Raw genomic sequence first — 53,266 nt, 5'->3', positions numbered from 1 at the left:
CTGCCTGGCGCCGTTACTGCTTGTCGGTGCCGATCCTTGAAGGACTGGGAAGCAATCTTACCGGCTTCACCGCCTTGCGTCAACTGATTTCTTCAATCAAATCAAACGCTTGGAATTATTCTCACCACCCCCGAAAACCTCTCTCGGCGGCAGCGGATGCGTACTTTACGGACCCGCCGCCGAGTTGGCAAGCCCTTCATGACAACTTTTTGACCGCCTGGATTTATGCGGACCCGCTGACGGCCTCGCCGCCCTTCCTCCAGAAACCCGAACGCCCGCGCGGGGCGGGCGTTTCAGCACTATTCATCGATTCGGTTCAACCTGTCAGCGATTTGGCTCAAGCTGACTTAGCCAAGCGTGACACGCGCGTAGCGCTTCTTGCCGGCCTGAATCACGTAGCTCTTTCCGGTGTCGAGCATTGCGCTCTTGGCTGCGACTTCGCCATCGACCCTGACTCGACCATTGTTGAGCATGTCCTTGGCCTGGGCACTATTACCAACCAGCCCTGCTCGGTTGAGTACCGCAGCGATCGGCGCCTGCGCTGCGCCTTCGAAATCGACCTCGACTTCCGGCAGATCGTCCGGCAGCTCTCCCTCCGCCAGCTGATTGCCTGCGGAGCGGTGCGCATTCGCTGCCGCTTCTTCGCCGTGGTAGCGCGTGATCAACTCTCTTGCCAAGGCCATCTTGATATCACGCGGATTCGCGCCTCCGTCTATCTCCTGGCGAATCGTTTCGATCTCTTCGTTGGATTTCAGCGACAACAGCTCGAAGTAGCGCCACATCAGGCCGTCCGGCATCGACACGATCTTATTGAACATCACACCCGGCGAATCGTCGACACCGATATAGTTGTTCAACGACTTCGACATTTTCTGCACACCGTCGAGACCCTCGAGCAGTGGCATGGTGATGACGACCTGCGGTTCCTGGCCAAAGTGCTTCTGAACTTCGCGCCCCATCAACAGGTTGAACTTCTGGTCGGTGCCGCCCAGCTCGATGTCCGCCTTCAGCGCCACCGAGTCGTAGCCCTGCACCAGCGGATAGAGAAACTCATGAATGGAGATCGACTGTCCGGCGCGATAACGTTTCTCGAAGTCGTCGCGTTCCAGCATGCGCGCCACGGTGGACTGCGCGGAAAGCTCGATCATGTCCGCCGCCGACATCCCGCCGAACCATTCGGCATTGAAGCGTACTTCGGTCTTGTCGGGATCGAGAATCTTGAAGACCTGTTCTCGATAGGTCTGGGCGTTGGCTTTGACCTCTTCCTCGGTGAGCGGTTTGCGCGTCACGTTCTTGCCGGTGGGATCCCCGATTCGGCCAGTGAAATCGCCGATCAAAAAGATCACCTCGTGGCCAAGATCCTGGAACTGGCGCATCTTGGTCAGCAACACGCTATGCCCCAGATGCAGATCGGGGGCCGTGGGGTCGAAGCCTGCCTTGATGCGGAGCTTGCGACCGGATTCGAGCTTTTTTACCAGCTCGTCTTCGATCAGAATCTCCTGCGTACCGCGCTTGATCAACGCCAGCGCCTCATCGACCTCGGCCATCGTATCCGTCTCCCTTACCAACGCTATCGAGCTTGAAAGGCGGCAATCTTAGCACGAGTCTTTGACCTCCGTTGAACCACGCCCCGGGCCCGGACCAGCGTGCTAACTTACGGATTCACGTCGCCGGCTCGCGCTAGCGATTTACGCTATCGATTTACAACAACGAGGGAGAATTCATGTCACTGTTCGTGGGCTTGATGTCCGGTACCAGCCTGGACGGCATCGATGCGGCAATGGTAGAGATCGCCGATGACATCGACCAACGCCCGCGGCTGATCGATGCCCTGTGCCTACCGCTGGGCGAGAAGCTCGGTAACGCCCTGCTCGAACTGACGCAGGCCTCGCGGGTGAGCTTTGGGGCACTGGGCGCCACCGAAAGCGCCTTCTGCGACCGCCAGGCCGAAGCCGTACGCCAGCTGCTGGCACGCCACGACCTGACGCCTGAAGCAATTACCGCCGTCGGCAGTCACGGACAGACCATCGAGCATGCCCCTTATGCCGATGCGCCCTTCACCTACCAACTCGACAACCCCAGCCGCCTGGCCGAGCTGACCGGATGCCAGGTTGTCGCCGACTTTCGCCGTCGCGACATGGCGGCCGGCGGCCAGGCCGCGCCGCTGGCGCCGATCTTCCACCAGGCGCTGTTCACCGATCCCGTCCGCACTCGGCTGGTTCTCAATCTGGGCGGTATCGCCAATCTGACGCGACTCGGCCCTGCAGATTCATCGCTACCGGTCGTCGGTTTCGACACCGGCCCGGCGAATCTCCTGATCGATGCCTGGCATGCTCGGCACCGAGGTGGGCCAATCGATAAAGACGGCGGCTGGGCCGCCAGCGGCAGCATCGATGAGCCTCTGCTCGAACGCCTGCTGGACGAGCCGTACTTTGCCTCCGCACCACCCAAGAGCACAGGTCGGGAGCAGTTCCATCTCGGCTGGGTGGAAAAGCGATTGCGCGGGGATGAAGTGCCGGCCAACGTTCAGGCCACATTGACGGAGCTGACCGCAGCCAGCGTGGCGCGTGCCGCGCGTGGGTTCATCGATGACGGCCATACCGATCTGATCGTCTGCGGCGGCGGGGCTCATAACCGCCATCTCATGCAGCGTTTGGCAACGCATCTGCCCGGCGTCGCATTGTTGCACTGCGAGGATTTTGGCTGGTCGGCCGACTGGCTGGAAGCCGGCGCCTTCGCCTGGCTGGCATGGCGGCGGATTCACCAACTGCCAGGCAACCTGCCGGAAGTGACCGGCGCCAGCGGCCCTCGCGTGCTGGGCGGCGTCTACGCGCCCTGACCGACCGCCGACCAAAGCTAACCTCAGGCTTGCTTCTCCTTCTAGGCCAGCTGACTCATTGTCGATCGGGGTCGTCGATCAACGAAAACCGGGCACCGTCGTCACCCCGATCTCCGGGACGCCGCCGCTCGCCATATCGAATCAGCATGCGCAGATCGTTGGCTGAATCGGCGTGGGCCAGTGCCAGCTCTTCGCCGATATCGCCACGCCGGAACAGCTCGTAAAGCGACTGGTCGAAGGTCTGCATGCCCTGCTCGCGGGAGCGCCGCATCAGATCCTTCAGTTCAGCCACCTCCCCGCGCCGGATGAGTTCGCTGATCAATGGCGACTTGAGCAGAATCTCGGTCGCCACACAGCGCCCGGTGCCGTCCAGACGTGGCAGCAGCCGCTGGGCGACCACGGCACGCAGGTTGAGCGAAAGATCCATCCACATCTGATCCTGACGCGACGGCGGAAACAGGCTGAGGATGCGCTCGATCGCCTGATCGGCGCTGTTGGCGTGAAGCGTCGCCAGGCATAGATGCCCGGTTTCGGCGAAGCTAAGCGCCAGCTCCATGGTATCGCGGCTGCGGATCTCGCCGATCATGATGACATCCGGGGCCTGGCGCAGCGCATTTCTCAACCCCACCTCGTAGGACTCGGTATCGATGCCCACTTCGCGCTGATTGATGATGCCGCGCTGATGCGGATGCATGTACTCGATCGGGTCTTCGATACAGATGATATGGCCGCCGACCGTGCGGTTGCGATGCTGGATCATCGATGCCAGCGTCGTCGACTTGCCGCTGCCGGTACCGCCCACCACCAGTACCAGCCCGCGCCGGATCGAGGCTAGCGTCGCCGTCACTTCCGGCAGTCCCAGCGACTCGAGATCGGGGATATCGAACGCGATGCGACGAACCACCATGGCCGGCTGGCTGCGCTGAAAGAAGGCGCTGACCCGAAAGCGCCCCTTGCCGCTCAGGCTCAGGGCGAAATTGGCCTCGTGCTCGACCTCGAACGACTCCCGGCGCCCCTGAGGCAAGGCGACGGCCACCAGCTCGCGGACCTGCTCCGGTTGTAGCGGCGCGTCGCCTAACGCTACCAGCTTGCCGTCAAGCTTCAGACAGGGCGGCGCGCCGGTGGAAATCAGCAGATCCGACGCCTGCTTGGCCAGCATGATGTCGAGTAATTGTTCAAACCATTGAGAGGGAGTCATGACATGTCCTGAAAACCGGAATCAGGGGCCCGATTCACTGATCGAGCCCGGCGCGCGATTTGGCGTGGGCTTCCTGGCGTGTCACCAAGCCTTCGGCCACCAGGTGGGATAACGCCGCGTCCAGCGTCTGCATTCCCAGGCTGCCGCCGGTCTGAATCGCCGAATACATCTGCGCGACCTTGCCCTCCCGAATCAGGTTGCGGATCGCCGACGTGGCCACCAGGATTTCGTGGGCGGCGATACGCCCACCGCCGTCGCGCTTGAGTAGTGTCTGAGAAATCACCGCCTGCAGAGACTCGGACAGCATCGAACGCACCATGCCTTTCTCGTCCCCCGGGAACACATCGATGATCCGGTCGATGGTCTTGGCCGCCGACGTCGTGTGCAGGGTACCAAACACCAGGTGGCCGGTCTCCGCTGCAGTCAGCGCCAGTCGAATGGTTTCCAGGTCGCGTAGCTCGCCCACCAGAATCACGTCCGGATCCTCGCGTAGCGCCGAACGCAGGGCGGGCGCGAACCCCTTGGTATCACGATGGACTTCGCGCTGATTGACCAGGCAGCGCTTGCTTTCGTGGACGAATTCGACCGGATCCTCGATGGTCAGAATATGTTCCTGGCGATTGCTGTTGATGTAGTCGATCATCGCCGCCAGCGTCGTCGACTTGCCGCTTCCGGTCGGCCCCGTGACCAGCACCAGGCCCCGCGGCAGCATCGCCAGGCGCCGGAACACATCGCCCAACCCGAGGTCGTCGAGCGTCAACACGGTGCTGGGAATGGTCCGAAACACGGCGCCCGCCCCGCGCCCTTGGGTGAAAGCGTTGACCCGAAACCGCGAAACTCCGGTAACCTCGAACGAAAAATCGGTTTCGAATACGGCCTCGAAATCACGGCGCTGACGATCGTTCATCACGTCGTAGATCAGACGACGCACCTGGCTGTCGTCCAGCGCCGGCACGTTGAGTCGGCGCATATCGCCGTCAACCCGTATCATGGGCGGCAATCCGGCCGAAAGGTGCAGATCTGAGGCGTCGTGCTTTGCCGAGAACGCCAGCAGTTCGGTAATATCCATGGGCTTTTATTCGCTCCCCTGCGTAAGGTCGCTAATCAGTATGGCAGAAGCATCGGTGTCCGAGTCCTTATCCCGTGCCCGCGAGCGCCTCGTAGCGGCGCTGTCTGCTGCCGGTCGTCCGGATGATGCCGCGCATCTGCTTGCTGTCAGCAAAACCAAGCCAGCGGACATGCTGCGCCAGGCCTATATCGCCGGTCAACGCGCGTTCGGCGAGAACTACCTGCAGGAAGCCCTGGACAAGCAGCAAGCACTGGCCGACCTCGACGATATCGAGTGGCATTTCATCGGCGCGCTGCAATCGAACAAGACTCGCGAGGTGGCCGAGCACTTCGATTGGGTGCATGGCGTCGACCGGGAGAAGATCGCGCGGCGGCTTTCCGAACAGCGTCCGGTCGAGCGAGGCTCCATCAATATCTGCCTGCAGCTCGATGTCAGCGGCGAAGCCAGCAAGGCGGGTGTCGAGCTGCAGGCGTTGCCGGCGCTTGCCGAGTCGGTTCTGGCGCTGCCCAATCTGCGTCTGCGCGGGCTGATGGCGCTACCCGCGCCCAGTGACGACCCCGAGCAACAGCGCCAGGCCTTCCGCCAGGTCGCTGATGCACTGGCAATGCTCCGAGAGCGTTTCCCCGAGGCGCCGCTGGACACGCTATCGATGGGCATGAGCGGCGACCTGGAAGCGGCCGTCGCGGAAGGCGCCACCATCGTGCGTCTCGGCACCGCCATTTTTGGCAGCCGACCGCCAGCCGGGAGTTGACCTTACCGATGCCTTGCCCTTTTCGCCGCCGGACCCCCGAACGTTTCCATAGGACTCAGCCATGACCGACTCGCCTCAGGCCAGCCGTATCGTCTTTATCGGTGCCGGCAACATGGCCAGTGCCATCTTCGGCGGCATGCTCGACAGCGGTTATCCCGCCGAGGCCATCGTCGCCACGTCGCGCAGCCAGGAGAAGCGCGATGACATCAGCCAACGCTACGGCATCCGCACGATGCAGGATAATCTGGCCGCCGTGCAGGAGGCGGACGTCGTGATTCTGGCGGTCAAGCCACAGATGATGCGCGACCTGTGCCTGTCGCTGAGAGAGGCCGTTCAGGTACGCCGCCCGCTGGTCGTCTCGGTGGCGGCCGGGCTCGATGCCGCGACGCTGGATGGCTGGCTGGGCGGCGGTCTGGCTCTGATTCGCTGCATGCCCAATACGCCTTCGCTGGTCGGCGCCGGCGTCAGCGGTCTCTATGCCAACGATCGCGTCAGCGATGGCGAGCGCCAGCTTGTCACCGAACTTCTGACCTCGGTAGGCCTGGTCGAATGGGTCGATCAGGAAACCCAGATCGAAGCGGTCACGGCCATTTCGGGCAGCGGCCCGGCCTACTTCTTTCTATTCATGGAGTCGCTGGAGGCCGCCGGTATCGAACTGGGCCTGCCGGCGGAAAGCGCCCGCCGCCTGGCATTGCAGACCGCCTTCGGGGCCGCCAAGATGGCGCGGGAGAGCGAGTTCGACCCTGCCGAGCTACGCCGTCGCGTCACCTCTCCCAATGGCACCACCGAGCGGGCCATCAACGCTTTCGAGGAAGCGGGCCTGAGGGATATCGTGGGCCGCGCGACACAGGCCTGCGCCGAACGCGCCCGCGAACTGTCTCGTGAATTGTCACGCGAATGAAACCAAGATCGAACCCAGTCGGACTGGAACCCGCCGAATCACTAGGAGAACGTAATGGGCAGTAATCTCGGAAGCGCCGGCTTGATGCTGGTCAACACGCTAGTCAACGTCTATTTGTTTGTGTTGATGCTGCGCTTTTTGCTGCAATTCTCGCAGGCGGACTTCTACAACCCTCTGAGTCAGGGAATCGTCAAGGCGACCCAGCCGGTGGTCGCGCCGGTACAGAAAATCCTGCGCCCGGTCGGCCGGATCGATATCGCCACCCTGTTCGTGGGGTTTCTGCTGAAAGTGCTCGTGATCATCGCGATCTTCCAGATCGCCGGCTTCGGCATGCCGCCGCTTCAGGGGCTGCTGCTGGCCGGTATCGCCGGTGTTCTCAACGCGATTCTCAAGATCTACTTTTTCGCCCTGATCATCATGATCATCCTGAGCTGGGTGGCACCTCGAGCCAGCCATCCGGGGGCGCTGCTGGTCATGCAGATCGTCGAACCGATCATGGCGCCGGTGCGCCGTGTGATCCCGCCGCTGGGCATGATCGATCTCTCGCCGATCGTGGTGTTCATCATCATCAACCTGCTCGACAGCGTCGTGGTGGGTTCGCTTGCCCGCGCTGCCGGCTTGCCGGGTGCGCTGATCGGTTTCTGAATCGTCGCGATCGCGGCCCCGTGGCTGTTGCGGCGTCAACTGCCGCAGCGCCATCAGGGCCGCGGTTCCATCGCCATGGCGGCGCCGTGATTGCCACGGCGGCGCTCGGGCGCACCCGAGAACGTCCTTGGCGGCGTGCCCCTGCTGAACCTGGAGATTACCCCGCTTCATGTCCGCTTCCTTCCCGTCCGATTCGGTCGGCGTGGTCACACCGCAAATCGCGACGTTCGAGTCGCCGCTGGCGCTGGCCTGCGGCAAGACCCTAGAGCGCTTCGAACTGGTCTACGAGACCTACGGTACGCTGAATGCCGAGCGCAGCAATGCGGTGCTGATCTGCCATGCCCTGTCGGGCCATCACCATGCCGCGGGTTATCACACGGCCGATGAGCGCAAACCCGGCTGGTGGGACGCCTACATCGGTCCCGGCAAGGTGATCGACACCGATCGCTTCTTCGTCATTTCGCTCAATAACCTGGGCGGCTGCCACGGCAGCACCGGCCCCGCCAGCCTCAATCCGCAGACCGGCCACCAATGGGGCCCGACCTTCCCGGTCATGACCGTGGCGGACTGGGTTCACAGCCAGGCTCGCCTGGCCGATCAGCTGGGCATCGAACGCTTCGCCGCCGTGGTCGGCGGCAGTCTGGGCGGCATGCAGGCGATGCAGTGGACGATTGCCTATCCGGAGCGTGTCGCCAACGTCGCGGTCATCGCCGCCACTCCGCGTCTATCGGCGCAAAACATCGCCTTCAACGAGGTGGCGCGTCAGGCAATCCGTTCGGATCCGGATTTCCACGACGGCTGGTATGCCGACCACGAGGCGATCCCCAAGCTCGGCTTGAAGCTGGCCAGGATGATCGGCCATATCACCTATCTGTCGGAACACTCGATGGGGTCGCGCTTCGGCCGCGACCTGCGCAGCGATCAGCTGAACTTCGGCTACGACGTCGAATTCCAGGTCGAATCCTATCTGCGCCATCAGGGCGATACGTTCTCGACCCGCTTCGATGCCAATACCTATCTGTTGATGACCAAGGCGCTGGATTACTTCGATCCCGCCGGACAGCACGGCGGTGATCTGGCCGCGGCGCTGGCCCCGGTGGCCTGCCCTTATCTGGTGGTCAGCTTCACGACCGACTGGCGTTTCGCCCCGGCACGCTCGCGGGAGCTGGTCAGAGCGCTACTGCGCGCCGGCAAGTCGGTCAGCTATATCAACGTCGACTCGCCCCACGGCCACGACGCCTTTCTGTTGCCCAACGAGCAATATGAAGCCGTATTCGGCAGCTACATGCGGCGCATCCACGCCGATATCACCGGGGAGACAGCCTGATGCGCGCGGATCTCGAACTGATCTACGACTGGATTCCCGAGCATGCCCGTATTCTCGACCTCGGCTGCGGCGATGGCACGCTGCTGGCGGCACTGGCGCGCCACAAGAATGTCACCGGCTACGGCCTCGAGATCGATCCCGACGGCATCGCCGCCTGCCTCGGCCAGGGCGTCAACGTGCTCGAACAGAACCTCGATGACGGGCTCGGCAACTTCGTCGACGATGCCTGCGATCTGGTGATCATGACCCAGGCGCTGCAGGTGTTGCGCCGCCCCGACGCCATGCTCGACGAGATGCTGCGCGTAGCGCCGGAGTGCATCATCGCCTTCCCCAACTTCGCCTACTGGAAGCACCGCCTGCACCTGACGTTCCGCGGTCGCATGCCGGTGTCACGCTCGCTACCGCACGCCTGGTACGACACCCCCAACATTCACCTGTCGACGTTTCAGGACTTCGCCCAGCTGTGCCGCGACAAGGGCGTCACCATCGTCGACGAGGCGGTCGGTAGCGCCGATCACGAAGGCCACTGGACCTCCCGCTGGTGGCCCAACCTGTTCGGTGAAACCGCGATATTCCGGGTTCGCCGCGGACGTTAGCCCTGGGCTTCATCCGAGGATGACCAGCGGCGTTCGATATCCACGTCCAGCTGGCGATCCAGCGTGATCGCCACGGGCCGGTCCGGCGCGAGAGTCACGCGGCAGCCGTAGGCCACTATCTCCACGCCACGCTCGGCCACCGCCTGCAGTGTCCGCGCATAGGCCGGATCGAGATGCGCCGCGGGTGCCACGTCATCGATGCCGGTATGCGCCGCGCAGAACAGCAGCACGCTGCGCTGCCCCCGGTCGGCGAGATCGGCGAGCACATCGAGATGGCGTCGGCCCCGCTCGCTGACGGAGTCGGGGAAATAGCCGTGCCCATCGTTTTCCTTGAGCGTGACCTGTTTGACCTCGACGAACGTGTCGCTTCCTTGCGCGTCTCTCAAGCGGAAATCGAGCCTGGCGCCCTCGACGTTGACCTCCCGCTTGAGCTCGGCGAAACCCGCCAGCTCGGGAATGACGCCCGCGAGCAGGGCTTCCTCGACCAAGGCGTTGGCCCGCCCGGTGTGCACCGAGACCCGATCGACACCTCCCTTTCCGTCTGGCAGTTCGATCAGCTCCCAGGTCCAGCCGAGCTTGCGCGACGGGTTGGTGCTCGGTGAAAGCCAGACCCGGCAACCGGGCGCGTTGACGGCTCGCATCGAGCCGGTATTGGGGCAATGGGCCACGACTTCGCGACCATCCTCGAGCTCGATATCGGCCAGGAAACGTTTATAGCGTCGCAGCAGAATGCCGGGGACGAGAACGGGATAATTCATGCAGTGCCGATCCGTTGAGCGGGAAGTGGGATAGAGACGCGATGCCAACGGTGCGGGCCCGCGCCATGGCGGCCCGATCCACTGTCGATCCGCCGATGACGCGAACGCAAGATGAGAAAAATAAAGTGCCCGTCGGGTTGCAATGCGGCAACTTTTTCGCTAAATAAGCATGGCTTCGGGCAGTGGCAGTCGCTGCCCACGGCCGATACCCGGCCAGATGACACGCGTCACGACACTTGCGTAACGAGGCAGCCCCCATGCCAGTAGCGGAAAAGAAAGCGGAAGCGCCCAGTCAATTCACCCCGTACCAGTCGGCGCCGGGTGAAGAGTATATGAATGAAAAGCAACTTGCGCACTTCCGTGAGATCCTGATGGGCTGGAAGCAGGATCTGATGGAAGAGGTCGACCGCACGGTTCGCCATCTGCAGGAAGAGGCCAACAACTTCGCCGACCCTGCCGATCGCGCCACGCAGGAAGAGGGGTTCAGTCTGGAACTGCGCACCCGTGATCGCGAGCGCAAGCTGCTCAAGAAGATCAACGAAACGATCGAGAAGATCGACGAAGATGACTACGGCTTCTGCGAAGCCTGCGGCGTCGAAATCGGCATTCGCCGTCTCGAAGCCCGCCCCACGGCCACGCTGTGCGTGGACTGCAAGACACTGGCCGAGCTCAAGGAGAAGCAGCTCGGCGGCTGAGCGACCTCGATGGCGGTCGTCACACGGCGGGCACCTTCAGCGGTGCCCGTTTTGCGTTCTGCAGGGCCATATTCAGAGCCATTCTCCGTGCGCCGCGCCAGCGGTTTCCCGCCATCAGCATCGCCATGCGTCGAATCACGAGCCATGCCATGACCGTTCCCCTCGCGTCGACTCCCAACTATATCGGCCGCTTCGCCCCCACTCCCTCGGGCCCTCTCCACATGGGTTCGCTGGTGGCGGCGGTAGGCAGCTGGCTGGACGCTCGAGCCGTCGGCGGCCGGTGGCTGCTGCGACTCGAGGATATCGACCCGCCGCGCTGCCCGCCGGGCGCCGCCGACCAGATCCAGCGTCAGCTGGAAGCCTTCGGCCTGACCTGGGACGGAGAGATTCGCTACCAGAGCGAGCGCAACGACGCCTATCAGGCCGCGCTGGATCAGCTGATCGTTGCCGGCATGGCTTATCCCTGTGGCTGTTCACGTCGGGAGTGGCAGCATGAGGGGCACTACCCTGGCTGGTGCCGGCAAGGCCCGCGACATCCTGCACGGGCGCAAGCCTGGCGCCTGCGTACCGACAGAGGCATCCAGCCCGTAACGTGGCAGGACCGGCTGTTCGGCCACCAGTGCCTCGATCCGACTCGCCAGGGCGATGTGGTCATCAAACGCAAGGAAGGACTCTGGGCGTATCAGTTGGCCGTGGTGGTCGATGATGCGGACCAGAATGTCACCGACATCGTCCGCGGTTTTGATCTGCTCGATAACACGCCATGGCAGCGCCAGCTCCAGGTCGCGCTCGGCTATCCAGAACCGCGCTATCTGCATCTCCCGCTGATTCTGGGCGACGACGGTCAGAAGCTCTCCAAACAGAACCTCGCGACCGCCATCCCCGATGATGGCGAACTCGCTCGGCCGCTGCTTCATCAAGCGTTGCAGCTGCTCGATCAGCGCCCCCCTCGCACACTACGCCTGGCGCCGGTTGCCGATCAGCTCGCCCACGCCTGCCGAAACTGGTCGCCGGACTCGATGAGCGCAACCTCCGGCCGGGCTCAAGACTGAAACGGCGCGGCAACAACCCGTTCGGAATCTCGCCCTCGCTATGCGACATCTCCTTTTCACCTTGCCCCGAGGCAGACGAAGCCGAGTGAGCCAATGGCTCGAGAGCGCTTTTCCCGCTCGGCGGAAAGCCCCTCGCCCATTCGGCTGAAGACTATTGTCTAAGCGCAACCTGCGCCGTTTTGCGTCACCCTGTCGCCATCGCACGGGGTGCACCACAAGCATGCATCGAAGGCTCCGCATGCCCCGTCATGAATCAGCACAATCGGCCACACCAGGAACCAGAGCGAACCTGGCACAACGAAAAAACCGTATCTATTTGTATTTTATTTAAAAAATATGGAGTGGCACGGCAAGTGCAGTAACTAAGACAAGAAAAACAACAGCGGGCGCCGATCAATCCCCAATAACAATCCTCGATCGGATGACCCCTAAGTGCCGACACAATCACAATATGGCACTCAACCTGGAAGGCAGATCGTCAACGGCCCCACAATAAAAATCTTGGCCGAAGGCACGAACGAGAGCGCGAACAACAACAATCGTTCTCGAGCCGAAGCAAAATCAGGACGCGACGCTCTTCATCGACGGGGCAACAATAACAAGCCTCCCCGAGGTCTGAAGACTTCTCGGAACAACGACAACAACCGAGAAAGGGCATTGCCTGTCGTGGTTGGATTATTGTTTTGAATACGAGGTGGTCGCTACACAGCAAGGCTGACAATGACAAGCCAAAAGCTGTAATCGCCGTTAGCGACTGTGTTGCGTATTCAAGGCGATGCGCCATCACGAACAAAAAGAAGCGGCATGGACGTTGCGAAGCATCTTTAGAGGGGAGGCCTACCGGGTCTCCCCTTTTACTATGGCCACTATTCACTATGGCCACTGCGTACTATGGCAACTGAGTACGGCCACCTGTGGCACTCCCGGTCTCGCGATGACGCCGATATCCGGGCTTGTTTAAGCCCCAAACCCGCATCCGCCATACCCTTTTCCGCTTCCCCGTCATGACCGTTGCCTTTGCAAGGCTTCGGGGCTCCGCTACACTGGAGTTTTGCTACCTCGCGAGTCGACTTCGCCGCATGTTCAAAGGATTTTCCCGTTTTCTCCAGCGCCCCGGTGAGCGTTTGAAGACCCTCTTCAACCCGGAATCCGCACAGGCTGGCGAAGACGCAACGCCTACCCGAAAAGTCCTGCCTCGCGACGAACACAACGTCTCGCGCCAGAATCTCAGTGAAAGTGCACTCAAGGTACTGTATCGACTGAACGGTGCCGGCTATGACGCCTATCTGGTCGGCGGCTGCATTCGCGACTCGCTGTTGGGTAATCGGCCCAAGGATTTCGATGTCGCCACCAACGCCACCCCCGATGAAGTGCGCCAGCTGTTCCGCAACTCTCGCATCATCGGCCGCCGGTTTCGTATCGTCCACGTGCGCTTCGGACGTGAGGTCATCGAGGTAACGACCTTCCGTGGGCGTCACGGCGAGGAGCACGCCGGCAATGTGAGCCAGCAGTCCGACGACGGCCTGCTGCTTCGCGACAACGTCTGGGGCAGCGTCGAAGAAGATGCGATTCGTCGCGACTTCACCGTCAATGCGCTCTACTACAGCGTCACCGACTTCGCCATTCACGACTGGACCGGCGGCCTCCAGGATCTCGATGATCGCGTTCTGCGGATGATCGGCGATCCGGAAACCCGTTACCGAGAGGACCCGGTTCGCATGCTGCGCGCCGCACGCTTTGCCGCCAAGCTCGACTTCCGGATCGCTCCAGAGACCGAAGCACCGATTCGTGAACTGGCACCGCTCCTTTTGCAGATTCCGCCGGCGAGACTGTTCGAGGAAGTGCTCAAGCTGTTTCTCTCCGGTCACGCCCTGCAAAGCTTTCGCGTGCTTCGCGAACGCGGACTGTTCGCCATGCTGTTCCCCGAGAGCGACGAAGCCCTCAACGAGCAGCCGTGGGCGGTCAAGCTCGTCGAGCAGGCGCTGGCCAATACCGATGCGCGAATCGCCCAGGAGCGTCCGGTGACGCCCGCGTTCCTGTTTGGCGCCCTGCTATGGCCTTGCGTCCAGCAACGCACGCCGCGCATCGCCCACGAGCAGGATCTGCCGGAGATTCCGGCACAGCAGGCGGCGGCGCAGCAGGTCATCAGTCGCCAGTTGCAGCACACCTCGATTCCCAAACGCTTCAGCATGCCGATGCGTGACATCTGGGAGCTGCAGCAGCAGCTACCCCGTCGTCGCGGCCGCCGGGTTTTTCAGACGTTGGAGCACCCGCGTTTTCGTGCGGCGTACGATTTCCTGCTGCTGCGAGAGGAATCCGGTGAATTGACGCCGGGCCTCGGTGAATGGTGGACCGAATTTCAGAAAGCCGACGACGACGGCCAGCGTCAACTGATGGCGGATGCCGATGGCGGTCCTCCTGCCGACGGCCCGAACGGCAAGCCTCGTCGACGACGCCCGCGCAAGCGCCGGCGCCCGACCAACAAGCCGACTCCCCCGACGCTGGATGACTGAACGCCAGCCTGCGGCCCTGGCCTATATCGGCCTGGGCAGCAACCTCGATGCACCACGCGATCAGCTCGAGCGAGCGCTGGCGACGCTGGCATCGCTACCGTTGAGCGAATGCGTCGCCTGCTCGTCGCTCTATTCGAGTTCCCCGGTCGGCCCTCAGGATCAGCCAGACTTCATCAACGCCGTCGCTGCCATTCTCACCCGCCTCTCGCCATTGGCACTGCTCGATCAACTGCAGGCGCTTGAGCAACATCATCGGCGGGTGCGCGATCGTCATTGGGGCCCGCGAACGCTGGATCTGGATCTGCTGTGGTACGACGGTCGCTCCCACCGCTCTCCACGCCTGACGCTCCCCCATCCTGAAATATCCCGCCGCCGGTTCGTGCTCGAACCGCTGGCCGAAATCGCTCCGATGCTGACTCTGGACGGCGAGCTGCCACTGACACTGGCAGGCAGGCTCGAGGACCAGGCGCTGTCCCGGCTGGGAGAGTGACTCCGGCGTAACGGCATCTCGCGTGCCGGCCATGGGAAAGGGACCGGGCATGGGAAAGGACCGGGTATGAGAAAGGACCGGGCATGCCGCCAACGTCGAGTTGCGTCTTGTCGACAACCCATTACACTCTGCTCCGCATCGTCTCTTCGGGGGCGACAAACCGGCGTCCGTCGCCCTGCCGCGTCGGGTCCATCGTCGGCGTCTGCGAGCGAGGCTCGCTGTTCTTGGGAGAGAGAGCATGAAGCGCGTCACCCTCAATACGCTACGCGACTGCAAGGCGCGCGGAGAGGCTTTCAGCTGCCTGACGGCCTATGACGCCACCCTGGCGCGTTGCGCCGACGCGGCCGGTATCGACGTGCTACTCGTCGGCGATTCGCTGGGCATGGTACTTCAGGGTCATGCCAGCACCCTGCCGGTTACCCTGGAAGACATCCGTTATCACACCGCCTGCGTGGCGCGCGGCAAGCAGCGAAGCCTGCTGATGGTCGATCTGCCATTCATGAGCAACGCCGATATTGGTCAGATGCTGCGCGACGCCGGCGAATTGATGCGTGCCGGCGCCGAGCTGATCAAGATCGAAGGCGAGGCATGGATGGCCGACGGCATCCGCGAACTGTCGCTTCGTGGCGTGCCGGTCTGTGCCCACCTCGGCCTGACCCCGCAGAGTGTCCATCAGCTGGGCGGCTTCAAGGTCCAGGGCAAGGCGGACGACGATGCCCGACAGATAATCGATGACGCCCGGCAGCTGGTCGAGGCCGGCGCGTCCGTCATCCTGCTCGAGTGCGTACCCCGAGCGGTCGGTCGAGCCGTGCGTGAGGCCGTCGATGCGCCTGTCATCGGTATCGGCGCCGGGCCGGACGTGGACGGACAGATTCTGGTCATGCACGACACGCTAGGGCTGAACAGCGGCTACGTACCGCGCTTCGTGCAGAATTTCCTGAGCGGTCAGGAAAGCATCGAGGCCGCATTCAGAGCCTATGACGAAGCGGTCAAATCGCGCCGCTTCCCGGCCGAGGAGCACTGTTTCTGATGCAGACGCTCCACGAGATCGCGCCGCTGCGTGAAACCCTGCGTGAGCACCGGATGGCCGGCCGGCGCATCGCGCTGGTGCCGACCATGGGCAATCTGCACGAAGGTCATCTGGCTCTGGTCGATCGAGCACGGCAGTTGGCCGACGTGGTCGTGGCGACGCTGTTCGTCAACCCGCTGCAGTTCGGCGCCGGCGAGGACTTCGACCAGTATCCGCGTACCCTGGAAAGCGACCGCGACCAGCTGACGGCGCACGGCTGCGATCTGCTGTTCGCCCCCGGCGTCGAGACGCTCTATCCCCGTGGGCTGGCAACACAGACCCAGGTTCACGTGCCGGACGTTTCCGAGGGGCTCTGTGGCGGCAGCCGTATCGGCCACTTCGACGGCGTCGCCACGGTGGTTTCCCTGCTGTTCCATCTGGTCCAGCCGGACATCGCCTGTTTCGGCGAGAAGGACTTCCAGCAGCTGGCCGTGATTCGCAAGCTGGTCGCCGACCTGCACTTCTCCATCGAGATCGTCGGCGTGCCGATCGTGCGCGCCGCGGACGGCCTGGCACTCTCCTCGCGCAACGGCTATCTCACGCCGGAGCAACGAGCGCTCGCCCCGGTCCTGCAGCAAACGCTGACGCACTGTCGGGATGCCCTGACACGCGGCCAACCGGCTGGCGCGGCCCTGCGCGATGCCTCGCAAGCCTTGCAGGAAGCCGGCTTCCGACTCGACTACCTCGAACTGCGTGGCCAGGATCTCTCGCCTTTCGAACCCGGTCGGGATACCCAGGCCCAGCTGCTGGCTGCCGTCTATCTCGGCTCGACACGGCTGATCGATAACGTTGCTGTCGCGCTTCCGTCAACCGGAGCCGATCGTCGACATGGCTGACCTTCGACATGCCTGACAGTCGCTGGCGTCCGGCTCGCCCTGCCGATGTCGCCGCTATCGTTCACTGGATCGAGACGCCAAAGGCGCTCGAGCGCTGGGCCGGACCGGGGCTCACCTGGCCCACCGACGGCAAGACGCTGTGGCAGGAGATCGACGCCAGCGAGAACGCCTCGTTCTGTCTCGTCGCCAACGATGCCCCAATCGCGTTCGGCCAACTCGTGGACAAGGGCGAAAGACGCGCGCATCTGGCTCGAATCATCGTATCGCCCGACCACCGTCGCCAGGGTCTGGGCGAGCGCCTATGCCAGCATCTCATTGCTGAAGCGCATCAACGTGGCGCTGACACGGTGACGCTCAACGTCTTCGTCGACAATCTCGCCGCGATCGATCTCTATCGCCGGCTGGGTTTCGTCACCCATGGCCCGATCGACACCCGTGGCATTCAGCCCATGCAGCTGCGACAATTTATCCACGATGTCGACAATATAGATCCATAGCCCTTGGCGGCCTTTCGACCCCGCCGCCAGCTCGTCAGCGAAAGAGACCCGATGAATCAATTGAGACCGGACCCGTTCTCTCCGTATCAGTTCTACACGGCCGAGCAGTGGGCCGCATTTCGAGCCGACACGCCGCAGACGCTCTCCGCCGAAGAGCTTCGACGGCTGCGTTCGCTCAACGATCCGATCGATCTGGGCGAAGTGCGGCGGATCTACCTGTCCTTGTCCCGGCTGCTCTCTTCCTACGTCGAAGCGAGTCAACGGCTCTACGCCCAGCGCAAGCGCTTCCTGGATATCGACGATACCCAGAAGACGCCCTTCATCATCGGCATCGCCGGTTCCGTCGCGGTGGGCAAATCGACGACTTCGCGTATTCTCAAGGAGTTGCTGGCGCGCTGGCCGTCGAGTCCCAAGGTCGATCTGGTCACGACCGATGGCTTTCTCTATCCCAATGCCGTGCTGCGCGACAAGGATCTGATGGCCCGCAAGGGCTTTCCGGAGAGCTACGATATCGGCGCCCTGCTGCGCTTCCTGTCCTGGATCAAGGCCGGCGCTCGCAACGTGCAGGCGCCGCTCTACTCGCACCTGACCTACGATGTGCGCGAGCACGACTATCAGACCGTCGACTGCCCCGACATCCTGATCGTCGAGGGCATCAACGTGCTTCAGGTCCGCGACCTGCCGGAAGACGGCAAGATGGTGCCGTTCGTATCGGACTTCTTCGACTTTTCGATCTACATCGATGCCGAGGAGAACCATATCCACGACTGGTATCTGGAGCGCTTCAAGCTGCTGCGACAGACCGCTTTCCAGGACTTGGATTCGTTCTTCCATCGTTACGCCCAGATCGGGGAGACGGAAGCGGTGGAGATAGCCGAAGGACTGTGGCGAGACATCAACCGGCGCAATCTGCGCGAGAACATTCTGCCGACTCGCCCCCGCGCCGATCTGATCCTGCGCAAGGGCCGCGATCATCTGGTCGAGCAGGTCGCGTTGCGTAAGGTCTGAAACCCGGTTTGATTCATGGTGGAACGGCCATTGGTCCCATCACGAACAGCGTTTTGTAATTTTTCGTCCAGATGGAGAACTTTTTCCGCCGCTGACCTTCTGAGTGGACTCATCGTTCGTTCACGCTAGGGAAGGCAGCAATGTTGGTATCCGTACAGGCACTGAGAGCCCTGGCGGCATGGATCGTCGTTTTTCACCATTTCATGCAGGTGTTTTTCAGCTTCGATGCCAATAACTGGGTCGAGTATCTGTTCTCCACCCGCGGGCAAGTGGGTGTGGATATCTTCTTCGTCATCAGCGGCTTCGTGATCACTGTCTCGAGCCGCGGCAAAAAGCTGACGATGCCGCAGTTCCTGTTGCATCGCGTCGTCCGGATCGTTCCCGCCTACTGGCTCTATACCGCCATCACCGCGCTGGTCATCTATTTCGCCAGCGATGTCATGCCCGAGTACGGCATGGGCCTGAAGCAGCTGGTTCTGTCGCTGTTCTTCATCCCCACGGAGAACCCGGCCGGTTACGGCTACTACCCGATCCTGCCGGTAGGCTGGACGCTCAATTTCGAGATGCTGTTCTACGTCGTCTTCGCCGCCTCGCTGGTGCTCAAGCGCGAGTGGCGGCTATGGGCGGTGGTAGTGGCCATCGTGGTGATCAATACGCTCTTCGCCCACCAGCCCTTCCTCAGCAATTTCTACACGGATCCGATCATTTTCCAGTTCCTTTTGGGGATGGGGATCGCCGTCGTCCATGGCCGTTACGGGATCCCCGGCGGCCGCTGGTGGCCGATCGGCCTGGCACTGGCCAGCCTCGCGACGATTCTCTGCTTCAACGACCCTTCAGGCGCCACGCGCTTCTTTGCCTGGGGCTTGCCCAGCGCGCTGCTGGTGATCGCCTTCATCGGCCTGGAATCGCGCATCGGCGATAACCGTGTCGTCAAGGCGATGGGGGACTGGTCCTACTCCACCTACCTGCTGCACGTGATCGTGCTGTGGTCGGGCAACTACGTCCTGACCGAGCAGTTCGGCCTCAGCCCGTACCTGGCGCTGGCGATCTGTCTGCCGATTATCGCGCTCTGCTCCTGGCTGAGCTTCGAATTCGTGGAGAAAAAATTCTCGCGTCGGCTCAAGCGGCATCTACCGGCGCCACGCCCACGAACTGCCGCGGCGTGAGCTAATTCATAAAAACGCCCATAAGAAAACGCCCGGCCTGCGTGATGCAGGCCGGGCGTTATTGATGGAGCGCTGGCGGTTACCGCCAGAAAATCACTCTTCGGTGACGAGCGTCGCTTCGAAAGCGGCTTTCTCTTCCGGAGTGATCTCCTTGATCGACAGCTTCACGCGATTGCGGTTGTCGATATCCAGCACCTTGACCGTCACTTCCTGACCTTCGCTCAGGAAGTCTTTCACGTCGTTGACGCGCTCCGGCACGATCTGGGAGATGTGCACGAGACCGTCGGTACCCGGCATGAAGTTGACGAAGGCGCCGAAGTCGGCGAGACGCACGACCTTGCCGCGATAGAGCTTGCCGATCTCCGCTTCGGCGGTGATGCCGAGCACGGTGTCGATGGCGCGCTTGGCCGCGGAGCGGTCTTCGGCGTAGATGCGCACGGTGCCGTCGTCATCGATATCGATCGAGGCGCCGGTCTCCTCGCAGATGCCGCGAATGGTCGCGCCACCCTTGCCGATGACATCGCGGATCTTGTCCGGCGAGATCTTGATCGTCTGCATCGCCGGCGCGTAGTCGGAGACTTCGTTACGGCTCTCGGCAATCACCACGTTCATCTGATCGAGGATATCGATGCGCGCCTGATGTGCCTGCTGCAGCGCGGTCTCCATGATCTCTTCGTTGATGCCTTCGATCTTGATGTCCATCTGTAGCGCGGTCACGCCGTTGACGGAACCCGCCACCTTGAAGTCCATGTCGCCGAGGTGATCTTCGTCACCCAGGATATCGGTCAGCACGGCGAAACCATCGTCGTCCTTGACCAGACCCATGGCGATACCCGCTACCGGCGCCTTGATCGGCACGCCGGCGTCCATCAGCGCGAGTGACGCGCCGCACACGGACGCCATCGAGCTGGAACCGTTGGATTCGGTGATCTCGGAGACGACACGGATGGTGTAGGGAAAGTCGTCATCGTTGGGCAGCATCGCCTGGATGCCGCGACGCGCCAGACGGCCGTGACCGATCTCGCGACGCTTGGGTCCGCCCATGAAGCCGGCCTCGCCCACGCTGTACGGCGGGAAGTTGTAGTGCATCAGGAAGCGATCCTTGCGCTCACCTTCCAGCGATTCGATCAGCTGGGCGTCGCGCAGCGTACCCAGCGTGGCGATGACCATCGCCTGCGTCTCGCCACGGGTGAACAGCGCCGAACCATGGGTGCGCGGCAGCACGCCGACCTTGATGTCGAGCGGCCGCACGGTCTTGTGATCGCGGCCGTCGATACGCGGCTCGCCAGCGACGACACGGCTGCGCACGGTCTTCTTCTCGAGACCCGCCAGCGCACCGGAGACTTCGTCGACACTGAACTGCGCCGCGTCACCGCTGGCCAACTGCTCGATAGCCTTGGTGCGGATTTCGGCCAGCGCGTCCTGACGCGCCATCTTGTCGGTGATGCGATAGGCTTCACCCACGGCGGTTCCGAAAGACGCCGCCATGGCTTGCTTGAGCTCGACGTTGTCGGCGGCCGGCTGCCAGTCCCACTTCGGCTTGCCCGCTTCGCTGACCAGCGACTTGATCGCATCGACCGCGACCTGCATCTCCTGGTGCGCGAACAGCACGCCGCCCAGCATCTCGTCTTCGGTCAGCTCCTTGGCTTCGGACTCGACCATCAGCACTGCCTTGTCGGTACCGGCCACGACCATGTTGAGCTCCGACGTGGCGAGTTCTTCGACGGTCGGGTTGAGGAAGTAGCCGCGTGACTCGGTAAAGCCCACACGCGCCGCGCCGATCGGGCCACTGAACGGCAGACCGGAGATCGCCAGTGCCGCGGACGTGCCGATCATCGCGGCGATGTCGGGATCCTGATTGCGATCGGCGGACAGCACGTTACAGATGACCTGGACTTCGTTCATGAAGCCTTTCGGGAACAGCGGACGAATCGGCCGATCGATCAGACGCGAGGTCAGCGTCTCTTTCTCGGTCGGGCGCCCTTCGCGCTTGAAGAAGCCGCCGGGGATCTTGCCCACGGCATAGGTCTTCTCCTGATAATGCACGGAGAGCGGGAAGAAATCCTGGCCGGGCTTGAGCGTCTTGCGGCCAACGACGGTACACAGAACGACGGTGTCGTCCATGGTGACCAGCACGGCACCGGTGGCCTGACGGGCGATACGGCCAGTTTCTAGCGTGACGGTACTCGAACCGTACTGGAATGTGGTCTGAACCGGGTTCACGGGCTTTCCTTTACTTGTCGAATTCATTGGGTCGTTTTGACTCGGCGCTTATTCTAGGCGTTCGTCGCGGACAGGGCTACCGATCAACGACCTTGGTCCCATCCTCTCCATCGACGAAAACCGCAGCCCAAAACGCAACGACCCCCGCTCGAAAGCAGGGGTCGTGGATCTCTTCGAGATTCAAGACCGCCGAGCGGCGGCCTTGAAATCGCAGGCGGATCAGGCCTCGCGCTTGCCGTCGACCAGACGCTTGAGTTTCAGCGGATTGCTCTGCTTGATCGCTTCCGGCAGCAGCGCGTCCGGCAGATCCTGGTAGCAGACCGGGCGCAGGAAGCGGAAGATCGCCGCCGTACCCACGGAGGTGGTGCGCGAGTCGGAGGTTGCCGGGAACGGACCGCCGTGAACCATCGCATCACACACTTCCACCCCGGTCGGCCAGCCGTTGACCATCACGCGGCCCGCCTTGCGCTCGAGTACCGGCAGCAGCGCCTTGGCGGCGTCGAGATCGGCATCGTCCATCTGCAGCGTCGCGGTCAGCTGACCTTCGAGATGCTCGGCCACCTGCTTGAGCTCGGCGGCATCGGCACATTCGACCACCAGCGATGTGGCACCGAAGACTTCGTCCTGCAGCGACTTCTCGTTCAAGAAATCGTTGGCAGAAGTCACGAACAGCGCGGTCTGGCACTGGTTCGAACCATCGCCCTTCTCACCGCGAGCGACTTCCTTCGCCTTGCCGGTACCCGCCAACGCGTCAACGCCGTGCTGATACGCCTCCGCGATGCCTGGCGTCAGCATGGTCTGGCCTGCGCTGCCCTTGACCGCTTCACCCGCGGCGGCGACGAAGGCATCCAGCTCCGGACCCTTGATCGCGATGACCAGGCCCGGGTTGGTGCAGAACTGTCCGGCACCCATGTTGAGCGAGCCCACGAACGCCTTGCCCATCTCTTCGCCGCGAGCCTTCAGTGCCGCCGGCAGCGGGAAAACCGGGTTGATCGAGCTCATCTCGGCATAGAACGGGATCGGCTCGGGACGCGACTGCGCCGCCTTCCACAGAGCCAGACCGCCGCTGCGCGAACCGGTGAAGCCGGCTGCCTTGACCCGCGGATCGGTGACCAGCGCGGTGCCGACTTCACGGCCGGAGCCGTACATCAGCGAGAACACGCCTTCCGGCAGGTCGCACTTCTTGACCGCGGCCTGAATGGCACGGCCAACCAGTTCGCTGGTGCCGGGATGCGCACCGTGTGCCTTGACGATGACCGGGCAACCGGCTGCCAACGCGGAAGCCGTGTCGCCGCCGGCCACGGAGAACGCCAGCGGGAAGTTGCTGGCACCGAAGACGACGACCGGACCCAGCGCGATGTGACGCTGACGCAGGTCGACCCGCGGCATCGGTTGACGATCCGGCAGCGCCGGGTCGACACGCACGTCGAGCCACTCGCCGGCACGCACGGTCTTGGCGAACAGGCGCAGCTGGCCACAGGTCCGGCCACGCTCGCCCTGGATACGCCCCTGGGGCAGACCCGATTCGGCCACGGCACGCTCGATTAGATCATCACCGATCGCTTCGATCTCGTCGGCAATGGTCTCCAGGAACTTGGCACGCTCCTCGAGCGAGGTTTCGCGATAGCTGTCGAAGGCGCTCCACGCCAGTTCGCAGGCACGCTCGACTTCTGCCTGGGTGCCGCCAGGATAGGCCGGCTCGAGACGCTCGTTGGTGGCCGGATTGATTGCCTGAATCGGGTCACGGCTGCCTTTCGCGGTCTGCTGACCGATCAGCATTTCACCTGTCAGATTCATCTTGCCTCCTGCAGTGGTGGTGGATACGGATTCTTCTTCAGCCTCGGCCGAGCGCAAATTGCGCTCTACGTGCCCCGGGCCGAGTCTTGCGAGACATTTCTTTTGTTGCGAAACGTTTTCTGGCAACGCTCTCATGCACAGCGTTGTCTGGCACAGCTCGATTATGTCTTACCCAGCGTAGACCGTAAAAATCGACCTTAGAGATCGACCGTAGAGATCGAGCGTAAAAATCGACCGAGGAAATCGGTCGTCGACATCACGCTCGATCCGATCGGTTCACGCCGAGCCATAAATAGTAGGTGGGGATGCGCCACTCCCGTTTCAACGAACCAGCGCCGGACGATTGGGATCGAACTGCCAATCATCGATCAGATACTGCATGGCCATGGCATCGTTGCGGCCGCCAGCCGGCAGACTGCGATAGAGTGCGTTGGCCTGCTCGATCTGTTCCATATCGATTTCGATCCCGAGCCCCGGGGCATCCGTCACAGCGACCTTGCCATCGACGATCTGCGGCGGATTGCGGGTCAGGCGAGCGTCGCCCTCCTGCCAGATCCAGTGTGTATCCAGCGCCGTGGTGCGACCGACGGCGGCGGCGCCGACCTGAGCGAACATCGCAAGCGAGATATCGAAATGGTTGTTGGAGTGCGAGCCCCAGGTCATGCCGTGATCCTGGCACAGCTGAGAGACCCGCACCGCGCCCGAGAGCGTCCAGAAATGCGGGTCGGCCAGCGGGATATCGACAGAGCGCAGCATCAGCGCATGGGCCATTTCGCGCCAGTTGGTGGCGACCATGTTGGTGGCCACCGGCAACCCGGTGGCGTGACGGAATTCGGCCAGAATTTCGCGACCCGAGAAACCCTGCTCGGCGCCGCACGGATCTTCTGCGTAGGCGATCACGTCGTGCAAGTTCTTGCAGAGCCGGACCGCCTCGTCAAGCGACCAGGCTCCGTTGGGGTCGATGGTCGTACGCGCCTCGGGAAAGGCCTCGTGAAGCGCGGTAACCGCCTCGATCTCCTGCTCGCCCGGTAGTGCGCCGCCCTTCAACTTGAAGTCCTTGAAGCCATAACGGTCGTGGGCCGCCTCGGCGAGTTCAACGATGCGCTGCGGCGTCATTGCCGCCTCGTCGCGCTGGCGATACCAGTCGTGGCTGACGCCATCGGTACTGTGCCGCCCCGTTTCGCGATGATCCGTACCGCGACGATAGCCGAGCGGCGTCGCATGACCATCGCCGATGAAGAACAGATAACCCAGCACCTCGACGCTGTCGCGCTGTTTGCCGTCGCCTAATAGCTCGGCAACGGGCACGTCGAGGAACTTGCCGAACAGATCGAGCAGCGCCGCCTCGAGCGCCGCTACCGCGTTGACTCGCAGTTCGAAGGTCCAGGATCCCTTGCCGAAATCCTCGAAATCGGCACCGCGACCGGCAGAATGCAGCGACGCCACCATCGAACGCAGTTTGCCGATGGGCTGGCCGACGACCCGCGAACGGGCCTGTTCGAGTGACTGCTGGATCGTCTCGCCGCCCGGCGCCTCGCCAACGCCGGTATTACCTGCACTATCCTTGAGGATGACCAGGTTGCGGGTGAACCAGGGAGAGTGCGCGCCCCCAATATTGAGCAGCATGCTATCGCGGCCCGCGACCGGGATGACCTGCATTTCCGTGATGGTGGGCGTAGCGTGGCTCGACATGGGGAGTCTCCGTCAAGGCGATGCACGTTCGACGGCCGAAGTGGCGTCGGCGTACATCCCGCCAGCGTGCAGGGCGGCCAAAAAGCCGCCCACAGGATTGGAATAGCCGGGAAGGCCGGTTTTATAGCGCGCCGGCTTTTTCGATCAGTTGCTTGAGCGTCGCTCGCTCTTTCTCGCTGGGCATGGTCAGCGGGGCGCGCACATCGCCTGCCGGATAACCGACCAGATCGGCACCGGCCTTGATCAGGCTGACGGCATAGCCTTTCTGGGTATCGCGCAGGGTGACGAACGGCACGAAGAATTCACGCATCGCCTGACGAATGAACTCGCTGTTGCCCTTTCGCAGTTCCTGATAGAACTTCACCGCCATCTCCGGCACGAAATTGAAAACTGCGGAAGAGTAGGTGCTGACACCAATCGCCAGATAGGCTTCGGCGATGATCTCGGCCGTGGGCACGCCGCCGACGTAGGCGAGGCGGTCGCCCAGCGTTTTGATGATGATATTGAGCGCCTGCATGTCGCCCTTGCCGTCCTTCAGACCGACCAGGTTCGGGCAGCGGTCGGCCAGGGCCTGGACCGCATCGACGTTGAGATAGCCGTTGGCGCGGTTGTAGTAGATCACGCTGAGATCGGTGGAATCGCAGACGCTGGCGGCGTACTCGACGATGCCGGACTGCGGACATTCGGTGAGATACGGCGGCATCAGCAGAATGCCATCGGCGCCGGCTTCCTGAGCGGCCTGGCAATGCGCCTTGGCGAGCTCGGCGCTCTGACCGGCGCTGGCGATGATCGGCACGTGGCCACCTATGGTCTCCACGGCGACTTTGACGATTTCGCGATACTCTTCGATCGTCATGTTGAAAAATTCGCCGGTACCGCCAGCCACGAAGAGAGCGGAGACCTCGTACTCCTTCAGCCACAGCAGACGGCGACGATAGCTCTCGACGTCGAACTTGCCGTTGGCGTCGAAATCGGTCACCGGAAACGACAGCAGACCGTCGGTAATGGAGGCTACAACCGCTTGTTTGGAAAAGTTCACCTAGAGTCCCTCGTCGTGGATTAACGTCAATCTGCCATGCAATCGCTCGACCGCCTGATCTACTGGACAGGCAGGAAAAGGCCGGCATTCTGTCAGCCATGTTGTCATACATCATACTGGAAATGCCGTTAGACCTTAGCCGCATTTCGTGTGACGACCGGCCCAAGCCCCTGACACTTCTGATGATGGCCGTCTGCCGGGCCGCGGTGAGCCGAACGCGGGCAACCCGGAAAACCGCAGTGGCGTGCCGGCAACGCTACTGCGGTATGCTAATCGACACTCTCTTTTTGCCGGGGCCCCGCCGATGTCCAACGCTTCCGACCGCACTTCCGCTCAACGGCCACTGGCCGAGATCGTGACCTGGAACGCCACTACACTGTCGCAGCGCATCCATGATCGATCGGTCTCCTGCCGCGAGGTAATGAGCACCTATCTCGACCACATCGACGCCGTGAACCCCGTCGTCAACGCCATGGTCTCCCGCCGCGAACGTGCCCCGCTGCTCGACGAGGCCGACGCCGCCGATCGCGAGCTCGCCGCCGGGCAGTCGCGTGGCTGGATGCACGGCTTCCCTCAGGCGATCAAGGATCTCTCCGACGCCCGGGGTCTGCCGACCGTTCAGGGTTCGCCGCTGCTCGTCGGTCAGATTGCCAGCCAGGACAGCCTGATGGTCGAGCGCATGCGCGCGGCCGGCGCGATCGTCATCGGCAAGACCAATACGCCGGAATTCGGCCTGGGTTCGCAATCCTACAATCCGGTATTCGGCGCCACTCGTAACCCCTTCGACCTTTCGCGAACCGCCGGCGGGTCCAGCGGTGGCGCAGCGGCGGCGCTCGCCATGCGAATGCTGCCGGTCGCCGACGGCAGCGACATGATGGGCTCGTTGCGAAACCCCGCGGCGTTCAATCACGTGATCGGCTTTCGCCCTTCGTTCGGTCGGGTGCCAGATCTCGCCGCCGATCCGTTCGGTCAGCAACTTGCCACCAACGGTCCGATGGGCCGGACCGTCGAAGACGTGGCGAGGCTGCTCGACACGCAATCCGGTTTCGATTCGCGCGTACCGCTGTCGCTGGGAGAACCCCTGTTTCCCGAGGGCAGCGATATTGCTGGCGTACTCGAACGCGACGTTCGCGGTGTGAAGATCGGCTGGCTGGGCGACTGGCAAGGCCATCTGGCCATGGAATCCGGCGTTCTCGCTCTGTGCGAAGCGGCGCTGGCGCACTTCGGCCGAGTTGGCTGCAATGTGGAGGAAGTCGATCTACCCTTCGTCCCCGAGACGCTGTGGGAGAGCTGGACCACGCTGCGCCACTGGGCTGTCGCCGGCAACCTGGGCGCGCACTACGCCAACCCCGACAGCCGCGCCCGGCTGAAACCCGAAGCCCGGTGGGAAGTCGAACGCGGCTTGCGGCTCTCGGCGCAGGACATTCACGCTGCCAACGTGCAGCGTGGCGAGGCCTACCGCGCCTGGAGCGCCCTGTTCGAGCGCTTCGACTATCTCGCCATGCCCAGCGCCCAGGTCTTTCCCTTCGACGAGGAGACACACTGGCCACGCGACATCGCCGGGCACCCGATGGACAGCTACCATCGCTGGATGGAAGTGGTGGTTCCCGCCTCGATGCTCGGGGCGCCGACGATCAGCCTACCGGCGGGACGCAACGACGCAGGCCTACCGATGGGCTTCCAGCTGATCGGCAGGCCCCGCAACGACCGGGGCGTGCTGCAGCTGGCGCGCGCCTTCGAACAGGCCAGTGGCGATCTGGCGATACTGCCGCCCACGCTTGGCATGTAACCGGGCCCGATTCAGGAGGCCAGAAGCTCATCGGGAAGCGCCTGCAGCGCATCGTAAGCCGCCAGCACCGAGGCCCGCTGAGCTGCCACGCCAGCCTGGAAGGCGGGCCCGTAGATCGTTTCGTCGGGATATTCGGTGATCAACGTCATCGGCACCCGGTGACGATCGTCTTCCGAGATCAGACACGGAAAGCCGTTGATCATTTCAAAGCCGGTGTCACCGGCATGTCTCTCGAACAGCGCGATCTGACGGTCGTTGAACGCGCGCAGGTCCGGCACTTCGTTCAGCGCCAGCGTGACCGCCTCGATCAGCGCCCGTGACGCGTCGGCCCAGCCAGGCGTATGTCGCAACACCAGAAAGAACCCCTTGGGCAGTGTCCACATCTCGAACCCACGTGGAATGTACCCCGACAGCGGCCGCGTCCATTCATGCGCCGGGTAGCCGTGCAGGTTGATATGCAACAACGCGTTGGTCAGGCGCTCGGCCTCGACGCGGATTGCCTTCTCGTGAAGCGCTTCGCCTTCCCGGTACTCCAGATCATCGCCCAGCGCCGTATACCGCGCGGCGTGATGCATGTGCCGGGAGTTATCGGCGATCAGCCGTTGATGAAGCGCATAACCGTCCGGGTTCTCCAGCGGGCAGAGCGTGAAATGCGCCCCGTCTCGTGCCGCGAGAACCGCCGCCGCCTGCAGCGTGCCCGCAGGCGAACTGGTTTCGTTGGCGTGCTGACCCGCCGAGATGATCATGGCGCGATCGCTCCCTGCGAGATAGCGCCCTTCGAGCCGGCGCCCGGCCACGGACATCGCGTGGAACCCGCTACCGCCAAGTGTCGCCAACTCCTCGCCGATCTGAACCTGAGACAACGGACGCGCGACGGCGACCAACGGCTCGCGGTGAGACGAGATCGACTCGCGATCGTATGGCCGGGTTTCCACCTTGACGGCGTACGCCGTACCGAACCGGATCTCCGGCACGATCTGCCCCGGCTGGAGATGACGATCGCCCAGCGGTCGTCCGGACCGCCGCTGGAAGACTTCCAGCAGCGAGAAATAGAACTCCTCGTGTAGGGCTTCCCGAAGCGACAGCACCTCGTCGGCATAGCCGAGAGGCTCATCGGCGATCGGCAGCGTCGCGGTGATATTGAGCTCCTCGAAAAAGGGCTCCTCGAGATAGAGCTCCTCGAGATAGCGCTCCCCGCTCCCATTCCGCGTTTCCCATTCAGCCTCGCGGATGGCCGTCATCGCCTCGGCGAAGAGCCGCTCATAGGACGTCGTCAGGGTTTCGCCCGCGCCATCGACGATCTGCCAGCCGCAGGGGGACAACGCCTGTTCATCCGCGAAGTCGAGATGCAGGCGGTTGGGCGCCAGCACTTCCAGAGGCTCGTCGCGGCCATCGGCGTAGCGTAGTCGCAGGCGATAAATCGGGACGGCTTCGCTGATCTCGCCGGCCTCGAATTGAAAATCGATCGTCGGGTAAAGCGCCGACAGCGGATAGCTCTCCAGCAGGAAACGAGAGGACTTGGCCCCCGGATGTCGGGGATAGACGATCTCGACGCTGGTCAGGCCTTCGGTCGCTATCTCCTCGCGAAAAGCGCAGACCAACGGCTTGTAGGCCGAGCGGCAGCGTGCCGTGATGCCGCGCTTGGCCAGCGCCGCTTCCGCCGTCAGCCGCGTGGCTCGGTCATCGAACGTCCAGGTTTCCAGTCTTCGCCCGGTGAATTCGGCAACGAGCCGATCGAGCGTCGCGGGATAATGTTTTTCGAACAGGATCAACGGTTGGTCCTCCCCGTCGGGTCGAGCAGATCTCGCAACCAGTCACCCAGCAGATTGAGGCCAAGCACGGTGCACAGGATGGCAAGCCCCGGGAAGACCGAGATCCACCAGGCGGTCTGCAGGTAGGTACGGCCTTCGGCAAGCATACCGCCCCAGGAGGGTATCGTTGGATCGACACCCAAGCCCAGAAACGTCAGAGAACTCTCGAGCAGAATGTTGTTGGCAACGTTCAAGGTCATCAGCACGACCACCGGTCCCATCAGATTGGGCAGGATATGACGCAGGATGATGGCACCGTTCTTCACGCCGATGGCTCTTGCCGACAGAATGAATTCACGCTCCCGCAGTGTAAGCACCGAACCCCGGACGAGCCTTGCATACTGCACCCACTGACTGACGATCAGCAGAATGATCGTGTTGGTCAAAGAGCCGCCGAGGATGGCGACAAAGGTGATGGCAAGCAGAATGAACGGTAACGCGAGCTGGATATCGGCACAGCGCATCACGATCACATCCCAGATTCCACGGTAGTAACCCGAAACAAGCCCCATCACTACGCCAAACACCACCGACCCGATCACCGAGAAGAAGCCGACCTTCAAGGAAACCCAGCCACCGACGGCGACTCGCGCCAGCACGTCACGCCCCAGCGCATCGGTGCCGAAAAGATGCGCAGCATCCTGGAACGGCATCACCAGCCGCGAGGAGAGACTGATCTGCCCGGGGGGCGCAAACAGCCACGCGGAGAAGACCACACAGAAGACGACCCCGCCCAACAGCAGAAAGCCGAGCACGAACTCAAGCGACGCAAAGCGGTGCAAGCGAGGTGGCGCAGCAAAAGCCATGATTTATTTCGTCCGAATTCGAGGGTCGACAATGCCGTAGGCGATATCGACGAGAAGATTGATGCCGACGATCAGCAACGCCAGGATCATGATCACCGACTGCAATACCGGATAGTCGCGGGCCGCGACCGCGTCGAAGGCCAGCGTGCCCATGCCCGGCCAGTTGAAAACTCTCTCGATCACCACGATTCCACCCAGCAGACCACCGAACTGCAGGCCGAAATAGGTAATCAAGGGGATCGCGCAATTGCGCAGGGCATGCTTGTAGAGCACCTTTCGCTCCGACAGCCCTTTGGCGCGTGCCACCATGATGTACTGTGAGTTCAACGTATCGAGCATCGTGGTCCGCACCAGCCGCACGTTGGTCGCGGTCAGAATCACGCCCATCGTTACGGCGGGCATGATGAAGCTCGCAAAGCCGGACATGCCGGAAGGCGGCAACCATTTCAAGGTGATCGAGAACAGCAGCACCAGCATCGTCGCCAGCCAGAAATTGGGGAAACTCAGGCCCAGCAGCGAAAAGATGCGGATCAGTTGGTCACTGCCACGCCCCCGCGCCACGGCAGCGCGGATACCCAACGGAATCGAGACGGCGATCGAGACGAACATCGAGGCGAATGCCAGCGACAGCGTCGCGGGCAGCGCCTTGTCGACCAGCAGATTGACGGGGGTACCGCCGACGAAGCTGTTACCGAGATCCCAGGTGACCAGTCCGCGCAGCGAATCGAGGTACTGGACGAGAAACGGCTGATTGAGCCCAAGCCCTTCACGGATCCTGTCGAGGTCTGCCTGAGTGATGTTGGTCGCACCCTGGGCGATCATCAGCGCGGGATCCCCCGTCATTCGGATCGCCACCGCCACGATCAAGCTCACCGCAATCACGACGAAGATCGCCTGCGCGAAGCGCTTTACGATAAATCCAGTCACATCCCAGCCTCCGTCGAATGAAGAGAGCCTCGCCTTCGTGGAAAGCGAGGCACGAAAAGCGCCTTATTCGACTTCGACGTCATTGAGTCGCATACGATTGTCCGGCGCCGGCACGAAGTGTTTCACGCGTTTATTGACGCCATAGATCGCATTGAGGCTGTAAAGCGGCAGTTCCAGCGCCCGGTCCGCAGCATAGTGAGCGATCTGCTGCAGAATCCGTTCGCGCTCCTTGGGATCAGTCAGCGAGCGTTGGCTCTCCAGCAACTCGTCCATCTTCGGATCGCTATCGTAGGGATTCCATTTCTGACCACTGTGATACATCGCATAGGCGGTATTGTCGAAATCGAAAGTCCAGCCGCCCCATGACTGCTGGAACATGGCGCCAGTCTTGCCTTGGGGAATGATGTCGTTGAGCAGCGTATTGGTCTCGACCGGATGGATCGAGGCGGTAATCCCGACCATCGACAGATAAGCGGCAACCGCCTGGGTCACCTCGGCGAAAGTGGCGTCGTTGCCACGGATATCGATCTGCACCTGCGCCCCCGGCTTGACCCCGGCCTCCTCGAGCAGCTGCTTGGCCTTGTCGGGATCATAGGGCAGCGGCTGCATCTCCGGGTCGAAGCCGAAGGAGCGCTCACCCTGGAACGAGGCGATGACCTGCGCTTGCCCCCCGAGTATCCCGTCGACGATGGATTTACGGTCGACCGCCATGATCAGAGCCTTGCGCACACGCTCATCGGCGGTAATGCCGTCGGCAGTATTGAAACGCAGCGCATAGACGGTTGGCCCTGAAGTCGTGATCAGATCGAGATTGTCGTCGTCTTCGATCGTCGGGATCATTGCGATCGGGATGGTCGGCGGGATGACGATATCGACGCCACCCGACTGCAGCTCGGCCACGGCGGTCGAGGGCTCGGAGATGAAGCGATAATCCAGCTCGGATAGCTTGGGACCATCGCCCCAGAATCCATCGTAGGCCTTCAACTTGATATCCACCTTCGGCTCGTAGGAAACGAACTGGAATGGACCGGTGCCGACAGGGTGGGTGTTGAAATACGTCTCGCCATGCTCCTTGATATATTGCGGCGGCACGATCATCGCTCCATAGCCCGCGAGCTTGGTCAGCAGTACCGGATCAGGCGCCTTGAGATGGAAGTCGACGGTATTGTCATCGATGATCTCGACGTTCTCGATCGCGGTATAGTTCGACTGTTGCGGCCCCTTGGCTCCCTCCTCCCCCAGCAGACGATCGAAGGTGAACTTGACGGCCTCGGCATTGAACGGCTCGCCGTCATGGAACGTCACCCCCTCGCGCAGCTTGAAGCGAATGCGCATGCCATCGTCCAGAACGTTCCAGCTGGTAGCCAGTGCAGGCACCAGTTTCATATCCGGCCCCCGGTAAGTCAGACCGTCGAACAGATTGGTACCGACGGAAGCCCAGTTAACCAAGAACGTATCTACAGGGTCCCAGGAGCCGGGATCCTGCGGGGATGAGACCGTCAATGTGCCGTCCGCGAAGACCGGCGAGGCAAGAGCGCCGCTGACGAGCAGAAGGCCTAAGGCCGACACAGTGACTGTCTTGAAGGACATCGTTGACGACATCGAGATATCTCCCTTGCTGGATTGGTGTTGTTTTTGCTGTCGAACACGCTCTTCTTTCAAACGCGTTCCTGCGCGATGAAATGGCCACTGGCGATTTCACGTAACGGGTTTAGCGCTGGCGGAGCACCCACCGGATGAATCGACGAGGGGATTTCGCCGGTCAGCGCCACACGCTGACGTCGAGCCGACGGATCCGCCAGCGGAACGGCGGAAAGCAGGCGCTGGGTGTAAGGATGTGCCGTACGTTCGAATACGTCGGCCCGCTTGCCGATCTCCATGATCTGGCCCAGATAGAGTACAGCGACCCGATGACTCATCTTCTCGACGACCGCCATGTCGTGGCTGATAAAGAGATACGCCAGTCCCTCTTCTCGCTGCAGATCCATGAACAGATTGATCACCTGGGCCTGAACCGAGACATCGAGCGCCGACAGTGCCTCGTCGGCGATGATCAGGCGAGGCCTGGAAGCCAGGGCGCGAGCAATACAGACCCGTTGACGCTGGCCTCCCGAAAATTCATGCGGGTAACGGCTCGCCATATCCGCAGACAAGCCGACCCGCTCCAAGAGCTCGCCGACACGGCGACGAGTCGGAGTGCCGCGATCGAGCAGACCATGGGTGAGAATTGGCTCGGCGATGGAGTCACCGACCGTGCGTCTCGGATCGAGGGAAGCGAACGGATCCTGGAAAATGTATTGCACCTCGCGACGCAGACGCTGGCGCTCGGCGAGCTTCATCTTCGACATCGGCTTGCCATCGAACCAGACTTCACCGTTGGCCGACTCCTGCAACTGCTGGATCGTGCGTCCGATCGTGGACTTGCCCGAACCACTCTCACCCACCAACGCCAGCGTCTCACCGGGATAGATCTCGAAACCGACTTGGGAGACGGCGAAATTACGATGGGTGGTACGCCCCCAAAAACTCTTCTTCACGTCGAATTGAATCGACAGGTCCTCCACACGCAGCAATGGCGGCACCGTGTAGTCGGCCGTGTCTTGCTGTCGATCGTCACCCTCTTGTACCAGTTCGCCATTCCGCAGCACGGTCAGCGGTGTCCGCCTGGGATGCGTGAAGCCCTGCATCGCCCCTAGCTTGGGCACGGCAGACAGCAGCATTCGCGTATAGGGGTGCTTGGGGCAGGTGAATATCTCCTCGACCGGCCCCGCTTCGACTTTCTCGCCCTGCCACATCACGACGACATCGTCGGCCATCTCGGCGACGACGCCCATGTCATGGGTAATGAAGATCATGGCCATGCCGAGTTCGGCCTGCAGATCCTTCATGATATTGAGGATCTCCGCCTGGACGGTGACGTCCAACGCCGTGGTCGGCTCGTCGGCGATCAACAACTTCGGACGACAGGCCAGTGCCATCGCGATCATCACGCGCTGACGCATGCCACCCGAAAGCTGATGGGGATAGCGCGCAAGCAGAGCTCTCGCATCCGGCAGGCGAACCAACGCCAGCAGACGCTCGGCTTCGACCATGGCGTCGGCGCGCGAGCGTTTCTCATGGAGAATCAACACTTCGCAGAGCTGATCGCCGATGGTAAATACCGGATTGAGCGAGGTCATCGGTTCCTGGAAGATCATGGCGATCTCCTTGCCACGAATCCGACGCATCGCTTCCTGGTCGCACTTCAGTAGATCGATGCCTTCGCCTGCCCCCGATGAGAACAGAATACGTCCGCTGGGGAAGCTGGCGCCCGTCATATCGGCAAGCCGCATGATCGACATCGACATCACCGATTTTCCCGAGCCGCTCTCGCCCACGACTGCCGTTGTTCGACCCGGGAACACGTCGAACGACAAGCCTTTGACCACGGAAGCAGTGCCAAAGCTGACACTCAACTCGTCGATCCGAAGGATCGGAAGCAATTCCTGCTTATTCATGGCATCCCTGAAAGTCGAGGTCTCTCACCCAGCCTGGTTGACGAACAACCGGCCGAAGTTTTGGTAGTTGGGTCTGACGCGAGGGCGCGAAAGCGAAGGCTGGGAGAGAAAGGCGAGCGGAGACGAACGGTGTCCGACTCGGGTAACCGAATATCCGAGGAGAACTTTTTCTCGAGTTCTGACATGGACGCTGCCTGGTTGTTGTTATCGAGCTGTTATCGAGCGGTGCTCCGCCTAGCCACACAATATCCAAAAATTAGCGCCAAATTGCCAACACTGTCTCTCCATCTCATCTTGGTCTCACAGGAGCGCGCACCGTCGCGCGATGGAAAGGGAGCGCAAAGCGCTCCCTTTACGCTCCCTCACCCACCCCGTTCAGAACACGAACGTCAGCAGCAAATTGAACACCAGCGCGGCGATGAAACCCAGCGGCGCGGCGCGGAACAGCAGCTTGGGCAGGAGCCCTGAACGCGCTTCGTCTGTGGGGCAGGAGCCGAGAATCAGGCTGCCACCGGAGGAGAACGGCGAGATCGAGGTGGCCTGCGCGCCGACCACGATGGCGATGAAGATGATCATCGGATCGATCGATAGCGTGCCGGCCAGCGACGGCACCAGCGGGAACAGTGCCGGCGTGACCACGCCTAGGGTGCTGGCGAACAGCGACATGAACGCGGCCACGATGCCGAACGCGACTGGAATCAGCACCGGCGGAATATTGGTCCCGATCCAGGAGCCGAGCAGATCGATGGTGCCGGCCTTGATCGCCACCGAGATCAGCATGCCGACGCCGCAGATCATGATGATCGTGCCCCACGGCAGCGAGGCGATGGCCTTGCGCTCGTCGCCCAGTTTCATCAGCAGCGCGATGACCGAGAACACGCTGGCGATCAGGCCGATATCCACCTTGGAATTGACGAACGTCACGGCGGTGTTGTCGGGCAGAATCAGGCTGGCGATGGGCGGCAGCAGCACGGTGGCCATCATCACCAGGGTCAGAATCAGGGTGGAACGCTGGTTAGGACTCAGCGGGCTGGGACGTTCGACATGCGCCAGCGAGACCATCGCCGTACCGCGCTTGCGGCTGAAAAGAATCAGGCCGGCGAGGACGACGATCGGCACGATCATGGTGCTGGCGAAGATGCCGAAACTGTTGATGAAAGCCTGATTATCGGAGATGCCCGAATTGGTCATCAGCGTGCGGAAGATGATGCCGCTCTGGCTGGAAACGAAGTTGGCGCCTGCCAGCGCGCCGTAGTTGACCGCCATGGCACCGACGATCAGGTTCAACCCGGTGCGGCTGCACAGCAGCAGCGTGATCGGCGCCATGAACGCCAGCACGGTGTAATACCCGGCTCCCAGCGCCGAGATCACGACCGCCGCCAGGAAGATGGCGAACGGCAGCAGATGCGGGAAATGGCGGCAGCGATACATCAGATGTTCGGCCAGCTTCTCCAGCGTGCCGTTGACGATGGCGAAACTGTAAAACAGGCACACCGAGAAGATGATGAAGAATATCTTCAGCGGCCACATCGCGATCACTTCCTTGGGACTCAGACCCAGCCCGAAGCAACCGATCAGGTAGGCGAAGGCGATCGCGAACAGCCCGATATTGATCCGGGTGCGATACCCCAGAATGATGGATACGATGATCGCCCCCACCACCAATAGACTCATCATAAGTCGGTTCCCCTTTTCTGCTTGTCGTGCGCACTCGTCATGCGTGCTCGTTCTCTGACCTATCGGCGCTCAGCTCGCGAGCTCGATCTTGAACAGCCTGGCCGGGTTCTCCACCAGAACCTGCCGACGCTCGTCGGCGTTCGGCAGCAGCGTCTGCATCAGCGCGAACTGGGCGTCGTAATCGGTCTGGGCCTCGAATCGCGTATGCGGCCAGTCGCTGCCCCAAAGCAGTCGCTCGCTATGGCCATAGGCATCGCGTAGGCGTTCGATCGACCTCGATGCCTGAGCCGGGTTCGAGCGGCTGCGATACGTTGCCGACAGTTTGACCCAGACATCCTCGCTCGAAAGCAGGGATAGCAGCGCTTGATGGTTCGAATTGACCGGATCGATCTCTCCCGCGGGCAAACCGAAATGATCGATCACCACCGCCACGCCGGCTTTCAGAATCTGAGGCACGATCCGGGCCAGATCGTCCATCCCGCGCTGGATTTCCACCGACCATCCCCGGCTCGCCAGTTTGGCGAATAGCGCTTGCCACGGTGCGCTACGATAATCATCCAGGGGCTGACCGATCAGATTGAGCCGAATGCCGACGACCCCCGCCTCGGCCAGCTCGTCGAGTACGTCATCGCTCACGTCGCGCTCCACCACGGCGGTGCCGCGCAGACGCTGCGGAAAGCCGCGTAGTGCAGCCAGCATGTGGCTATTGTCGGTGCCCAGAAAACTGGGCTGTACCAGCACGCCATGGGAGAGGCCGCAGCGATCGAGATGCCCGAGGTATTGCTCGAGAGTCGCGTCGTAATCCGGGCTATAGCGGCGATTCCCGGCCAGCTTCAGGCCCTGATGGAAGATGTGCGCGTGAGTGTCGAAGCCGGTCAATCCGGCGTGGGGGAGTTGCGTCATGGACGGCCTTTTCTGATTGGCATGAACACCTCGCGGCGAGCGATACGCTCTATCTTGGCAAAGAACCGCCCCAAAAGAACTATTCATATAGTCGTATAGATACATCGATCATACACGCTTTGGTCGTACGCTTAACTCCGTACGACTAAAGATGAGAAGTTTGGTGATACAGTTGTTTGAAATAACATGGAGGGAACATTCATGAAGGGAATCAGCTCCATGACAGACGAACGTCTGCCGCTCTATCAGCGACTGCGTGACGATATGCTGGCGAAGATCGCCGCTGGAGAATGGACACCTGGCGGCGCGATACCCACCGAAGCCGAGCTGACCAAGCATTACGGGGTTGCCGTCGGCACGCTGAGGAAGGCTGTGGACACCCTGGTTCAGGATGGATTGATGAAGCGCAGCCAGGGGCGAGGCACGTTCATCCTGCGGCCCAACTTCGAAGGTTCGCTATTCCGCTTCTTCCGGCAGGTCGATGCCAGGGGCGATCGCCGAGTTCCCGAGAGCCGGATTCTCGATCGCCAGCTGGAATCACCCGCTCAGGACATCGCGAATGCGCTGGGGCTGGAGCGATCGGAGAAGGTCATTCGGCTGGAGAGAGTCCGGCAGTTCGACGGAGCGCCCCTCTACCACGAGGATATCTGGCTGCCGGCGGCGCGTTTCGAGGCTTTGATCGAGATCGAGATCGACGATTTCGGCAATCTGCTCTACCCATTCTACGAATCACGGTGCGGTCAGCTGATCGGCTCGGCGAGGGAAACGCTGAGCGTCGAGACCGCCACCCCCGATATCGCCAGGATCCTCGATCTCGAGTCCGGCGAACCCGTAGTGCTGATCGAGCGACTGGCACTCGGCTACGACCGCACGCCGCTGGAATACCGGCGCTCACGGGGCGCCGCCAGCACCTTCCGTTATCAGGTCGATATTTCCTGAACCACCATGATGGATAGCCATTCCATCGACGGCGTCGAGCGTAAGGGAACGTAACCGACGGTTCGAGGTCGATGAGAGGTCGGGATGGCCGCGGGATCACGCCATCCCGATCTTCATCCCAGCCGCAGGGCCGTCACCGTGTTCCGATCGTTCTTTCCCAAGCCGTCGCTTTTTTTCTCCAGCGCCCTGATCTGGGCGCTGATTGCCGCCATTGTGTGGGAAACCGGCGCCAGCGCCTGGGGTGCCGCCATCGGCCTGCCGCCTCTGGCGACAGACGCCTCGCTGCCGGTCGGTGTCTCCCGCTTCTGGTCGTCCTCGTTTCTGTGGTTCTACGTCTACTACGCGCTGTGCGTGGAGCTGTTCGCCACGCTGTGGTATCGACTCTGCCCTCATCGCTGGCAGCACTGGTCGATTCTGGGTAGCGCCCTGATCGTTTTCCTGACCTATTTCTCGGTCCAGACCAGCGTTGCCATCAACGCCTGGTATGGCCCCTTCTGGGACATGGTCCAGCAAGCGCTCGGCGGGGGCAGCGACGTGACCGCACTGGATCTCTATCGAGAAATGCTGACCTTCGCGGGGATCGCCTTCGTTGCAGTGACTGTGGGCGTATTCAATCTGTTTTTCGTCAGCCACTTTATCTTTCGCTGGCGCACGGCGATGAACGACTACTACATGGCCCACTGGCCGCAGCTTCGGCACGTAGAAGGCGCGGCCCAGCGCGTGCAGGAAGACACCATGCGCTTTTCCACCACGCTGGAGGGGCTGGGGGTCAACCTGCTTAAGGCAGTGCTGACCCTGATCGCCTTTTTGCCGCTGCTGGTGACGATGTCATCCCATATCACCCAACTGCCACTGATCGGCCATGTCTCCAACGCTCTGGTCTGGGCGGCGATCGTCTGGTCGGTTTTCGGCACGCTGTTTCTGGCACTGGTGGGGATCAAGCTGCCAGGGCTCGAGTTTCGCAATCAGCGCGTCGAGGCGGCCTATCGCAAGGAGCTGGTCTACGGCGAGGACGACGCGTCACGCGCCGAGCCGGCCACCATGAGTCAGCTCTTCTCGCGGGTGCGTCACAACTATTTCCGGCTTTACTGGCACTACGCCTACTTCAATATTGCTCGTATCTTCTACCTGCAGGCGGACACGCTCTTCGCTTTCGTCGTGCTGACGCCGTCGATCGTCGCCGGCAAGCTGACGCTGGGCCTGTTGCAACAGGTACTCAACGTCTTCGGTCAGGTGCGCGAATCGTTCCAGTATCTGGTCAATTCCTGGTCGACGATCATCGAGCTGCTGTCGATCGTCAAACGGCTACGAACTTTCGAATCAGTGATCGACGACCACGAAACGATTCACGTCAGCTCGGTAGCAGGAGACAGCGACTAATCCGGCATGTGCAGCGTGATCACCGGACAGGGAGCAATATGCGACACCTTGTGCGACACGCTGCCGACCATCAGGCTCTTGAGATTGCTCTGGCCGCGACTGCCCATGACGATCATGTCGACGCCAAGATTGGTCGCCAGCTGCACGATGACGTGCGCCGGTCGCCCTTCCTCGACGTGATAGGTCACTTCGTCGGAACCGCCACTGACGGCCCGCCAGGCTTCCGCGAGCAGGCGCTCGCCCGTCAGACGCCCCTTCTCCGGCGTGTAGTCGGCCGGTGATGCACCGACCATGGCGCCCAGCGCATCCGTGGCGACCGGTATCTCGGGAACATGCAGCAGGTGAATCCGGGCCTGGGTCGCCTGCTGGACCAGCACAGCGTGGGCCAGGGCCTTGCGCGCGCTGGCGGAGCCGTCGATGGGTACCAGTATCTGCTGAGTCATGATTGCCACCCCTCCGTCGATGATTCGATGCGCGCTGATCGCTGTCGCATCGCCGCTACCTGACTTCAGCGTAGCCGATCTCGGCGGGGGGTGGTGGTGCTACGGCGCTGGCACGCCGTCTCAGCTCGCCTCGGCGTGCGCGTACTTGGCGGCCGCCTGGTCGACATGGATACACGCCACCTCGACCCGGTCGTTGACGTGCTCCAGCGGCGGATCGACCTGGGTGCACTCCTCGGTTGCCAGATGGCAGCGTGGTGCGAACGGACATCCCGGCGGCGGCGCCAGCGGCGACGGCGGTTCGCCCTTGAGATGCACGCGCTCGCGGCGCCGATTGGGGTCCGCCACCGGGGTAGCCGAAAACAGCGCCTGGGTGTAGGGATGTCGCGGCGTCGTGAAGACCTCCTCCGCCGGCCCGGTTTCCACCGGCTGGCCGAAATACATCACGATCACGTCATCGGCGATGCGTCGAACCACCGACAGATCATGCGAGATGAACACGTAGGCCAAACCGAACTCTTCCTGCAGATCCGCCAGCAGGTTGAGCACCTGGGCCTGAATCGACAGGTCCAGCGCCGACACTGGCTCATCGAGCACCAGAATCTTGGGATTGAGCATCAACGCCCGGGCGATGGCGATACGCTGGCGCTGGCCGCCGGAGAACATGTGCGGGTAGCGATCGGCATGTTCCGGGCGCAGCCCGACCTTGGCAATCATCTCCAGCGCCGCCTGGCGCCGCTCTTCCGCGCTCATTTCCTTGCGGTTGAGCCTGAGCGGTTCTTCCAGCATGGTCGCCACGGTCTTGCGCGGATTGAGCGAACCATACGGGTTCTGGAAGATGATCTGCACCTCGCGACGCAGTGCGGCCGGGGGGCGCTGCCCCTCCTTCAATGAGACCTCATGCCCACTGATCGTCAGCTTGCCGCTGGTGGGCGGCTCGATCATCGTCAGCACACGAGCGAGCGTCGACTTGCCACAGCCGGACTCGCCGACCACGGCCAGCGTCTGCCCGGGATAGAGCTCGAAACTCGCTTCGTTGAGCGCCTTGACCGTCGCCGCCTTGGAGAACGGTCCGCCCTTGACCTGATAATAGCGCGTGAGATTGACGGCACTCAGTACGGCATCGCGGCTCATGGGCGCACCTCTCTATGCGGGCTGGATTGCGGGTTGTCTCGCGCCACGCCCGCCGCAGCCGGCGACGGCGAAATCCCATCTTCCAGTGGATAGTGACACAACGTACGGGCGGGATCGTCCGCGGCCGGTACCGGCTCTACCTCGCGGCATTGCTCGGTGGCGTACTGGCAGCGCGGATTGAACAGGCAGCCGGCCGGGCGATCGTGCTGACCGGGAACGACGCCGGGAATGGTCGGCAGGCGGTCCTGATTGCCGGCACGCTCCGGCAGCGCCGACAGCAGCGCCTCGGTATACGGGTGACGCGGATTGGCGAACAGTGACTTCACGTCCTGCTTCTCGACCTGGCGGCCGGCGTACTGCACCACCACGTGCTTGGCGGTTTCCGCGACCACACCCATGTCGTGGGTGATCAGGATCAGCGCCATGCCGGTATCTTCCTGCAGCTTGAGCAGCAGCTCGAGGATCTGCGCCTGGATGGTGACGTCGAGTGCCGTTGTCGGCTCGTCGGCGATCAGCAGCCGCGGATTGCAGGAGATCGCCATGGCAATCATCACGCGCTGGCTCATGCCGCCGGAAAGCTGATGCGGATAGGCCTTGATCCGTCGCGCCGGGTCGGGGATGCCGACCTGCGCCAGCAGATCCAGCGCCCGTTCGTGGCGCTCCTTGCGCGAACCGCCCAGGTGCTGCTTGATCATCTCGTCGATCTGGGTACCGACAGTGAAGCAGGGGTTCAGACTGCTCATCGGTTCCTGAAAGATCATCGACATCTCGCCGCCGACGATGCGCCGGCGCTGGCGCGGACTCAGCTGCTGCAGATCCTGGCCGTCGAAGGTCATCCTGTCGGCGGTGACCTGCGCCGTCCATGGCAGCAGGCCCATGGTGGCGAGCATCGAAACGGACTTGCCAGAGCCGGACTCGCCCACGATCGACCATACTTCGCCGCGGTCGACGTTGATATCGACGTCTTCCACGGCGGCAAACAGGCCGCTACTGGTCTTGAAGCGAACGCTGAGGCCTTCAATATCGAGTAATGCCATAAGTCAGAACCTCCGGCGTTAAGAGCGTTTCATTTTGGGGTCCAGCGCGTCGCGCAGGCCGTCACCCATCAGATTGATCATCAACACCGTCAGCAGAATGATCAGGCCCGGGAATGTGACCGCCCAGTAGGCGCTGCCCATGAACTCGCGCGCATTGGCCAGCATCGCGCCCCACTCCGGCGTCGGCGGCTGAACGCCCATACCCAGGAAGCCGAGTGCCGCGATATCCAGAATCGCGGTAGAGAACGAAAGCGTCGCCTGCACGATCAGCGGGGCCATGCAGTTGGGCAGCAGCGTGTTGAACATCAGGCGCAGATGTCCGGCGCCGGAAAGTCGGCTGGCGATGACGTACTCGCGATCCTTCTCGCCGATCACCGCCGCCCGGGTCAGACGCACGAAATACGGCAGCTGGACCAGGGCGATGGCGATCATCGCGCTGGTCAGGCCGGGGCTGAGAATGGCGACCAGGCCCAGCGCCAGCAGCAGACTGGGGAACGCCAGCACCACGTCCATCACGCGGGTGATCACGGTCTCGACCCAACCGCGGAAATAACCGGCCAGCAGACCAAGGAAAATGCCCACGCCCATGGAGAGCACGACCACCATGGCGCTGATCGAAAGCGAATAACGCGCCCCGTAGATCAACCGCGAGAGCACGTCGCGACCGACAGCATCGGTGCCGAGCAGATAGCTCCAGCTGCCTTCGGCATGCCACACCGGCGGGACCAGCAGCGCCGAGCGATCCTGCATCGCCGGATCATGCGGCGCGACCCAGGGCGCGAACAGCGCGACCAGCAGGATGAAGACAATGAAAAGCAGGCCGACCAGCGCGCCGCGACTGGCACTGAAGTCACTCCAGAAAGACGCCAGCTGGTAGCGAAAGGTACCGGGCGCGGCGGGGGTAGAAATGGTACTCATGATGAAAGCCCCCTGTTAGTGGCGAATACGCGGGTTGATGACGCCATAGGCGAGATCGACCAGCAGATTGACGATCATCACGATGAACGCGATCAGCACCAGGCCACCCTGTACCGAGGGGTAGTCGCGTCGCGAGATCGCATCGATCATCCATTTGCCGATCCCCGGCCACGAGAAGATCGTCTCGGTCAGAATCGCCCCCGCCAGCAGCAGGCCGACCTGAAGGCCGATCACCGTCACCACTGAGATCAGCGCATTGCGCAGGGTGTGCACCATGATCACCCGGAAATTCGACAGCCCCTTGGCGCGTGCGGTGCGCACGTAGTCCTCGCCCAGCACCTCGAGCATCGAGGAACGGGTCTGGCGTGCGATGACCGCCAGCGGAATCGTCCCCAGCACGATCGACGGCAGAATCAGGTAGTGCAACGCGGAAAGAAACGCGCCCCAGTCCCCGGCGATCAGGCTGTCGATGGTCATGAAGCCGGTTACCGGCTCGATGAAATACATGTACGAGATACGCCCCGACACCGGTGTCCAGCCAAGGATGGTGGAGAACAGCATGATCAGCAGCAGGCCCCACCAGAAGATCGGCATCGAATAGCCGGTCAGACTGATACCCATGATGGTGTGATCGAGCGTCTTGCCGCGCTTGACCGCCGCCAGCACGCCGGCCGGCAGGCCGATGATGACGGCGAATGCCAATGCGAACAGCGACAGCTCGAGCGTGGCCGGAAAGCGGCTCATGAACTCGTCCATCACCGGGGCGTGAGTCACCAGTGAATTACCCAGATCACCGTGCAGCAAACCCTTGAGGAAATCGAAATACTGGACGATCAGCGAACGATCGAAGCCCATTTGGGACTTGAGCTGGGCGTAGCGCTCGGCGGATATGCCGCGCTCCCCCGCCATCAGCAGAATCGGGTCGCCCGGCAGCAGGCGAATGAAAGAGAACGCAACGATGGTGACGCCAATGAACGTCGGCACCAGCTGCGCCAGTTTGACCAGGAAAAATTTGAACATGTTTGGAGGTCTGACTATTCACGCGATAAGACGCGGGGCGGCTACCAGAGCCGCCCCGCGTCCTCGCTAGGAGAGAATCACTCGATGTCGACGCCTTCGAAGCTATGGCCGCCGAGCGGATCGATCTTGTAGCCGGTCACTTCTTTGCGGATCGGCATGAAGACCGTGGAGTGCGCCAGGGTGTCCCACGGTGCCTGCTCCTTGAAGATCTCCTGCGCCTGCTTGTAGAGCTTGGCGCGCTCGTCCTGGTTGTCCAGGGTTCGAGCCTTCTTGATCAGATCGTCGAACGGCTTGTAGCACCACTGCGAGCGGTTGGCACCGCCGACGCCGTCACAACCGAGCAGCACGCCCATGAAGTTGTCCGGGTCACCGTTGTCGCCGGTCCAGCCCAGAATGACCGCACCGTCGCGCTTGGTGTCGGAGGAGCGCTTGAGGTATTCGCCCCACTCGTAGGTCACGATCTGCGCATCGACGCCGACCTTGGACAGATCCGACTGCATCAGCTCTGCGGTACGCCGCGCGTTCGGCATGTACGGACGCTGAACCGGCATCGCCCAGATGTTCATCTTCAGGTTCTCGACGCCCGCGTCCTTCAACATCTGCTTGGCTTTGTCGGGATCGTACTGATCGTCCTTGATGTCGTCGTCGTAGCCCCACATGGACGGCGGAATCGGGTTCTTGGCCACCTGACCGGCACCCTGGAACACCGAATCGATGATCGCCTGCTTGTCGATCGCCATGTTGAGTGCCTTGCGCACTTCCGGCTTGTCGAACGGCGCCATCTGAGTGTTGTACGCCATGTAGGCGACGTTCAGCCCGGCTTCCTCGAGCACGTTGATGTCGTCGTTCTGCTTCATGTCTTCGACATCGGACGGGTTCGGGAACGGCATCACCTGGCACTCACCCGCCATCAGCTTCTGATAGCGAACCTGCGCATCGGAAGTGATCGCGAAGACCAGATTGTCGATCGGCTGCTTGCCGCGGAAGTAGTCCGGATTCGCCTTGTAGCGAATGGCGGCATCTTCACGATAGTTGACGAACTGGAACGGACCGGTACCGAGCGGCTGCTGGTTGGCCAGCTCCGGCTTGCCCTCGTCGAGCAGCTTCTGCTCGTATTCCTTGGAATGGATCGACGCGAAATCCATCGCCAGGTTGGCCACGAACGGGGCATTGGGCTTGGTAAGCTCGAATTTCACGGTGTGATCGTCGACCTTGTCGATCGACTTGATCAGATCGCCCATCGACATCGAGTTGAAATACTCGAAGCTGCCGTTGGCGAGCTTGTAATAGGGATTGTTCTCGTCCATCTGACGCTCGAACGTCCAGATGACATCGTCGGCGTTGAGCATGCGGCTCGGCGTGAAGAAGTCGGTAGTCTGGAACTTGACGTCATCGCGCAGATGGAAGGTCACGGTCAGACCGTCGTCGGAAACTTCCCAGCTCTTGGCGATGGCCGGCTCGACTTCGGTGGTACCCGGCTTGAATTGAACCAGGCGGTTGTAGATCGTCTTGCTGGACGCGTCGAAGGTGGTGCCAGCAGTGTAGAGGGAAGGATCGAAGCCTTCCGGCGAACCTTCGGAGCAGTAGACCAGCGTCTTGGCCATGACCGGGGTCGCGCCCAGCATCATGGCGGCGATGCCAGCCGCAAGCAGCGTCTTCTTCATCATCAATCTCCTGCACAGCAGCACGCTGTTATTGTGGTGTCGGCTCGGGGCCGATTGTCATTGTATTGCCAGCCGGTCAGGCAGCCAGCAGTCGGCACAGACTAGAGCGTGAAGTAGCGTTTAATCAATTGGGCGATAGCGTGAGACGAGGTGGTTGCACTGAACGGCCGTTCAGTCTAAGCGACCCGCCCAAGGCCCCGGTCAGCCGCGCCGAGGAAGACGGGCCGGCGCTATCGTTAGTCTTGAATCTGCTCGCCGGCGGCCAGCCATTCGTCGACCTGATCCTGGTTTTCATCCAGCCAGGTGCGCGCTCCCGCCACCGGATCGTCCTGCGACTCGATTTCCGCCATCAGATCACTCAGGCTTGCGTCGCTCATGTGCCAGGCATCGAGCACCGCAGTCAGCCATGGATCATCCTTGGAAAAGCCCTGACGCGAGAACCAGTAGATCGTATCACCATCGCCGTAGACCTTGTCGGGATCTTCAAGATACTTGAGATCGTAATTGGCGAACGCCCAGTGAGGATTCCACAGGGTCACCACCATCGGCTCGTGATTCCGGTAGGCGCTGTCGAGCGCAGACATCATCGCCGGTTCGGAGCTATTGACCTGCTGCAACGGCAGATCGTAAGTCTCGATGGCGTCTTCGGTCATCCCGGCGATGGCGGAGCCGGAATCGATACCCAGGATCGTCGGGCTGCCCTGATATTCGAATTCGTCGGCGTGCTCCACGAGCTCCGGAATCGTATCGATGTCGACGTAGCTCGGCACCACCAGCCCCAGCCCGGTCTTGTCGTACCACGCCTCGTGAACCTCGAGCGTATTCTTGTAGGGTTCCAGGAAGCTCTTGTCGGTGTACGGCAGCCATATCTCCAGCGACAGATCGATGTCGTTGCTGTCCATGCCAGCATAGAGCGCGCTCTTGCTGACATCGGCGAGCTTGACGTCGTAGCCGTGATCATCGAGCACCAGCTTCCACAGATTGGCGACGGCCACGTTTTCCGCCCAGTTGTTGGTGCCGATGACCAGCGGTTTTTCCTGCGCCTGATCCTGCGCATCGGCCTGGATCGATGCGATAGACGCCATGGTAAACAGCACCGCCGCGAAAGGGTAAAAGGCCTTTCTCATAAATTCGTATCCCTGTTTATTGTATGAAACCAGAAATCGGCGTTATGAATATCCGGATATCGCGAGAGATTACCACTATCACGTCTTCGCGCTATGGCCCGAGGTCGAAGCCCTCGCAAAAATGGGTCTGATGGGCCCGGCCACGAAGGCTCGGCGCTTTCAAGCATGATCGAGCACCTCGCCAATGCGGAAGTGCTGTTCGAATGCATCGTCGATTAGGGCGCCCGCCTACCCTCGCAGCGCCGCTTCGAAGCGCAGGAGCGCAGGAGCGCAGCCGCATCAATGGCGTCACCATCCCGGCTCAAATATATGAAGAGTCACAGAAGCTGGCGTAGCAGCCTGCTGCATCAGCGTCGGAGGGTACGCGCCCTCCGTCGTGACATCCGCGGCATATCATCGGTCATTGCCATCAGCGCCTTGGTGCTGCTGTTCTCCAGCTTCGCTTCCGGCAACTGCTTTCATCGACTTTCGCAGCGTTTCGTCGCCTCCCTCAGCACCTTCCTATTTTGATAATTTGCCACTCCCAGCAATGGCTGACGCTCCGCCCCCTTGCCGTTGATGCAAGCTAGCGAAGGGATGCGATCTCGCTGAAAGAACATCTCGGTGCCTGTGTTTACGTTCTCATGCCACGATGGGCATGTGGGGAAGACCCTATCGACCCGCCGAAGATATACGACTAATGGCGAATATCGAAAGCTAATAAAGCATTTGAGAAGACAAACGAAAGAATGTTTAATTCAAACGAAAGGATATGAAGAATGACAGGACAGGAAAGACGCGAGGCCATCGTTCACCATCTGGCGCAACACGAACGCATCCGTGTGGATGAACTGGCCGACCACCTCGGGGTTTCGGCCGTCACCATCCGCAGCGACCTGCGACTGCTCGAGGAAGCCGGCTACGTGCTGCGGATGCATGGCGTGGTGGTGTTGAGTCAGAACACGGCGGCGGAGATCGCTTTTGCGGAACGCCGGAAAAAACATTCGGGCGTGAAGGGAAGAATCGGCGCCGAGGCAGCGAAGCTGGTGAAGGACGGCGAGTCGATCATTCTGGATGCGGGCACCACGACGCTGGAAGTCGCCCGTCATCTGAAACAGCACGAAGCGTTACTGGTAATGACCAACGGTCTCGATATCGCGATGGAGCTGTCACACGCCCCCGGCGTCGAGATCATCATGCTGGGCGGCAGGCTGCGCAAGACGGCGCTTTCGTGCTCAGGGGCCGAAGCCGAAGGCAGCCTGGCGCATCATCGCTTTGATCGGCTGTTTTTGGGCGTGGATGCGATGGAGCTGAATCGGGGATTGACGACCGACCACGAGAACGAAGCGAGCCTGAACCGGGGGATGATCGCGATCGCCGACGAAATCGTCGCCGTTACCGACTCAAGCAAGGCAGGACGCAAGAGCGTACATCTCGTCAGCACGTTTGACGGCATCGACCGGCTGGTGACGGACGATCAACTGCCCGACAGCTATACCGACACGCTGCGTCAGAAGCACAACGTCGACGTCATTCTTTCATAGCCGCACCGAATATCGTCGTAGAGAACACAGCCGCATCGAACACGGCATCAATCCGGGAGGTGATGACATGAATCCGCTGAGTGAGCTGATCGCTCGCCACAAGCAGGGCGAGCCCATCGGCATCTATTCCGTCTGCTCCGCGCATCCGCTGGTGCTGGAGGCTGCGCTGCGCCAGGCCCACGCCTCGAACGGCCTGGCGCTGATCGAGGCGACCTCCAATCAGGTCGATCAGACCGGCGGCTATACCGGCATGACGCCCGTCGACTTCCGTGATTTCGTCATGTCGATCGCGGAAAAAGTCGGGCTGCCCGCTCATCGCATCATCCTGGGCGGCGATCACCTCGGCCCCAATCGCTGGCAGAACGAAAGCGCCGAGGTGGCCATGGCCAACGCCGAAGAGCTGATTCGCCATTACGTCGCGGCAGGCTTCGAGAAGATTCATCTGGATTGCAGCATGTCCTGCGCCGATGACCCCACACCGCTGGGCGACGAGCGCGCCGCCGAACGTGCCGCCCGCCTCGCCACCATTGCCGAGCAGACTGCCGAGAAGCGGTTCGGCGAAAGCCGGCTTCTGTACATCGTCGGCACCGAAGTCCCCGTTCCCGGCGGCGCCCGTGAGTCGCTCGATTCAGGAATCACACCGACGTCGCCCCAGGCCGCGCGCGACACGATCGCCGCCCACCGTCAGGCGTTTTCCCGGGTAGGACTGGATGCCATCTGGCCCCGCGTCATCGGGCTGGTCGTTCAGCCGGGCGTGGAGTTCGATCATCTGCACGTGATCGATTACCAGCGCGATGAAGCGCAGGCGCTCAAGTCGGTCGTCGACGAATACGATCATCTAGTGTTCGAGGCGCACTCTACCGACTATCAGACGCGCTCGGCTCTCGAGGCGCTGGTGCAGGATCACTTCGCCATTCTCAAGGTCGGGCCAGGGCTGACTTTCGCACTGCGTGAAGCGCTGTTCGCCCTTGAGGACATGGAAACGCTGCTGGTCCCCGCCGACCAACGCTCTCGCCTGGGCGAGACCGTCGAGCGCCGCATGTGTGAAGCGCCCGGCTACTGGCAGGGTCACTACCACGGCGACGAATCCCAGCAGCGCTTTGCGCGCCGGTTCAGCCTCAGCGATCGAATCCGCTACTACTGGCCCGATCCCGAGATTCAGGCAGCGCAGCAGACGCTGGTGAACAACCTGGCCGAGCAGGAAATTCCCCTGCCGCTACTGAGCCGCTACATGCCCCTGCAGTACCGTCGAGTGCGCGAGGGCCATCTGGAAAATCATCCCCATACCCTGCTGATGGATCACGTCAGCACCGTGCTGCGTGACTACGCCGCAGCCTGCGATCCTTCTAATACCTGCGGAGATCAACCATGAAGTCCGATGACATGCTGGGCGTTGCCGACGCCCCGGCACGCGGAGCGTCGCATACCGTTCGTGAAATTGCCCAGCAGCCGCAGGTCTGGCAAGCCGCTTTCGATCAGCTCCAATCGCAACGCGAATCGATCGACGCCTTCCTCGAGCCGCTGCTCGCGCAACCCGATCTGCGTATCGTGCTGACCGGCGCCGGCACCTCGGCCTTCGGCGGGCAGATGCTGGTTTCGACGCTGAGCGCCCAGTTGCAGCGCCCGGTGGAGGCGATCGCCACGACCGATATCGTCTCGCGTCCCCGGCAGTGCTTTGTCGACGACAGACCCGTGCTGCTGATCTCCTTCGCTCGCTCCGGTAACAGTCCCGAGAGCATCGCGGCGACCGAGCTCGCCGAGCAGTGCAGCGCGCAGTGTCATCACCTGGTGGTGACCTGCAACCCGCAAGGCAAGCTTTATGGCGCGCATGCCGATGCCGAACGCTCGCTGGTGCTAATGATGCCCGAGGCCGCGGACGACCAGGGCTTCGCCATGACCTCCAGCGTGACCTCGATGATGCTGGCGGTGCTCTACTCGCTGGCACCGACCCTCGTCGGCAGTGAAATCATGGATCGCCTGACGGCGGCCACTGAGCAACTGATGAATGAACGCTCGTCGGGCATCGCGGCGCTGGCCGAGCGCGGTTTCGACCGTATCGTCTATCTCGGCAGCGGTCCGTTCAAGGACCTCGCCCAGGAGTCCGCGCTCAAGATTTTGGAACTGACCGCCGGCCGGATCATGGCGTATCACGATACCCCGCTCGGTTTCCGGCACGGCCCCAAATCCCTGCTCGACGAGCGAACGCTGGTGGTGGTGTTCGTCTCCAACGACGACTACGCCCGCCGCTACGATCTCGACATTCTCGACGAGCTTTGCGGACAGATCGGCAGCGACGCCGTTGTCGCCATTGCCGCCGAGACTCTGGATCCGGCGCCCCCATGCGCGCTCTGGTCGGTTTCCGGAATGGCTCGTGATCCGGACTGGGCCCTGCTGTTTCCCTTCCTGGTGCACGCACAGCTGCTCGCGCTCCACGCATCGCTCGCCTTGGGTCGAACACCCGACAACCCCTTCCCCTCGGGCGAGGTCAATCGGGTCGTCCAGGGCGTCACCATCCATCCCTTCGAGCCGACCGCTCGCTGAAGCCAACCGAAAACCGGAGGTTGCGCATGTTTCTTGGCGTCGATGGCGGCGGGACGAGGACGTCCTTCTGCCTCCTGAACGAGTCCGGCCGGGTCGTAGCGACATTCCAGGCGGGCACCTGCTACTACCTGTCGATCGGGCTCGAAGCCTCTCGTCAGGTGCTGGCCGACGGGGTAGAACACATCTGCAAGAAGGCCGGCATCGCCCCGGCCGAGATCGCTTACGCCTTCTTCGGGCTGCCCGCCTACGGAGAAGGCTCATCGGTCATCGAAACCCTCAATGCCATGCCCCGCGACATTCTCGGTCATGACCGTTACCAGTGCGGTAACGACATGATCTGCGGGTGGGCCGGGTCGCTGGGCGGCACCGACGGCATCAATGTCATCGCCGGCACCGGCTCGATGACCTATGGCGAGCGCAACGGCGCGGGCGCGCGCTGCGGCGGTTGGGGTGAAATCTTCGGTGACGAGGGCTCGGCCTACTGGATCGGCTGTCGAGGATTGAGCGCCTTCACCCGCATGAGCGACGGGCGTCTGCCACAAGGGCCGCTTTACGAACTACTGAAGCAGCACTTTGCCCTGACCAGCGATCTCGACGTGATCGATATCGTGCTGAACGAGTGGCATGCCGACCGCACCCGCATCGCCGAACTGGCGCTCACCGTGATCGAAGCGGCGCACCGTCAGGATCCTCAGGCCGTGACGATCATCGAGGATGCGGTCGGTGAGCTGGCACTCATCGTGGAGACCACCGCCCGACTGCTCGGATTCGAGGCGTCCGAGTGCATTCCCGTCTCCTACTCGGGTGGCCTGTTCCGGGAGAAGACGTTCCTCGACGCCTTCACGCAAGCGCTCTCTGGCCTCGGCATCCGTCACGAACTTCGCAAGCCGCTTCACACCCCGGACATCGGCGCAGCCCTTTATGCCGCGAGGCTGGCCGACGTCTCTCTCGATGTCATCACCACGGACTGAATCAATCCAATAATCATCCACGACTGGAGATACCGATGAACAACAAGAGCTGGATCTTCTATACGTTTCTGCTGGTACTGTTCTGGGGGGTGTGGGGCGCGTTCTCCGGCCTCCCGACCGAGAAATACGGCTATCCCGATCAGATGGTCTACATCATCTGGGCCATCACCATGCTGATTCCCTGCTATTTCTCGCTGAAGCGCGACACCTTCGACAAACGCGGCATCGCTGCGCTATACGGACTCGCCATCGGCCTGACCGGCGCCGGCGGGCAACTGCTGCTGTTCAAGGCGCTGGCCATCGGTCCGGCCTATCTGATCTTTCCGGTCATCTCGATCTCGCCAGCCATCACGGTACTCATGGCCTACTTCATTTTGCGCGAGAAGATCACGCCGCTCGGCGGGGCCGGGATCGTGGCAGCGCTGGTGGCCATCGTGATGTTCTCGCTGCCCAGTGGAGACGCCGATCAGGTCGACTACGGCCCCTGGCTGTTCCTTGCCATCATCATCTGCCTCTGCTGGGGCGTGCAGGCCTTCCTGATGAAGCGAGCGTCGCTGGCCGGCGTCAACGACGGCACCACCTTCACCTGGATGACCATCAGCGGGTTGCTGCTGGTTCCGGTCGCGTTCTGGATGATGCCCGGCAGCGGTTTCGATTATCCCTGGCAGGCGCCCGCCTTGACCACGGTGACTCAGGTCCTCAATGCCGTTGGCGCGCTGTTCCTGGTCATGGCCCTGAGTCGCGGCCGTGCCGTCATCGTAGCGCCGTGCACCAACGCGCTGGCCCCGGTACTGACCATCGTATTGTCGCTCACCTTCTATGGCGTGCTGCCGTCGCTGTTCAGCACCATCGGCATCATTCTGGCCCTGGTCGGGTCGACGCTGATGGTCTACAGCGAGGAGAAAGAGCCCGAGCTGCAACGGGCCGACTAGCCGCCAGCGAGCAAAAGAACGCCAGCCAAACTGGCCTCCAAGCCAAATGGCCCAAAAAAATGGGCAGCG

At 62.1% G+C, this 53,266-nt stretch carries 46 protein-coding genes; 23 read left to right on the top strand and 23 right to left on the bottom strand.

Annotation, left to right across the window (positions count from 1 at the left end):
• Positions 1-347: 347 nt before the first annotated feature.
• Positions 348-1,547, bottom strand: a complete 1,200-nt coding sequence (gene tyrS / locus DOM58_RS17340; protein ID WP_110693907.1) for a tyrosine--tRNA ligase — start codon at positions 1,545-1,547, stop codon at positions 348-350.
• Positions 1,548-1,723: 176 nt separating this feature from the next.
• Here tyrS and DOM58_RS17335 point away from each other — a divergent pair, with 176 nt between their 5' ends.
• Positions 1,724-2,839, top strand: a complete 1,116-nt coding sequence (locus DOM58_RS17335) for an anhydro-N-acetylmuramic acid kinase (RefSeq protein ID WP_110693906.1) — start codon at positions 1,724-1,726, stop codon at positions 2,837-2,839.
• Positions 2,840-2,894: 55 nt separating this feature from the next.
• Here the strand turns inward: DOM58_RS17335 and DOM58_RS17330 are convergent, their stop codons facing one another.
• Both DOM58_RS17330 and DOM58_RS17325 read right to left on the bottom strand, forming a co-directional pair.
• Positions 2,895-4,037, bottom strand: coding sequence for a PilT/PilU family type 4a pilus ATPase (locus DOM58_RS17330; protein ID WP_075561846.1), 1,143 nt, complete (start codon positions 4,035-4,037; stop codon positions 2,895-2,897).
• A 34-nt stretch (positions 4,038-4,071) separates the two neighbouring features.
• Positions 4,072-5,106, bottom strand: coding sequence for a type IV pilus twitching motility protein PilT (locus DOM58_RS17325; RefSeq protein WP_110693905.1), 1,035 nt, complete (start codon positions 5,104-5,106; stop codon positions 4,072-4,074).
• A gap of 40 nt (positions 5,107-5,146) precedes the next feature.
• On the opposite strand from DOM58_RS17325, the gene DOM58_RS17320 reads away from it, so the two are divergent.
• From DOM58_RS17320 to metW, 5 genes are all read left to right on the top strand, one after another.
• Positions 5,147-5,857 (top strand): YggS family pyridoxal phosphate-dependent enzyme, encoded by a 711-nt coding sequence (locus tag DOM58_RS17320; protein WP_110693904.1) that lies wholly within the window; start codon positions 5,147-5,149, stop codon positions 5,855-5,857.
• Positions 5,858-5,918: 61 nt separating this feature from the next.
• Positions 5,919-6,758, top strand: coding sequence for a pyrroline-5-carboxylate reductase (gene proC, locus DOM58_RS17315; protein ID WP_075561849.1), 840 nt, complete (start codon positions 5,919-5,921; stop codon positions 6,756-6,758).
• A gap of 54 nt (positions 6,759-6,812) precedes the next feature.
• On the top strand, positions 6,813-7,403 hold the full coding sequence (locus tag DOM58_RS17310) for a YggT family protein (RefSeq protein WP_075561850.1): 591 nt from the start codon (positions 6,813-6,815) through the stop codon (positions 7,401-7,403).
• 169 nt (positions 7,404-7,572) lie between these two features.
• Positions 7,573-8,730, top strand: coding sequence for a homoserine O-succinyltransferase MetX (gene metX, locus DOM58_RS17305; protein ID WP_075561851.1), 1,158 nt, complete (start codon positions 7,573-7,575; stop codon positions 8,728-8,730).
• Positions 8,730-9,326, top strand: coding sequence for a methionine biosynthesis protein MetW (gene metW / locus DOM58_RS17300; protein WP_075561852.1), 597 nt, complete (start codon positions 8,730-8,732; stop codon positions 9,324-9,326). The genes metX and metW overlap by 1 nt, the downstream gene beginning before the upstream one ends.
• On the opposite strand, the gene sfsA is transcribed toward metW, so the two are convergent.
• Positions 9,323-10,084: a DNA/RNA nuclease SfsA gene (gene sfsA, locus DOM58_RS17295; protein WP_075561853.1), complete on the bottom strand. Its 762-nt coding sequence runs from the start codon at positions 10,082-10,084 to the stop codon at positions 9,323-9,325. The two genes, metW and sfsA, sit on opposite strands and share 4 nt — an antisense overlap.
• A gap of 257 nt (positions 10,085-10,341) precedes the next feature.
• On the opposite strand from sfsA, the gene dksA reads away from it, so the two are divergent.
• Positions 10,342-10,779, top strand: coding sequence for an RNA polymerase-binding protein DksA (gene dksA, locus DOM58_RS17290; RefSeq protein WP_075561854.1), 438 nt, complete (start codon positions 10,342-10,344; stop codon positions 10,777-10,779).
• 19 nt (positions 10,780-10,798) lie between these two features.
• Here the strand turns inward: dksA and DOM58_RS17835 are convergent, their stop codons facing one another.
• The gene (locus tag DOM58_RS17835) at positions 10,799-10,930 is read right to left on the bottom strand and encodes a hypothetical protein (RefSeq protein WP_280951151.1); all 132 of its coding nucleotides are present in this window, start codon (positions 10,928-10,930) and stop codon (positions 10,799-10,801) included.
• On the opposite strand from DOM58_RS17835, the gene gluQRS reads away from it, so the two are divergent.
• The 8 genes from gluQRS to DOM58_RS17250 all read left to right on the top strand — a co-directional run bounded on the left by gluQRS (position 10,929) and on the right by DOM58_RS17250 (position 19,410).
• Positions 10,929-11,831, top strand: coding sequence for a tRNA glutamyl-Q(34) synthetase GluQRS (gene gluQRS, locus DOM58_RS17285; protein WP_110693903.1), 903 nt, complete (start codon positions 10,929-10,931; stop codon positions 11,829-11,831). The two genes, DOM58_RS17835 and gluQRS, sit on opposite strands and share 2 nt — an antisense overlap.
• A gap of 1,079 nt (positions 11,832-12,910) precedes the next feature.
• Entirely contained in the window at positions 12,911-14,344 is a 1,434-nt protein-coding gene (pcnB, locus tag DOM58_RS17280) for a polynucleotide adenylyltransferase PcnB (RefSeq protein WP_110693902.1), read from the top strand.
• Positions 14,337-14,834, top strand: coding sequence for a 2-amino-4-hydroxy-6-hydroxymethyldihydropteridine diphosphokinase (gene folK / locus DOM58_RS17275; RefSeq protein ID WP_110693901.1), 498 nt, complete (start codon positions 14,337-14,339; stop codon positions 14,832-14,834). Before pcnB ends, folK begins: the two co-directional genes overlap by 8 nt.
• A 238-nt stretch (positions 14,835-15,072) precedes the next feature.
• Positions 15,073-15,864, top strand: a complete 792-nt coding sequence (panB, locus tag DOM58_RS17270; protein WP_110693900.1) for a 3-methyl-2-oxobutanoate hydroxymethyltransferase — start codon at positions 15,073-15,075, stop codon at positions 15,862-15,864.
• Complete coding sequence (panC, locus tag DOM58_RS17265; protein ID WP_110693899.1) at positions 15,864-16,739, top strand: pantoate--beta-alanine ligase; 876 nt, start codon at positions 15,864-15,866, stop codon at positions 16,737-16,739. The genes panB and panC overlap by 1 nt, the downstream gene beginning before the upstream one ends.
• A gap of 8 nt (positions 16,740-16,747) precedes the next feature.
• The gene (locus tag DOM58_RS17260; RefSeq protein WP_110693898.1) at positions 16,748-17,236 is read left to right on the top strand and encodes a GNAT family N-acetyltransferase; all 489 of its coding nucleotides are present in this window, start codon (positions 16,748-16,750) and stop codon (positions 17,234-17,236) included.
• A 51-nt stretch (positions 17,237-17,287) separates the two neighbouring features.
• Positions 17,288-18,244 (top strand): type I pantothenate kinase, encoded by a 957-nt coding sequence (coaA, locus tag DOM58_RS17255; protein WP_075561861.1) that lies wholly within the window; start codon positions 17,288-17,290, stop codon positions 18,242-18,244.
• 140 nt (positions 18,245-18,384) lie between these two features.
• Entirely contained in the window at positions 18,385-19,410 is a 1,026-nt protein-coding gene (locus tag DOM58_RS17250; RefSeq protein ID WP_110693897.1) for an acyltransferase family protein, read from the top strand.
• A gap of 93 nt (positions 19,411-19,503) precedes the next feature.
• Here DOM58_RS17250 and pnp read toward each other — a convergent pair whose 3' ends face one another.
• The 4 genes from pnp to kdgD all read right to left on the bottom strand — a co-directional run bounded on the left by pnp (position 19,504) and on the right by kdgD (position 26,161).
• Complete coding sequence (gene pnp / locus DOM58_RS17245; RefSeq protein ID WP_075561863.1) at positions 19,504-21,633, bottom strand: polyribonucleotide nucleotidyltransferase; 2,130 nt, start codon at positions 21,631-21,633, stop codon at positions 19,504-19,506.
• 219 nt (positions 21,634-21,852) lie between these two features.
• Positions 21,853-23,430 (bottom strand): aldehyde dehydrogenase (NADP(+)), encoded by a 1,578-nt coding sequence (locus DOM58_RS17240; protein ID WP_110693895.1) that lies wholly within the window; start codon positions 23,428-23,430, stop codon positions 21,853-21,855.
• Positions 23,431-23,751: 321 nt separating this feature from the next.
• Complete coding sequence (locus DOM58_RS17235) at positions 23,752-25,122, bottom strand: enolase C-terminal domain-like protein (RefSeq protein WP_110693894.1); 1,371 nt, start codon at positions 25,120-25,122, stop codon at positions 23,752-23,754.
• A gap of 121 nt (positions 25,123-25,243) precedes the next feature.
• Positions 25,244-26,161 carry a 5-dehydro-4-deoxyglucarate dehydratase gene (gene kdgD / locus DOM58_RS17230; protein ID WP_075561866.1) on the bottom strand — a complete coding sequence of 306 codons (918 nt, stop codon included), beginning with the start codon at positions 26,159-26,161 and terminating at the stop codon, positions 25,244-25,246.
• Positions 26,162-26,465: 304 nt separating this feature from the next.
• On the opposite strand from kdgD, the gene DOM58_RS17225 reads away from it, so the two are divergent.
• Positions 26,466-27,950: an amidase gene (locus DOM58_RS17225; RefSeq protein WP_110693893.1), complete on the top strand. Its 1,485-nt coding sequence runs from the start codon at positions 26,466-26,468 to the stop codon at positions 27,948-27,950.
• Positions 27,951-27,961: 11 nt separating this feature from the next.
• Here the strand turns inward: DOM58_RS17225 and DOM58_RS17220 are convergent, their stop codons facing one another.
• The 7 genes from DOM58_RS17220 to DOM58_RS17190 all read right to left on the bottom strand — a co-directional run bounded on the left by DOM58_RS17220 (position 27,962) and on the right by DOM58_RS17190 (position 37,571).
• Positions 27,962-29,722 (bottom strand): M14 family metallopeptidase, encoded by a 1,761-nt coding sequence (locus DOM58_RS17220; protein ID WP_110693892.1) that lies wholly within the window; start codon positions 29,720-29,722, stop codon positions 27,962-27,964.
• On the bottom strand, positions 29,719-30,567 hold the full coding sequence (locus DOM58_RS17215; RefSeq protein WP_110693891.1) for an ABC transporter permease: 849 nt from the start codon (positions 30,565-30,567) through the stop codon (positions 29,719-29,721). Before DOM58_RS17215 ends, DOM58_RS17220 begins: the two co-directional genes overlap by 4 nt.
• Positions 30,568-30,570: 3 nt before the next feature.
• Positions 30,571-31,494, bottom strand: a complete 924-nt coding sequence (locus tag DOM58_RS17210) for an ABC transporter permease (RefSeq protein WP_075561870.1) — start codon at positions 31,492-31,494, stop codon at positions 30,571-30,573.
• Between the two features lie 63 nt (positions 31,495-31,557).
• Positions 31,558-32,943, bottom strand: a complete 1,386-nt coding sequence (locus DOM58_RS17205; RefSeq protein ID WP_245392322.1) for an ABC transporter substrate-binding protein — start codon at positions 32,941-32,943, stop codon at positions 31,558-31,560.
• 209 nt (positions 32,944-33,152) lie between these two features.
• Positions 33,153-34,949: an ABC transporter ATP-binding protein gene (locus DOM58_RS17200; RefSeq protein ID WP_425353409.1), complete on the bottom strand. Its 1,797-nt coding sequence runs from the start codon at positions 34,947-34,949 to the stop codon at positions 33,153-33,155.
• Positions 34,950-35,366: 417 nt separating this feature from the next.
• Positions 35,367-36,665, bottom strand: a complete 1,299-nt coding sequence (locus DOM58_RS17195) for an SLC13 family permease (RefSeq protein ID WP_223162217.1) — start codon at positions 36,663-36,665, stop codon at positions 35,367-35,369.
• Between the two features lie 72 nt (positions 36,666-36,737).
• Entirely contained in the window at positions 36,738-37,571 is an 834-nt protein-coding gene (locus DOM58_RS17190) for an amidohydrolase family protein (protein WP_110693888.1), read from the bottom strand.
• 219 nt (positions 37,572-37,790) lie between these two features.
• On the opposite strand from DOM58_RS17190, the gene DOM58_RS17185 reads away from it, so the two are divergent.
• Together DOM58_RS17185 and sbmA are read left to right on the top strand one after the other, a co-directional pair.
• Entirely contained in the window at positions 37,791-38,510 is a 720-nt protein-coding gene (locus DOM58_RS17185) for a GntR family transcriptional regulator (protein ID WP_110693910.1), read from the top strand.
• An 84-nt stretch (positions 38,511-38,594) separates the two neighbouring features.
• Positions 38,595-39,890, top strand: a complete 1,296-nt coding sequence (sbmA, locus tag DOM58_RS17180; protein WP_425353408.1) for a peptide antibiotic transporter SbmA — start codon at positions 38,595-38,597, stop codon at positions 39,888-39,890.
• On the opposite strand, the gene DOM58_RS17175 is transcribed toward sbmA, so the two are convergent.
• The 7 genes from DOM58_RS17175 to DOM58_RS17145 form a co-directional block, all read right to left on the bottom strand.
• The gene (locus DOM58_RS17175) at positions 39,887-40,333 is read right to left on the bottom strand and encodes a universal stress protein (RefSeq protein ID WP_110693887.1); all 447 of its coding nucleotides are present in this window, start codon (positions 40,331-40,333) and stop codon (positions 39,887-39,889) included. The two genes, sbmA and DOM58_RS17175, sit on opposite strands and share 4 nt — an antisense overlap.
• Before the next feature lie 120 nt (positions 40,334-40,453).
• A complete protein-coding gene (locus DOM58_RS17170; protein ID WP_110693886.1) occupies positions 40,454-41,464 on the bottom strand; it encodes a dipeptide ABC transporter ATP-binding protein in 1,011 nt (336 codons plus the stop codon).
• Positions 41,461-42,501, bottom strand: a complete 1,041-nt coding sequence (locus DOM58_RS17165) for an ABC transporter ATP-binding protein (protein ID WP_110693885.1) — start codon at positions 42,499-42,501, stop codon at positions 41,461-41,463. Before DOM58_RS17165 ends, DOM58_RS17170 begins: the two co-directional genes overlap by 4 nt.
• Positions 42,502-42,519: 18 nt before the next feature.
• Complete coding sequence (locus DOM58_RS17160; RefSeq protein WP_110693884.1) at positions 42,520-43,419, bottom strand: ABC transporter permease subunit; 900 nt, start codon at positions 43,417-43,419, stop codon at positions 42,520-42,522.
• 15 nt (positions 43,420-43,434) lie between these two features.
• On the bottom strand, positions 43,435-44,439 hold the full coding sequence (locus tag DOM58_RS17155; protein ID WP_110693883.1) for an ABC transporter permease subunit: 1,005 nt from the start codon (positions 44,437-44,439) through the stop codon (positions 43,435-43,437).
• 77 nt (positions 44,440-44,516) lie between these two features.
• Complete coding sequence (locus DOM58_RS17150; protein ID WP_110693882.1) at positions 44,517-46,103, bottom strand: ABC transporter substrate-binding protein; 1,587 nt, start codon at positions 46,101-46,103, stop codon at positions 44,517-44,519.
• A 236-nt stretch (positions 46,104-46,339) separates the two neighbouring features.
• Positions 46,340-47,230 (bottom strand): glycine betaine ABC transporter substrate-binding protein, encoded by an 891-nt coding sequence (locus DOM58_RS17145; protein WP_110693881.1) that lies wholly within the window; start codon positions 47,228-47,230, stop codon positions 46,340-46,342.
• A gap of 758 nt (positions 47,231-47,988) precedes the next feature.
• Here DOM58_RS17145 and agaR point away from each other — a divergent pair.
• From agaR to DOM58_RS17115, 5 genes are all read left to right on the top strand, one after another.
• Positions 47,989-48,753: a transcriptional repressor AgaR gene (gene agaR / locus DOM58_RS17135; protein WP_075561881.1), complete on the top strand. Its 765-nt coding sequence runs from the start codon at positions 47,989-47,991 to the stop codon at positions 48,751-48,753.
• 67 nt (positions 48,754-48,820) lie between these two features.
• On the top strand, positions 48,821-50,125 hold the full coding sequence (locus tag DOM58_RS17130) for a D-tagatose-bisphosphate aldolase, class II, non-catalytic subunit (protein WP_110693879.1): 1,305 nt from the start codon (positions 48,821-48,823) through the stop codon (positions 50,123-50,125).
• Complete coding sequence (locus tag DOM58_RS17125; RefSeq protein ID WP_223162216.1) at positions 50,122-51,294, top strand: SIS domain-containing protein; 1,173 nt, start codon at positions 50,122-50,124, stop codon at positions 51,292-51,294. Before DOM58_RS17130 ends, DOM58_RS17125 begins: the two co-directional genes overlap by 4 nt.
• Before the next feature lie 26 nt (positions 51,295-51,320).
• Positions 51,321-52,265 carry an N-acetylglucosamine kinase gene (locus DOM58_RS17120; protein ID WP_075561883.1) on the top strand — a complete coding sequence of 315 codons (945 nt, stop codon included), beginning with the start codon at positions 51,321-51,323 and terminating at the stop codon, positions 52,263-52,265.
• Positions 52,266-52,300: 35 nt separating this feature from the next.
• On the top strand, positions 52,301-53,197 hold the full coding sequence (locus DOM58_RS17115; RefSeq protein WP_075561884.1) for a DMT family transporter: 897 nt from the start codon (positions 52,301-52,303) through the stop codon (positions 53,195-53,197).
• The last annotated feature ends 69 nt before the right edge of the window (positions 53,198-53,266 follow it).

The sequence above is a fragment of the Salinicola halophyticus genome (assembly GCF_003206695.1).
GTDB classification, from domain to species: Bacteria; Pseudomonadota; Gammaproteobacteria; order Pseudomonadales; family Halomonadaceae; genus Salinicola; species Salinicola halophyticus.
Note: the sequence above shows the minus strand (reverse complement) of the source record. Positions and strands in the feature narration are given on the sequence as shown.

Bases quoted from the DNA above. Each gene is read 5' to 3' on its own strand.
- DOM58_RS17185 (WP_110693910.1), top strand. From the start codon at position 37,791: ATGACAGACGAACGTCTGCCGCTCTATCAGCGACTGCGTGACGATATG.
- DOM58_RS17175 (WP_110693887.1), bottom strand. From the start codon at position 40,333: ATGACTCAGCAGATACTGGTACCCATCGACGGCTCCGCCAGCGCGCGC.
- pcnB (WP_110693902.1), top strand. From the start codon at position 12,911: ATGTTCAAAGGATTTTCCCGTTTTCTCCAGCGCCCCGGTGAGCGTTTG.
- DOM58_RS17320 (WP_110693904.1), top strand. From the start codon at position 5,147: ATGGCAGAAGCATCGGTGTCCGAGTCCTTATCCCGTGCCCGCGAGCGC.
- panB (WP_110693900.1), top strand. From the start codon at position 15,073: ATGAAGCGCGTCACCCTCAATACGCTACGCGACTGCAAGGCGCGCGGA.
- DOM58_RS17150 (WP_110693882.1), bottom strand. From the start codon at position 46,103: ATGAAGAAGACGCTGCTTGCGGCTGGCATCGCCGCCATGATGCTGGGC.
- DOM58_RS17165 (WP_110693885.1), bottom strand. From the start codon at position 42,501: ATGGCATTACTCGATATTGAAGGCCTCAGCGTTCGCTTCAAGACCAGT.
- folK (WP_110693901.1), top strand. From the start codon at position 14,337: ATGACTGAACGCCAGCCTGCGGCCCTGGCCTATATCGGCCTGGGCAGC.
- proC (WP_075561849.1), top strand. From the start codon at position 5,919: ATGACCGACTCGCCTCAGGCCAGCCGTATCGTCTTTATCGGTGCCGGC.
- tyrS (WP_110693907.1), bottom strand. From the start codon at position 1,547: ATGGCCGAGGTCGATGAGGCGCTGGCGTTGATCAAGCGCGGTACGCAG.
- DOM58_RS17335 (WP_110693906.1), top strand. From the start codon at position 1,724: ATGTCACTGTTCGTGGGCTTGATGTCCGGTACCAGCCTGGACGGCATC.
- sfsA (WP_075561853.1), bottom strand. From the start codon at position 10,084: ATGAATTATCCCGTTCTCGTCCCCGGCATTCTGCTGCGACGCTATAAA.
- DOM58_RS17190 (WP_110693888.1), bottom strand. From the start codon at position 37,571: ATGACGCAACTCCCCCACGCCGGATTGACCGGCTTCGACACTCACGCG.
- DOM58_RS17225 (WP_110693893.1), top strand. From the start codon at position 26,466: ATGTCCAACGCTTCCGACCGCACTTCCGCTCAACGGCCACTGGCCGAG.
- DOM58_RS17240 (WP_110693895.1), bottom strand. From the start codon at position 23,430: ATGAATCTGACAGGTGAAATGCTGATCGGTCAGCAGACCGCGAAAGGC.
- sbmA (WP_425353408.1), top strand. From the start codon at position 38,595: ATGGCCGCGGGATCACGCCATCCCGATCTTCATCCCAGCCGCAGGGCC.
- DOM58_RS17835 (WP_280951151.1), bottom strand. From the start codon at position 10,930: ATGGCATGGCTCGTGATTCGACGCATGGCGATGCTGATGGCGGGAAAC.
- metX (WP_075561851.1), top strand. From the start codon at position 7,573: ATGTCCGCTTCCTTCCCGTCCGATTCGGTCGGCGTGGTCACACCGCAA.
- DOM58_RS17130 (WP_110693879.1), top strand. From the start codon at position 48,821: ATGAATCCGCTGAGTGAGCTGATCGCTCGCCACAAGCAGGGCGAGCCC.
- DOM58_RS17160 (WP_110693884.1), bottom strand. From the start codon at position 43,419: ATGAGTACCATTTCTACCCCCGCCGCGCCCGGTACCTTTCGCTACCAG.
- DOM58_RS17155 (WP_110693883.1), bottom strand. From the start codon at position 44,439: ATGTTCAAATTTTTCCTGGTCAAACTGGCGCAGCTGGTGCCGACGTTC.
- panC (WP_110693899.1), top strand. From the start codon at position 15,864: ATGCAGACGCTCCACGAGATCGCGCCGCTGCGTGAAACCCTGCGTGAG.
- DOM58_RS17115 (WP_075561884.1), top strand. From the start codon at position 52,301: ATGAACAACAAGAGCTGGATCTTCTATACGTTTCTGCTGGTACTGTTC.
- DOM58_RS17250 (WP_110693897.1), top strand. From the start codon at position 18,385: ATGTTGGTATCCGTACAGGCACTGAGAGCCCTGGCGGCATGGATCGTC.
- DOM58_RS17195 (WP_223162217.1), bottom strand. From the start codon at position 36,665: ATGAGTCTATTGGTGGTGGGGGCGATCATCGTATCCATCATTCTGGGG.
- DOM58_RS17215 (WP_110693891.1), bottom strand. From the start codon at position 30,567: ATGGCTTTTGCTGCGCCACCTCGCTTGCACCGCTTTGCGTCGCTTGAG.
- DOM58_RS17260 (WP_110693898.1), top strand. From the start codon at position 16,748: ATGCCTGACAGTCGCTGGCGTCCGGCTCGCCCTGCCGATGTCGCCGCT.
- DOM58_RS17325 (WP_110693905.1), bottom strand. From the start codon at position 5,106: ATGGATATTACCGAACTGCTGGCGTTCTCGGCAAAGCACGACGCCTCA.
- coaA (WP_075561861.1), top strand. From the start codon at position 17,288: ATGAATCAATTGAGACCGGACCCGTTCTCTCCGTATCAGTTCTACACG.
- dksA (WP_075561854.1), top strand. From the start codon at position 10,342: ATGCCAGTAGCGGAAAAGAAAGCGGAAGCGCCCAGTCAATTCACCCCG.
- agaR (WP_075561881.1), top strand. From the start codon at position 47,989: ATGACAGGACAGGAAAGACGCGAGGCCATCGTTCACCATCTGGCGCAA.
- metW (WP_075561852.1), top strand. From the start codon at position 8,730: ATGCGCGCGGATCTCGAACTGATCTACGACTGGATTCCCGAGCATGCC.
- DOM58_RS17120 (WP_075561883.1), top strand. From the start codon at position 51,321: ATGTTTCTTGGCGTCGATGGCGGCGGGACGAGGACGTCCTTCTGCCTC.
- DOM58_RS17330 (WP_075561846.1), bottom strand. From the start codon at position 4,037: ATGACTCCCTCTCAATGGTTTGAACAATTACTCGACATCATGCTGGCC.
- gluQRS (WP_110693903.1), top strand. From the start codon at position 10,929: ATGACCGTTCCCCTCGCGTCGACTCCCAACTATATCGGCCGCTTCGCC.
- DOM58_RS17235 (WP_110693894.1), bottom strand. From the start codon at position 25,122: ATGTCGAGCCACGCTACGCCCACCATCACGGAAATGCAGGTCATCCCG.
- DOM58_RS17170 (WP_110693886.1), bottom strand. From the start codon at position 41,464: ATGAGCCGCGATGCCGTACTGAGTGCCGTCAATCTCACGCGCTATTAT.
- DOM58_RS17310 (WP_075561850.1), top strand. From the start codon at position 6,813: ATGGGCAGTAATCTCGGAAGCGCCGGCTTGATGCTGGTCAACACGCTA.
- DOM58_RS17145 (WP_110693881.1), bottom strand. From the start codon at position 47,230: ATGAGAAAGGCCTTTTACCCTTTCGCGGCGGTGCTGTTTACCATGGCG.
- DOM58_RS17125 (WP_223162216.1), top strand. From the start codon at position 50,122: ATGAAGTCCGATGACATGCTGGGCGTTGCCGACGCCCCGGCACGCGGA.